Consider the following 57,622-nt stretch of genomic DNA (forward strand, 5'->3'; position numbering starts at 1 on the left):
GCCTACTACATCGACTACCGCAACTCTCGCCCGGATTATCTGGCGGCGTTCTGGAAGTTGGTGAACTGGGAATTTGCTAACGAAAACTTCGCGAAGTAACCGCGAAGTTTTTTGCTAGACGCTAGACGCTGGACGGGAGCGGAGCGCCGCCCGGACGGCAGACGCTGATTAGCGAAAACCCGACACTCACTCCCGAAGCACTAAAAAAGGGAGGTACCGAAAGGTGCCTCCCTTTTTTGTAACTAAGCGTCTTCCGTCTCCCAGGTGCGAAGCACCCCAGCGTTTCCCAGCGCGCCCAATGCGCGCCTCACGCCGTCACCCACAAACAGACCGCATCGTCCTCGCTGGTACTGACCAGCGCATGGCCCATGGTGCAGTCGTAATAAGCGCTGTCGCCTGCGAACAATTCCACCGGCTCATAAAATTCGGTGTAGAACAGAATCGAGCCGCTGAGCACGTATAAAAATTCTTCGCCGTCGTGGCGCACCCAATCGGGGAAATCGTCGAAGCTGCGCGAATGCACCCGGGTGCGAAACGGCACCATCTTTTTTTGCGTCAGTTCGGTGGCCAACAATTCGTGTTCGTAGGTCGGCGTCGGGTGGGGCTTGCCTTCGCCTGCGCGGGTAATATCGCGGCGGCCGCTGGCGCGGCTGTCGGTGCTCGGCTGAGCAAAGAGTTGCGGAATATCGATGCCGAGGCCATGCACCAGCTTGTTCACGGCGGTAAAGGTCGGCGATATCTGTTCGTTCTCGATTTTCGACAAGGTCGAACGTGCCAGGCCGGTGCGTTGGCTGGCTTCTTCGAGTGTCAGGTTCTGGCTTAAGCGAATGGCGCGTACGCGCTGACCCAGCTCCAGCGGTTCCAACGTGGCTTCATGGCCGTCTTTGCGGCTGATTTCCGGCGACGGCTTGGCTTGATCGTGCAGGAAGTGCGGGTCCATAGCGGCCTGTTTCCTATCAGAGACTCAACGACAACACCCGGGCTGTCTGCGCCAGGCGAGACGAGTATTGCATAGCCACCGGCAGCGGGAAACGCCGGAATGGCAAAAGTTGACCATTGGGTCCGCTTGTTTCCTATAGGAAATTTTTGTTGTTTTGGGAAAAAAGCATTGCTAGGCTCCGCGCCATTCCTGCCTAGCCTGCTTTGTGGAGATATTCATGTCTACTTCACCCGAATCCTTGCGTTATACCGCCAGCCACGAATGGGTGCGCGACCTCGGCGATGGCGTCGTTGCCGTCGGCATCAGCGACCACGCTCAAACCCAACTGGGCGACGTGGTCTTTATCGAACTGCCTGAACTTGGCCGTCAGGTGACCGCAGGCGAAGCCGTGGCCGTGGTGGAATCGGTTAAAGCCGCATCCGACATCTATAGCCCACTGGCCGGCACCGTGCTCGCCTGCAACGAAGCGCTGACTGACGCGCCAGAGCGGCTGAATGAAGACCCTTACGATGCCGGCTGGCTGTTTCAACTGCGCTTAGAAGACCCCAGCGTTATCAACGACCTGCTCAGCGCCGACCAATACAACGCCCAGCTCTGATTCAACCTGATTCCCGCCGGAGACTCGCCATGACCACTTCGCTGCACCAAAAGCCGCTCACCGCTTTGGCGGACGCCGGTTTCGCTCCACGTCACCTGGGCCCGAACGCCGACGACCAAACCGCCATGCTGGCCACCCTGGGCCTGAACAGTCGCGCCGACCTGATCGGTCAGACCGTGCCTGCAAGCCTGCGCATGGACGGCGCTCTGGCGCTCGACAGCGGCCGCAGCGAAACCGAGGCCTTAGCCGAACTGGCGCAGATCGCCAACCAGAACACCGTGCTCACCAGCCACATCGGCCAGGGTTATTACGGCACTCATATTCCCGCGGCCATCGCCCGCAATGTGTTGGAAAACCCCGCCTGGTACACCGCCTACACGCCCTACCAGCCGGAAATCAGCCAGGGGCGCTTGGAAGCGCTGCTGAACTTCCAGCAAGTGGTGATGGACTTAACCGGCCTGGACTTGGCTAACGCCTCCCTGCTCGATGAAGCCACAGCGGCGGCCGAAGCCATGACGCTGTGCCAACGCGTCAATCGTAAGAGCAAAAGCACCCAGTTTTTCGTCGATGCCGACACCCACCCGCAGACGCTGGCGGTGTTGCAAACCCGAGCCAAGTACCTGGGTATCGAACTGGTCATAGCGCCAGCCGCCAGCGTCGACGAGCACGACGTCTTCGGCGCCCTGTTCAGCTACCCCGGTTCCAGCGGGGTCGTCAGCGATCTACAAGCCCATATTGAAGCGGCGAAAAACGCCGGCGCCGTCACCGCTGTCGCCACTGACTTGTTAGCGCTGATGCTGCTGCGCTCACCCGGTGAACTGGGTGCCGATATCGCCTTCGGCAGCGCCCAGCGTTTTGGTGTGCCGCTTGGTTACGGCGGCCCGCACGCGGCCTTTTTTGCGGTGCGCGATGCGCACAAGCGTCAGGTTCCGGGGCGCATCATCGGTGTCTCTGTCGATGCCAAAGGCGGCCAGGCGTTGCGCATGGCGATGCAAACCCGCGAGCAACATATCCGCCGCGAGAAGGCGACCTCGAACATCTGTACCGCTCAGGCGTTGCTGGCGAACCTGGCATCTTTCTATGCGGTTTATCACGGCCCGGATGGCCTGCGCACCATGGCTGAACGAGTGCATCGTTTAACCGCCATTCTGGCCGAAGGTTTGCGCCGTAATGGCGTGGAACTGGCTGACCATTTCTTCGATACGCTGACTTTTAAAGCCGATGCCGAGGTGCACAATCGCGCCGTTAAAGCCGGTTGCAACCTGCGCCGTTTTAGCGATGGTCGTGTGGGTGTGAGCCTCGACGAAACCACCACAGCCGCCGATGTAGAACGCCTGTTCGCTGTATTGCTCGGCGACAATCACGGTTCAGATTTAGCCGAACTCGACGCTGCCGTATTAGCCAGTAACACTCCCGCGCTGCCTGCCGAACTGCGTCGCACCGACGCGGTGTTAAGCCACCCGGTATTCAATCGCTACCACAGCGAAACCGAGCTGCTGCGTTATATCAAACGTCTGGAAAACCGCGACTACTCGCTGGTGCACGGCATGATTCCGCTCGGCTCCTGCACCATGAAACTGAACGCCGCCGCCGAAATGCAGCCGGTCAGTTGGCCGCAGTTCGCCAACCTGCATCCGTTCGCTCCGGCCGATCAGGCCCGTGGTTACCAACAACTGGTCAGCGATCTGGAAACGCAATTGCTGGCCGTCACCGGCTACGATGCGCTGTCGATGCAACCGAACTCGGGTGCCCAGGGTGAATACGCCGGCCTGCTGGCGATTCGTCGTTACCATGAAGCCAATGGCGATGATCAGCGCACCCTCTGCCTGATTCCCGCCTCGGCGCACGGCACCAACCCGGCATCGGCTGCGCTGATGGGTCTGGATGTGGTCATCGTTAACTGCGACGACAACGGCAACGTCGATCTCGACGATCTGGCCGCTAAAGCAGAAGCAGCCGGCGATAAACTCGCCGCCTGCATGATCACCTACCCCTCAACGCACGGCGTGTTCGAAGAAGGTTTGAAGCAGCTGTGCGACACCATTCACCGCTTTGGCGGCCAGGTGTATCTCGACGGTGCCAACCTCAACGCCCAGGTCGGCTTGATGCAGCCGGGCAAGGTCGGCGCCGATGTCTCGCACCTCAACCTGCACAAAACCTTCGCCATTCCGCACGGCGGCGGTGGCCCGGGCATGGGCCCGATTGGCGTTAAAGCGCATCTGGCGCCTTACCTTCCGGGTCATGACAGTGTGAACAGTGAAGAATCAGAAGGCGCGGTCTCGGCGGCCACTTTCGGCTCGGCTGGCATTCTGCCGATTACCTGGATGTACAACCGCATGCTCGGCCGCGAAGGCCTGCAAGCCAGTACCGAAGTCGCTATTTTAGGTGCCAACTACTTGGCCGAAGCGCTGAAAGACGATTTCGATGTGCTCTATCGCGGCAGCAACGGCCGCGTCGCCCACGAGTGCATTCTGGATTTACGCCCGCTCAAAGCCGCTACCGGCATCAGCGAAGAAGACGTCGCCAAGCGCTTGATGGACTACGGCTTCCACGCCCCGACCATGTCGTTCCCGGTGCCGGGCACGCTGATGGTTGAGCCGACGGAATCGGAATCCAAAGCCGAGCTGGATCGGTTTATCGAAGCCATGCGCGGCATTCGTGCGGAGATCGCCAAGGTGGAAAGCGGCGAATGGGCGGCTGACGACAGCCCGCTGCGCCACGCCCCGCATTCACAAGCGGATTTGGTTGGCGAATGGACCCGACCTTACCCACGCGAGTTGGGTGTATTCCCAACTGAAGCGGTGAAAGCGGCCAAGTTCTGGCCAGCGGTGAACCGGGTCGACAACGTCCACGGCGACCGCAACCTGATGTGTTCCTGCCCGCCGATTGAGGCGTATCAGTAAGTCTGACGACATACACTCAGGCAGTTAGTCTACAAATAAATACAATTATCTAATTGCCTGGGTTCCAGCCTGATAGTCCCTACCAGCCCTTTTTAAAGCCATTTGCTTTAATCTCCATCTTCAGAGTGAATGACATATTCTCAAGCTGGCAAATAGTTCAAAGACAATCGAGAACAAATAAATACGAGTCATACAGTCTTAACCTAGCCAATCATATTGCCTAGGTGTAGCCTAGTTAAAAGGCAAAGTTTTAGTTGATACCATCTCTTTGATAGTGTTTTCATAATAAATTAAAACATCGATTAGGATTGGCTGTGTATATTAAGAAAACCATTAGCTCATCTGAAATTGAGTCAATGCTTGGGAAAGTTGGCAGTGACGTGATAGAGCTACCTGTTGGTTTCAAAAAACTTCGAATAGGAATATTGCCTAGAGTAGCCCAGCTTATCATTACTAAACTTAAAAAGAATCCAGAGAGGGAAGTTAAGTTTCCGCATTTGGACCTAAAAGACAATAAAAAAATAACATCAATTTTAGAAGATCCTCAATGCTTAACTGCGATCTTAATGAGCAATACTATTAGTTCAATTGATCAAGAAAATTTCAAACCAAAGATAAATAAAAATTTAATTGAAAGGTTCGAAAAATCACCATATTACAGAGGTCAAAGGTTACAACTAACGGCGGTTGACCATTCAATAGAAAAATACGCGTTCCCTAGTTTTTTTTATTCTTCAGAAGAACAAAATCAAGTCAAAAGCATTAGTTATTTCAAAAGCTTAATTAAAAGCTTTCTATCAGAAAAATCAAAGATATCTAATTTAAAAGATCAAGACATTGATTCAATTGCAACAATTCTACGTGAGCTGATTGAAAATACAGAACAACACGGCAAAAGTGATTTCAAGACAGGAAAAAATGATAAATCCATTCGATCCGTTATCATTGACTATCGCTTAATCAACAAAGAGCTAGATATACTATCTGTCACTGGAGAAAGGAATCGCATTCATAATTATCTCTTGGGGCTACAAAAAAAATACCAGACAATACATCTGATTGAAATATCTGTATTCGATAGTGGATCTGGAATAATAAAAACGCTTTCGTCGAAATACGACTTAAGAATAGATAACATATCTAATCAAGCAAAAGAAATTGAAAAAGCTTTTACTAAAGGGGTCTCGTCAAAACCGAATGGAAATGGTTACGGAAGAGGCTTAGATAAAGTAAAACACACCTTAAACGTTAGACAATGCTACCTCCAAATTAGAACTGACGAGCTCTCATTATATAGGGACTTCAATAGAAACCCTCTATCTGAACTAGAAAATGCCAGTGAGTCTATAAGTTTTTATGATGAAAAGACCGGAAGTGATAGCCAATATACTAAACTACATAAGGTGAGCGGTTTATCGTATAGCATTTTGGTGCCAATAAAATGAACTATTATTACACATACAAAATAGACTTAAGCCCGTCACTTAGAAATTTTTTAATCTGCTTCTACCCTGGTTTTGGGTTAGACTTCGATAGGCTTTCAACCGAAATAGCAGCACACTACAAAGACGCCTTTGTTTCTAAAAACTTAATCTTTATAACTCCTTCTTTTGCATATAATCAAATAAAAGATATAGCAAACGATAATGACAAATTAAAGAAACTTCAGGAAACAATAAATTCCAACCAAGAGTTGAATGTTCAAATAATATCCATTGATAGATCTGGTAGTCGTAAAGTTGAAAACTTCGGAAATAGTAAAAAACTTACATTAAGTCAGATAGACCTAACAATAGACATTGGCATTAGCAGAATCATCAAGACAAACAATGTAATTATAGAATCAAAGCCTCATTATCATTTTGCAAAACCCTCAAAAAAGCATTCAAATAAATTTATTATGAGTTCGAATGCCTTTCGTTCTCACAGTGAAACCATATTTTTTGCATTGATTGCTTTATCTTTTGTCAAAAACGACTTTACAAAAATATTTATCGATACCCCGGGAATTTATCAGGTAGCATTTGAATTAATCAGATTAAACTGTCTTTTCCAAAAAAGCACATTCACTGATATTGCTATCGATACTTTTGGTAGTTATGAAAAATTCAATGAATATGAATTTGAAAGCGATTCTTTGATACTCATTTCCGCATCAACCAGCAACAACTTAGAGAACCTTCTAGTACAAGATAAAAAAGTCGATAGAAGCACGATAATTTCATTAATATCCTCTAACAGCAACAGTTTAAATTGCGTAGCTAAATTAGAAAACTTAAAACATAAAACCGGTGATGACTATTTTTCAAAAATAGCATCTTTCAATGAGGATGAATGCCCTTTATGTTTAAATAATCATTCAGTCCCTATTCACTTAAACAGCGATCACTTTTCATTCGAACCACCTAGAACTGAAAAATATCTATTAAAAAGTATAGATTCCAACAAACAGCTTAGGTCATTAATCAGCCATTACAAAAAGTATAATGTTTTCAAATGCTTATTTGACGGACTTGACGGAAGTAAATACCCAACCCCTGAGTATTTCATTGACATAAAAAAACTTATTAAGAACTGTGATCACTTCAAGAAAAAAGTTTATAAAAAAATTGAAAGAGAGCTACCTCTCTATACCAGCCATATCATTCACTGTGACGATTCAGGCGCAAAAGAACTAGCACAACTTATAAACAATCATGTCAAAAGTCTGGGAACAACACTAGAAATAATTCCCGCCAAAGATATTAATGACGATATAAAAAACTCCAAAGGCATCACAGTTGTTGCAGGATCAATTCAATCAGGAAATGCTCTTTTAAATATAAGCAGATCCCTTCGAAATCACAGAAACTCACCTATAACCTACATAGTTGGCTTTGCTAAATACAATAGCTATATACAGTTAGAGAAGCTAAAGAATGATCTGATATTCTTCGACGGGGAGCATGGACAACATCAATTCCACTGTATAGAAAAAATAATCTTACCTATTCAAGAGGATAGAACCCATTCGTGGGACAAAGAAATTAAATTACTCAATAAACTGAGAGAAACCAATAAAAATAGCACTGATGTCTTAAGTGAAATCAACAAAAGAGATAACCATTTAAAAATTAGTAGATCAGTAGAAAAGATGGGGCTAGGCGAAAGATTATTTATAGATTCGCCATCTCAAAAACACTTGGAGTTAGGAGCAAATTTTGCTTTTTGGAACAAAGAAGATTCAGATGTAAGTTTTAAAAACCAGGGAACTATATATTTCACTATATCATCTATACTTCAGACCTTACGAACTGAAAAAAACAAAAGTGGTATAGCCCCTCTTGGAAAGGGATATATAATACGTCAACTTGATCCTCTAATTTTCGACCGTTTCAACGAAGGAGTAATTCAAGCCTCTTTTCTAAGAGCTGCTAGACCTAGTGAATTGAATTACAGCAGTGACAATTACGCAAGCGAAATAATACTCTCTTTATTGCTAAGAATGATAGAACACCCAGAGCAAAAAGAGTCAGAAGCACTTCCAGAGTTTTTATTAGCTCTTTGCCTCAATAAACTTCAAATAGAGAAAAAACTACTGAGAGAGTTAACAAATAAGAAACCAGAGAAATCTAAATACCCTTATCTTTGGGCCTTATACAATCACTTAGAATCAACGAACTTTGGGAACATCGAAGAAGACATTCCGTTTTAATTATCAACCCGCAGAAAGCTCACAAACCTATAACTTATCAAAAAAATCCCATCTAACTTTAATTTCCAGCACCTAGTTTTAGTAATTTCCAACTAAATTCACATATTCACTTAAGATATGCATATTTGAATATGTCTTGATGACAATACGAACTCACAACATCCTTGTTATAAAGATCTCAAAACTTTAAATTGCGTCACAAAATATTTTGAACAGCCTATACACTTATTTTGATACTGTTCAAACCTCCCGAGTCGCCACCGCCCCCGGCAAACCGCGATAAACCGCCTGCGCTACCAGCCCCGTAATCACCACCTTCACCAGATCACCGGGAATATAAACCGCCATAATCTGCGTCGAACGCAGCCAGGAATTGCCGGTCACCAACATAAAACCGGCGATGCCGAAGATATACATCACCACAATGCCACCGACGAAAGCGCCAATAGCCGCCGCTACGGCGAGGTTCAGGCGTTGCAGTCGCTGCGTCACCCAGCCGGTTACCAGCGCCGCAAAGGCCCAGCCAATGGCAAAACCCGCCGTCGGGCCGACGAACACCGCCAAACCACCGCGACCACCAGCCAGCAAAGGCGCGCCGAGTGCGACCACAAACAACAGCAACACCACCGCCAAAAAGCCACGCACCGGGCCAAGCATGACGCCCGCTAACATGACGCCGAGCGATTGGGCGGTAATGGGAATACCGCTTAAAAACGGCACCGGCGGGATCAATCCCAAGGCCGCAATCAGGGCGGCATAAAGCGCGATCTGTACCAGGCCCTGTTCCTTTAAAGAGTGCTCTTTCATGGTTGTGCTCCGTTTAGCGTTTCGAATCGGTAGGAATACCGCCGCGCGCGGCCAGCGCTTCGGCGACGTGATCGGACATGCGGATAGCGTTGATCAGCAGCGGCACGGCTAAGCGCCATTGGCGACGGCCACCACCACGGGCGCGCCAGGCTTCCAGCAGACTGGCGGTCAGCGCCATCAGCACCGGCACAAAGCGCACCAGCAAGGCGACCGCAAAGGCGATGCGATGCGGCGCCACCCCGACCCAGCGCAGCGGCCGCAGGATGGGCATCACCGCCGCCATCATGGCGTCCATCGACGTCGTCAGAGTGACCAGATTGGCCAGCAGCACCAGAATCAGCAGGCGTTGCAGCAGCACCAGACCGGCTTGCCAACCTTGAGTCCAGGTTTGGAACGCCAGGATCAGCAACAGAATCGGCAGAATGGGTTTAACCAGCGTCAGCCGCTGTAAGCCGCCCTCACCCAGGCTGGCATAACCGGCGATGGTCAACAGCAAGACGGGTAACAACCACAGAGGTTGCTCGATCGGGTACAGCGCTATGCTGATCACCATCAGCCCCGCCAGCTTCACGCCAGCGGGCAGACGGTGCAGCGGACTACGCCCGGCAATATAGAGGCTGATCACAACGCCACCCCGGCCAGGCTGGCCTGACGGTAGGCCTCGAGCATGCGCGCCGGTTCGCCGTCATCGCGCACCTGACCGTCCTCGAGCCAGATCAGCCGGTCGAAACCTTCCAGGCTGTCCAGTTCGTGGCTGATCATCAGCAGCTGTTGCGGCAACTGGTACAACCAGTCGAGCAGATGCAAACGGGTCGGGTAGTCGAGCGCGGAAAAGGGTTCGTCGAGCACAATCAGTTTCGGCTGCATCACCAAGACCGCAAAGATGCACACCAACTGCTTTTGCCCTTCGGACAGCGAATGCACCGGCCGCTCGGCCCAGTCGGCGCGGCCGTGTTGTTCAAGAAAAGCCATGGCTTCGACCTGCGCCTCGCGACGGTTGCGACCGAGATTGCGCAAACCAAAGGCGACTTCTTCAATCACCGTCGGGAAAATAATCTGGTGATCCGGGTTCTGAAAAATAAAGCCGACCTGCCCAGCCATGGCTTCGGGACCATCGACGGGGTTATGACCATTCACCCGCACCTCACCGGCACTGGGCTTTAGCAAACCATTGAGCAAACGCACCAGCGACGACTTACCCGAGCCATTATTGCCAATCAGCCCCAGGCGTCGTTCAGGCAGGTTCAGGCTTATCTCACTCAGCACGGTGCGGCCATCGCGCACCAGGCTGACGTTGTCGAATGTGATGGTCGCCTCGGTCATGGCGTCGTTCCGTTCCGTCAAAGCGGGCTACTCTAGCCCAGACGAAAAATCGCTGCCCATAAAACTTAACTGATGGCTATTTTTTGGCCTATTCAGCGCGCTTGCCTCAGCTCGGTCACTGATAGACACTGCCCCGCCTCGCTCGCACGGAAGTCACCCCATGTTTGAACTCACGCCCTTCTTTATCGGTTTGTTACTCGTCACTGGCCTGGCCGCTGGCATCATCAATGTGCTGGCCGGTGGCGGCTCTAACCTGACCATCCCAGCACTGATGGTTATGGGCCTGCCCGCCGATATGGCCAACGCCACCAACCGCGTTGGCGTCATGCTGCAAAGCCTGGTCGGACTGCGCGGTTTTAATAACAGCGACCGGCTGGAACGCTCGGACATGGTGCCCATCCTGCTACCCACGCTGGCCGGCGGCGCCGTGGGTGCGGCGGTCGCCTCCTTCCTGCCCAATGCGCTGCTCAAGCCGCTGCTGCTGGGCACCATGATTACCCTCTCGGTGGTGATGATCATCAAACCCAAAACCATCTTCCCCAGCCCGGACGAGCGCCCCAAACGCATCCGCGATAAGCCCTGGGCGGCGCTGGGTTTGTTCTTCACCGGTGTCTACGGTGGCTTCGTTCAGGCCGGCGTCGGTTTCTTATTAATTGCCGCTCTGGCCGGTGGCCTGCGTTATGACCTGGTCCGCGCCAATGCCCTGAAACTGCTCTGTGCCGGCGCTTTTACCGCCGTGGCCTTGGTAATTTTTATCGCCCACGGCCTGGTCGCCTGGGTACCGGGTTTGATTCTCGGAGTCGGCACCATGGTCGGCGCTCAGATTGGCGTGCGCCTGGCGCTGAACGTCAGCCAGACGGCACTGAAGTGGTTTTTGCTGTGCATGACACTGGCCGCCAGTGCGGCGGCCATCTGGCTTTAACCGTCGGCGTCCAGACGCTCAATCAGTTCGGCCAGGCGCTGACGTTCGGGCCACAGCGATTCGCGCCAGGCGCGCTGATTCAGGCGCCAGATCCAGGCGCCTAAGCCCAGGACGATCACGCCATAGATCGCCGTCAGCCAAGCCGGTCCGCTGTGGCCGCTGAACACCAGAAATGCACCCGTCAGCGGCAACAGCAGATACCACCACAGCACCTTGCGCAGCAGCAGAATCTGCTGGTCCAGACCCGCCAGCTCGGCCCGTAAAACCGCACGCACACTGTCATCCATCCGGCTGCGCCCCAGGCGCCGGGCGCCGAGCAGCTTAGCGACGATCAAAGCCGCGCCGAGCAGCGTCAGCGCTGCGCCCAGGCGCACCATTGGGATGCTGGTGTCGATCAATACCCAGACGAACACCAGCGCCACCAAGACAGCGCTGCCCATCTCACGCAGATCGCGCCGGTAAAGATCGCGCCTGCGTTGCTGGGCATCGCGCTGAACCTGCGCTACCGCAGTGCTCAGATCGGGTTCAGGTGACGACTGCCAATGGCGGGCAAAATCTTGCTGGTTCATCGGTTGTCCTCCTGCAAAGCCTTCGCCAGTCGTTTCTTCAGGCGGTTGACCTTAACGCCCACCGCATTGCTGCTCAGGCCCAGCACATCGGCGATTTCCTGGTAGGAATACTGCTCCAGATAGAGCAGCATCAGCGCGCGGTCGACTTCATTGAAGGACTGCAACGCCTGCGCTAAGGCTTCAAACGCCTGCTGTTGTTCGTTCACCGCCTGGGGGCCGGGTTCCTGGCTGGGTTGCTCGTCTGGGGAGTCATCGACTGTCGCTGGCGGGCGGCGTCGCAACTGGCTGATCGCGGTATTCAAGGCCACTCGATACAGCCAGGTGGCGGCGCTGGAGCGACCGGCGAAGCTCGGCCAGGCACGCCACAGCTGCAACAGAATTTCCTGCTGCAGATCGGCGGCCGACTCCGGACTGTCGCTGTAAGCGCGACACAGCCGGTGCAAGCGACCCGCATTAGCGTCGATCAATTGTTCAAATTCGCTCACCCAAGATCCCCAATACAACGACGATGACTGAGTTAGTCGCCACAGCGTCCACTTTATTACAACGACTGGCCCTGACCGACAGCCAGCCATTAGAATCGGCCGCTGATGTTCTGCCCGGCACCGCTATGCTCGAACTCACCGATCTGCAAAAAAATTTCCAACAGGCCGACGGCGCGGTGCGCGTGCTCGATGGCTTAAATGCCCACCTCGAACGCGGTCGCTCCGCGGCTCTGTTAGGCGAAAGCGGCAGCGGTAAGAGCACGCTGCTGCATCTAATCGCCGGGCTCGACCACTGCGACAGCGGCCTCATTGTGCTCGACGGCACCGACACCTCCGCCTTCACCGACTCCAATTGGGCCGCCTGGCGGCGCGACAAACTCAGCCTGATTTTCCAGAACTACCATCTGGTGCCAACGCTGACCGTGGCCGACAACCTCGCCTTGCAGGCACGACTGGCAGGACGTTTCGACGCCGCTTGGCGTGACCAACTGGTCGAGCGATTGGGTTTAACCGGCCTGCAAAAACGCCTGCCGCATCAGCTCTCCGGCGGTCAACAACAGCGTGTCGCCATCGGTCGCGCCCTGCTGCACCAGCCGGCGCTGGTATTGGCCGACGAACCGACCGGGAACCTCGATGAAAGCAGCAGCGCCGCAGTGATGAGTTTGCTGACCGAACTGGTGCGCGATGCCGGTGCCAGCCTGTTGATGGTCACCCACAGCCCGGCCATGGCCGACTATCTGGATGAACGCTGGCACTTGCGCAACGGTCGGCTTGAGACGTTGGCATGAAGCGAATGCTGCGTGTGCTGCTGACGCTGCTCAGCCATTACCGCCGTCACCCGGCACAGACGCTGTTTCTGGCGGTCGGTCTGGTCACCGGCGTCGGTCTCTGGTCGGCGGTGCAGATCATCAACGACCACGCCCGCGCCAGCTACAGCGAGGCCGACCAACTGCTCGGCGCTCAGGCCAGCCATTGGGTGCGCGCCCGCGATGGCGCCGGTATCGACCCGGCCGACTACATCGCGCTGCGCCGTGCCGGTTTCACCCAGCTTTACCCGGTGCTGGAAACCCGACTGGCGGCGGGAGACGAACCACTGTGGCTGATCGCCACTGATTTGCTGGCGTTGCCGCGTTCCGAATCGCCGCTCGGCGCCAGCGGCGGCGACTGGCCGAGCCTGATTCAGCCGCCGTTTCAGGCTTGGTACCCGCCCGATTTGGCGGCCGATTTCGGCGTGCGCGCTGGCGACCGTCTGCAACTCGACGATGGCCGCCAACTGCCACCGGCGGCGCTGCAACAACAGCCACAGCAAGGCCGGCGCATCTTTATGGACATCGGGGCCGCGCTTACCGTCTTGCAGCGCGACCACTTCAGCTATCTCGGTGTGGGCGAACCCAGCAGCCGCGAGGCCGACCGTCTTAGCACTGCCCTGCCCAGCGAACTGCAACTGGTCGATAATCGCCAGCGGCTCGACCTCACCCAGCTCACCGCCAGCCTGCATTCGCACTTAACAGCCATGAGTCTGCTGGCGTTCGCCGTCGGCCTCTTTATCGTCTTTAACGCCGTGCGCTTTGCGCTGCATCTGCGCCGGCCCACGCTGCATACGCTGCGCGAACTGGGTGCTTCCAGTCGGTTGCTCAGTGTGGCGGTATTGCTCGAAGCGCTGGTCTGGAGTGTCATCGGTACGCTGGGTGGTTTGGTGGTCGGCAAAGCTCTGGCAACACTGCTGCTGCCGCCGGTCGCCTCCAGCCTGCAAAGCCTCTATGGCGCTGTCGTCGGCGCCGATATTCAACTGGGCTGGGCGCGCATCCTGCTGGCCTGGGGCATTACGCTGGCCGGTTTACTGCTGGCTCTGGCCTGGCCGCTGTGGCGCGAGGCGCGGCAGAACATTCGCCAGGCGCGCTCGGCCAGTGACGACTGGGCCGCAGACAGCCAGGCCCGGCGCTGGCTGGCGCTGTTCGGTCTGGTTCTGGCCGTGGCGGCGGTCATCCTGCACGGTCAAATGACCACCGTGACGCAAGGCTTTGTCGTGCTCGGCCTGTCGCTGTTCGCCGCTGCCTTTGTACTGCCAATGTGGCTGGCGGGAGCCTTGCGATTGATTGAAAGTGCACTCCCAGAACACGCCTGGAAACTGCGCTGGGCGTTCAGCGATGCCTGGGCACAACTGCCGCAGGTACGCGTCGCCATGATGGCGCTGCTGCTGGCGCTGACCGCCAACCTCGGCGTGGAAACTCTGGTCGGCTCGTTCCGCTCGGCGCTGACCGCCTGGCTCGACCAACGCCTGGCGGCGGATCTCTATATTCAGGACGACAGCCTGCGGCTGGACGATTTCACCGCTAACGGCCAAGCGCCCTGGCTGATTGCCAGCCATCAACGCAACGGCACTCAGGTTCGCTGGGGCGGGCGGCCAACCTTGATTCGCGGCCTGAACACCGATGCACCCGACAGCCGCGCCCTGCCACTGGCCGACGCCAACGACCATCTGAGCGACTGGTTCAAGGGCAGCAGTCAGTGGATTCTCGCTAATGAACAAACCCATCATTTAGCCGGATTAGCGTTGGGCGACAACGTCGAACTCGACACCGCTCAAGGCACACAAAACTTCCGCATCGCCGGTTTCTTTCACGACTACGGCAGCCCCTATTTTCAGTTTTATCTGCCCTACGCCACGGTCGAACAACTCTGGCCCAACGCCTCGCCCGAAGGCTTGGCGCTGTGGCTGAGCGATGCGCCCGATGCCGAGCAACAGGCCGAAAGCGCCCTGCTCGCCGCCGGTGCCCAAGCAGGTGACTGGCTCAACCAGAACACCATCAAACGCGTGTCGCTGCGTATTTTCGACCGCACCTTCGCCATCACCACCGCCATGAATGGTCTGACGCTGAGCGTCGCCGGCATCGCCTTATTAGCGGCGCTGCTGGCGCTGCATCAACAGCGACTGGCGCATTATGCGCATTGGCGCGCTTTAGGCCTGCGCCACTGCGAATGGCTGTTAATCGTTGCGCTGCCGCTGGCTTTATTGGTGGCGTTGACCGGGCTCGCTGCACTGCCGCTGGGTGCCTTGCTGTCGTCGCTGCTGGTGCACGATCTGAATGTCCTCGCCTTCGGCTGGACCATGCCGCTGCAATGGCAATGGCCACCGGCGCTGCGGCTGGCTGCGTTGACCACGGCGGTGCTCGCCATCACGTTGCTGATCAGCCTGTGGCAGGTGCGGCGGCGCTTGCCGCAAGCGCTCAAACAACTGGGGGAAGACGACGCATGAGATTCGCCGCTTTGCTCATCATCGCACTCACCACCTCTGTGTTTGCCGACGACTACCAACTGCTGCGCGCCGACCCGACCGGTTACCAGCGCGCCGTCCCGAACCCGTCCATCGAGTTTCCGGCCGACCATCTGCCCCACCCGGATTTCCGCATCGAATGGTGGTATTTAACCGCCAACCTGACCGATCAAAATGGCGCAAGCTGGGGCCTGCAATGGACGCTGTTTCGCCAGGCACTGACACCCAATGAAGACCCCGGCGGCTGGGCCAGCAAACAGGTATGGATGGCGCACGCGGCGCTGTCGACGCCCGACGGTCACCGCTACGCCGAACGCTTTGCGCGCGGCGGCATTGGTCAGGCTGGAGTGGCGCTCAATGACCAAGGCGACTTCAACGCCTGGCTCGATGACTGGCAATGGACCGGCACCGGCGCTGCTTTATTTCCCGGTACGTTGGCAGTGTCGTTCGACAATATCGACCTGACGTTAATGCTGAATTCAAACACACCCTGGGTACTGCAAGGCGACGCCGGTTACCACCAGAAATCCGACCTCGGTCAGGCCAGCCATTACTACAGCCAGCCACATATTCAGATCGAAGGTGAACTGACCATCGACGGAGAAAGGCTTACCGTCAGCGGTCCCGGCTGGCTCGATCGCGAATGGAGTTCGCAACCGCTGGCGCCGAATCAACCCGGCTGGGATTGGTTCTCGCTGCATTTCGACGACGGCAGCGCCCTGATGGTGTACCAGTTGCGTAACGACAACGGCGAACCCTGGCTCAGCGGCACCTGGATCGACGCCAACGGCCAGTCGCGCGCACTCGAGCGCGATGCCATCGAACTGAGCGCCGACAACCTCACCACCTTAAACCTGCAAAACGGCGAGCAAAAAAGCCTGCCACTGAACTGGACACTGAGCTTGCCGCAGCGCAATCAAAGCTGGCGCATCCATGCGCCGCGACCGAGCAGTTGGCTGGCGACGCTGTTTCCCTATTGGGAAGGCCCCGTGGTCGCGCGCGCTCAAAACGGCGGCACGCCGGATGGCGTCGGCTACCTGGAATTGACCGGCTACTGAGTCGCCAAAAACTCCAGCGTATCGGCAAAGGCCGGCGAACGATCCCGCAGCCGAACCGAAAAACTCGCCACCGTGTCGGTATGGCTGACGCCATCGTATCGATGCCAGACAACCGGCACATTCTCGGCCAGTAAACGCGCCGTTAACTGATCAATACTGCGCGCGCCCACCACCTCATCGTCATTGCCATAAATCAATAACGCCGGCGGATCATCGGCGCTGGCAAAGGTAATCGGCTGAGTGTCGGGAATGCCATCGGCGGCGCCAAAGATGTTGATGTAGAGCGAATCGGTCAACGGCAAAAAATCATAAGGGCCGGACAACCCGACCCAGCTTTTCAGCCGCTGGCGATCAAAACCAGCTGCCTGCGCATAACGCTCATCCATGGCCAACAAAGCAACAATATGAGCGCCGGCCGAATGGCCAATCAAAACGAGGTCGCGATCATCACCAAGGCGTTTTTCCAACCAGGCCACCGCAGCAGCGCCATCTTCGACAAAGTCAGGAAAACTCACGTCCGGGTACAGCCGGTAATCGGGAATGGCGACTTCATAACCGGCTTCAGCCAGCGCCTGACCAACAAAGCGATAGGCATTTTTGTCGCCACTGTTCCAGCCGCCGCCATAAAAAAACACTAGCATGGGAGCCTCGGCGCGGGCTTCGGTGGGATGATAAATATCGACTCTTTGGCGTGGCAGCGGGCCATAAGCGAGGTCTTGCTCGCGCTCATAACCGCTGTGTGGCGTGATTAAATTCAGCGCCGGCAGACCACAGCCCGACAGCACCAGTGTTGCAAGGACGAGACTTAACAAAGAAAAACGCATGGCGAACCGCATCAAGGATGAAGGGACTTGATACGGCCGCCCGCGTTAAAAAGATCAGATCACCCATTGATCCATAAACTGATGCACCGGTGTCTGCTTCAACCGGTCGGCGTCGGTGCATAATTCGAAAATCTGCTGCACCCGTCCTGCCGGAAAACGTGTCGCCAGATTGGCGCGGAATTTTTGCTCCAATAACGGAATGCCCTGCTCACGACGACGGCGATGACCGATCGGATATTCCACCGCGACTTGCTGCGTTGAACTGCCATCGGTGAAAAATACCTGGATGGCATTGGCAATAGAACGTTTGTCAGCCTCGTGATATTCGGCGCTGTAGCGTTGGTCTTCGACGATTTCCATCTTATCGCGCAACCGATCGATTTCCGGGTGAGCGGCATGAAAATCATCTTCGTAATGTTCGGCTACTAAGTTGCCAAACAGCAGCGGCACGGCGGTCATATATTGCAAACAATGGTCGCGGTCGGCGGCGTTGGCCAAGGGTCCGACTTTGGAAATAATGCGGATTGCCGATTCGTGCGTAGTGATAACAATATGATCGATTTCATCGAGGCGGTCTTTCACTTGCGGATGCAAAGTCACCGCGGCTTCGGCTGCCGTTTGCGCATGGAATTCCGCCGGGAAACTGATTTTAAACAGCACGTTTTCCATCACATAGCTGCCGTAATCGCGCTGGAATTTAAACTGCCGATCGGCTTCCGGTTTTACCTGCTGATCTTTGTTGGTCTTGCTGAACAGCACATCATAAAAACCCCATTGCGGCGCGCTCAGTGCGCCAGGAATGCCCATCTCGCCGCGCAGTGCGATGTCGACCAAACGCACTGCTCTGCTGGTGGCATCACCCGCCGCCCAGCTTTTGCGCGAACCGGCGTTGGGCGCATGACGGTAAGTGCGCAATGCCTGGCCATCGACCCAGGCGTGTGACAAGGCGCTCAACAATTGTTCCCGCGTTGCGCCCAGCAGTTTGCCGACCACGGCAGTGGACGCAACTTTCACCAACACAACGTGATCGAGACCGACGCGGTTAAAGGAATTTTCCAGCGCCAGCACGCCCTGAATTTCGTGCGCCTTGATCATGGCTTCGAGCACGGCGTCCATGGTCAGTGGTGCTTCGCCACGGGCGACCTTTTGCTGCGACAGATGATCGGCCACGGCCAGAATGCCACCCAGATTGTCGGACGGGTGGCCCCACTCGGCCGCCAGCCAGGTGTCGTTGTAATCGAGCCAGCGCACGATGGCGCCGATGTCCCAGGCGGCTTTCACCGGGTCGAGCCGCAGTTGCGTACCCGGTACGCGCGCGCCGTGGGGCACGACGGTCCCTTCAACAATCGGGCCTAAATGCTTGGTGCATTCGGGAAAGCGCAACGCCAGCAAACCGCAGCCGAGGGTGTCCATCAAACAGTTGCGGGCGGTGTCCCAGGCTTCCGCGCTGGTGATGTCGTAGTCGAGTACGTAATCGGCGATGGCCTGAAGAACGCGGTCGTAATCCGGACGGTTGTTTGTATCAACGTTTGAAGACATGGGGTGTATTGGGTCCTGTGGTTGTTGTTGATGGGAGACGCTTGGGTGCTGCGCACCAGGGAGACGGGAGACGCCGATTAGCTAAGAGCAAAACCGTCGCCGCTATCTTGCGTCTCCCGTTTCCCGTTTAGCGTCCAGCGAATTCACCTCCGCTCCAGCGGAGTAAATTCCCTAATTTCCGGCCCGACGTAGTCAGCGCTCGGTCGGATAATGCGGTTGTTCGAGCGCTGCTCTTTAATGTGTGCGGTCCAGCCGGTGGTGCGCGCCATGACGAAAATCGGCGTGAACAGCGGCGTTGGAATACCCAGGCTGTGGTAGGCCGGGGCGTGAAAAAAATCAGCATTAGGGAAAAGTTCTTTTTCGCGCCACATCACGGCTTCGCAACGTTCGGCAATGTCGTAAAGGCGACTGTTGCCGTCGGCATCGGCGAGCCTTTTTGCCCATTTTTTAATGATGGCGTTGCGCGGATCGCTGGTGCGATAAACGGCGTGACCGAAGCCCATGATTTTGTCTTTGCGCGCCAACATACCAAGCAATTGTTGTTCGGCGTCGTCCGGGTCTTTAAAACCATCGATCATCGCCATGGCGGCTTCGTTGGCACCGCCGTGCAAAGGGCCGCGCAAGGTGCCGATGGCGCCAGTGACCGCGCTGTAAATATCGGTCAATGTGCTGGCCGCAACACGCGCCGCAAAGGTCGAGGCGTTGAATTCGTGTTCGGCATAAAGAATCAGCGAAGCATGCATTACTTTAATGTGATCCAGCGGCGGCGCCTTCTGATGCAGCAGCGTTAAAAAATGTTCGGCAATGCTTTCGGCGCCGCTGTCGGTGTCGATGCGTTTGCCGCTGTGACTGAAATGAAACCAATAACAAATAATGCCAGGAAAAGCCGCCAACATCCGTTCGATGGCGGCGTCCTGATCGGCAAAATTCGCTTCCGGTTCGAGCACACCGAGCATCGAACAGCCGGTGCGCATCACATCCATTGGATGCGCTGAAGCGGGAATGCGTTCCAGCGTTTCCAGTAAGGCTTGAGGTAATTCGCGTTTGGTGGCCAGACGGTCGAGATAATCGTCGAGTTCGGTGCGACTGGGCAGTTCGCCATGCTGTAGCAGATAGGCGACTTCTTCGAAATCGGCGCCGTCGGCGAGCGATTGTATGTCGTAACCGAGGTAGGTTAAGCCGCTGCCTTCCTGACCCACAGTACACAATTTGGTTTCGCCGGCGACCTGGCCTCGCAAGCCAGCACCGCCTAATTTTTTGTCCACCATCTTGGCCTCCTGTTTTTGGTTTTTATTCTTTTAGGTGTTTATTACTTCTGTGGTTTGGGCCAGGCCTGCCGGGAACTCTGATGCGGGGACGACGTAAATACATCCCTGTAGTCTTGGCTTCGGCATCCCTGCCTCAGACACCCCGCATCAGAGTTCCCGACATTCCTGACCTAGCGCCGGTAGTGGCTGCGTTAACGTGCATCGAAAACCAGAACAGCGCTATTTCCCACTAAACAACGCATCCAACTTGGCTTCGTAATCGTGATACCCCAGGACGTCATACAATTCTTCGCGCGTTTGCATCCGCTCAACCACGGCTTTCTGATCGCCGTTGTCAGCAATACTTTGATACACCATCAAAGCCGCCTGACTCATGGCGCGAAACGCGCTTAACGGATAGAGCACCATGGCCACGCCGACCTCGGCCAGCTCGCTTTGGTTAAACAACGGCGTCTTGCCGAACTCGGTGATGTTGGCCAGCACCGGCACGTCGAGCGCCTCGGTGAAGGCGCGGTAATCGTCGAGCGTGTGTACCGCTTCGGCGAAGATGCCGTCGGCGCCGGCTTCGACACAGGCGCGGGCGCGGTCGAGCGCGGCCTGCAAACCTTCCTGGGCGAAGGCATCGGTACGGGCCATCACAAAGAAGTCAGCGTCTTTGCGGGCATCGACGCAGGCTTTAACGCGGTCGACCATTTCGGCGCTGGAGACGATTTCTTTATTCGGGCGATGGCCGCAACGTTTTTGCGGCACCTGGTCTTCGATATGAATCGCCGCCACGCCGGCGCGTTCCATTTCCGCGATGCAACGGGCGATGGAAAAAGCGCCGCCGAAACCAGTGTCGATATCGACCAACAGCGGTAAGTCACAAGCGGCGGTAATGCGGCGCGCGTCTTCGGCAACGTCGTTCAGAGTGGTGACACCCAGGTCGGGCAAACCAAAAGACGCATTGGCTACGCCGCCGCCGGACAGATAAATAGCCTGATGCCCGGCACGCTGCGCCAGCATGGCGCTGTAGGCGTTAACGGCGCCGACAATCGACAGCGGTTGGTGGTTGGCTAAAGCCTGGCGAAAACGGTTTCCGGCGCTCATTGGGGAGCCTCCTCGGTCAGTTGCTCAAGTACCGCCCGGGCCGAGCGGATATGGCGTTTCATCAGCAGCGCGGCGAGTTCACCGTCGCGCTGGCGCAAAGCCTCATAGATGCGCTGATGCTCCTCCAACGCCTGGCGCGGTCGCCGGCGCTGGTTGGCGGATTGATAACGGAACATGCGCACCCGCTGGTACAGCTCGTCGCACAGCAGGCTGATCAGCCAGCGGTTACCACTGGCCTGAATGATCTTGAAATGAAAGTCGAGGTCACCGTCCTGCTGAATGTAGAACTGACCGTCCTGGTCGTCCAGGTAGCGGGCGTGGCGTTCAAGCACGGCACCGAGTTCGTCCAGCTCGGCCTCGCTCATCAGCTCGGCGGCGAGCTCACAGGCGAGCGATTCGAGGTTTTCGCGGATCTGGTACAGCTCGATCAATTCGGCCCGGTCGAAGCCGACCACCTGAGCACCGACATGCGGCACCTTGCGCACCAGTTTGCGGCTTTCCAGGCGACCCAAGGCTTCGCGCAACGGCCCGCGGCTGATGCCCAGATCGCGCGCCAGACCGGATTCGCGCAGCCGGCTCAGCGGCGCGATCTCGCCCTGAATGATGGCATCGAGCAATTGCTGGTAGATGCGGTCGGTCTGGGTGCGTGCTTCCATGAATTGTCTACAATATTTAAGTTGGCGCGATTAAAAGACATTGATATCGCTATTACAACCTTATTTTGTAGACAATTAGTCGAAGCCAGCTAATGAACAGGTCGTTTGAACAGTCGTTGTAACCGGAGCGGGCATCGCGGTAGCATCGAGCCCCAGACCAAGCCAACCACGCCGTATCGGTACTGCCATGAGCACCATCGACATCCGTTTGCTGCAAACGCCTCAGGATCACCTCAGCGGCGACACTGAGCAGACCCTCTATGACAGTCTGGCCGAGCAGGGCCTGGTGCTGCGCAAAGCCTGCGACAACGGCGCTTGCGGCATCTGTCGCTGCCGGCTGATGTCCGGTGCGGTGGATTATCGCGGTCGTCATCCGCATGGTTTGAATGGAGGCCAGCAGGCCGATGGCTGGATACTGCCGTGCATCGCCTTTCCCAAGGCCGATCTGAAACTGAACCATTTGCGTCTGGAAAGCTGATGAGCACTTTCTATTTTGATCTTTATTACGCCGGCGAGTGTCTGGAAGGCTTCAGCGAAGCAGAGGTACGCCGCGATATGGCCACCCTGTTCAAGACCGATGCCGGGCGCATCGCCCGCTATTTCACCGGCCATGCCGAGGTCATCAAACTGCAGGTAGCCGAGGTCACGGTGCCGCGCTATCAAGCCGCTATGAAGGCAATCGGCGCGACCTTGATTGTGGTGCCGGCAGGCGCTGAACCACCGGTGATCGATGCGCCGGACAGCGCTGAACCGGTTGTGGTGGATACCTCTACGCTCAGCCTGGCGCAAGCCGGCACTGAATTGACGCAGCGGCAGCAACCGGCCGAGGTTGTTCAGGTCAATGTGTCGTCGCTGTCGCTGTCCGACAGCCCGGCTCCGCTGCAGCAAGGCCGCGATGACGATACGCCCAAGCCGCCCGATACCAGTCATTTGTCGTTGTCGGGAGACGCCTAACGGGAGACGCTAACTAGCCAGCGTCTCCCGCCTCCCGTTAAGCGTCTCCCGTATTCAATAGCCTCAATCAACTGGCCTTTCCCCGGCCAAGCACCTAGCATTGCCGCCTCTGTTTGCAAAGGTCGCGCATGTCGTCTCCATCTCTATTCAAGTCCCGCTCTCATCAATCTGCGTTCAGTGAACCGGTTTTCCGTCCCTACTTTCTGGCTTCCTGCTTTGCCACCCTAGGCACCTGGATCGTGCGTTTTATGATCGGCTGGAGCGCCTGGAATCTCACTGAATCCGCCTTTTGGGTGGGCACGGTCAGTGCGCTGCTATTGGTGCCGACCTTTGTGTTCTCGCCGCTCTTTGGTGTGGTCTCCGATCGCATCGATACCCGCAATGGCATCGTCACGACGGCGGTCTGTAACTCGGTTATCGCCATAGCCATCACCTTGCTGTTTGCTCTCGACCGCTTAGGCATTGAGCCGCTGTTGCTGTTTGCCCTGGCGTTTGGCAGCGTGACCGCCGCGCACCAGCCGATGCGGCTGGCATTGATGCCGCGCCTTCTGCCGCGCAACCTGTTGCCCAGCGGCATCGGTTATTCGGCCATCGTCTTCAACACCTCGCGCATTATCGGGCCGGCATTAGCGGCGGCTTTGCTGACCGTAAGCAGTCCGTTTTGGGTGTTTGCGCTGGCAACAGCGCTGTTTGTTACCACGGCGATCTTGCTGCTGCGCCTGCCCCATGCGGCGGCCGCCAAACGCTCACAACCGGCGTCGTTATTGACCGACCTGCGCGCCGGCTTCGGTTTTATCGCCGCCACGCCGATGATCCGACTGATTCTGGCGATGACGCTGGTTAACGGTCTGCTCGGTCGTTCGGTCACCGAGTTGCTGCCGGCGATTTCCGGTCATCTGGCCGGTGGCACGCCCAGCGCACTGGCCACCCTGACCGCCAGTGCCGGCGCCGGTTCCATTCTCGGTGGCTGGGTGACGTCGCGCCAAAGCGGCAATCCCGGCCGCATCAGCAAGCTGGTCTATGCCGCTCTGTGCCTCAGTGCTCTGGTGTTGCTGCCGGTTATTACCTTGCATGGCCTGCGTGCCATGGTGCCGGTCATTTTATTGTCGAGCCTGTTTATGACCATAATCGGTACCGGCAGCCAGGCGCTGGTGCAGTTGACGGTCGATGATGCCTATCGCGGCCGGGTGCTGAGCATCTGGTCGATGGTCAGTCTGGGCGCACCATCCATAGGCGCTTTCGCTATGGGTGCGGTGGCTGAAAGGCTGGGTTTCGGTTGGACGCTGCTGGTCTTTTCGTTGTCGGCTTTGGCGCTGACCGCCCTGCTGTGGCGCCGCCGCTATTGGTTTGTCGCTCTGGAAGACAGAGCCCCGACGTCGCCTTAATGCGCACGATCGGTGTTCAACGACTATCCTGCCGTTAGGCGCGTGAAAAAGGACAGCCGCTTTTGTTCCTAGGTAATACTCCCGAAGAGATCGAACTGCAGCGCAAGCTGCTGCTGATGCGTTTTTTTGTCATCACCGGCAACCTGGTCATGGCGCCGATGCTGGTGGTGTCTGTGCAGCACGGCCGCTGGCAGAACGCGATCATTCTCGCGGTCATGATTGCGCTCACCGTTTATCTGGTGCTGCGCGCCCATCGGCACCAGCAAACCCGGCAGGTCAGCCGTGTGCTGTCATTATTGCTCTGGGTCTTTACCGCCTATCTGATGATCAGTGGTGGCTATGCTGGCACCGGCATTTACTTTGCGTTCGGCCTGCTGGTATTGATGATCATGCTCGCCGGTTTGCGCTTTGGCGCTGTGCTGGGGATCAGTTATCTGCTGTTGATGGTTGCTGTGCAGGTGATGCAACCGGACTTTGCTTATCAATACCCGGTTTCCAGTCAGGTGCGGTTGTTGATTGCCTCGGCGTTTTTAGTCTTGCTGTTGCTGATTGCCGAGTGGATTCACTTGCAGTCCTATGTCGCCATCAAGCTGACGGTGGAAAAACATCAACGCAATTCGCTGACCGATCCGCTGACCACCCTGGTCAATCGCGCCGGCCTGGAACGCAGTCTGAGCCTGTGGACCGATCCCTATCAACCGGCTGCGGTGGCGTTGATCGATATCGATCATTTCAAACAGATCAACGATCAATACGGCCATGCCATTGGCGATATGGCGCTGGCGACCGTGGCCAAAGTATTGCGCAATAATCTGAAGCAGCACGACATTGTCTGTCGTTGGGGCGGCGAGGAATTTGTGGTGATTTTTGAGCAGCTTAACTTGCAACAGGCGACCGAAGTGGTCGACCAGTTGCGTGAGCTGCTGGCCGACCGGACCTTTAACCTCGAGGACCAAGAAATCAAATTACGCTTCAGCGCCGGCGTTGCCAGCTTTACTGGCAACCAGGGTTTCACCGGCGCACTGCAACAGGCTGACGCCCGCGTCTATCAGGCCAAACGCGCCGGACGCAACCGGGTTATCAGCAGCGACGATTGACGCTTACAGCGAGGCTTCGAGGTTACGCCGCGGGTTGAAATCGCCCTGCAACTGACCGAGTTCGCGGTACAGTTGTTCGGCCGCCGCTGAGTGTTTATCGGGCACCGCCAGTTCCAGTTTAACCACCAGATCACCGCTCGGGTTTTTGCCCAGACCACGACCTTTCAGACGCAGTTTTTTGCCGGAGGTCGCGCCTTTGGGCACGGTCAAACGCACCGCGCCTTGCAGCGTCGGCACCATGACTTTGGCACCGAGGGCGGCTTCCCAGGGCGTGATCGGCAGGATCAACTGAAGGTCGCGACCGTCAACGCTAAAGCGCGCATGTTCGGCCAGTTCGACTTCCAGATAGAGATCGCCCGCTGCACCATTGCCAGCACCCGGCCCGCCCTGGCCCGCCAGGCGAATGCGTTGTCCTGGCAAGACACCCGCCGGTACCCGTACTTTCAGCGTGCGGGTGCGCGACTGACCCGGCTGCCAGCCGCTGTCCGGCAGGCGCAGACGGATTTCACGCTCAACGCCGTTGACCGCGTCTTCCAGGCTCAGGGTAATGCGATGGGTGACATCCTGGCCGGGTTGGTCAAACGCTGCCTGCCAGCTTTGTCGACCGCCACGGCCACCCATGCCGCCGCTCATGCCACCACTCATGCCACCAAAGACCGATTCGAAAAAATCACCAAACTGACGGTTAAAATCGGCGTCGCTGAAGCGACTCGACTGGCCACGACCACCACCGGCGCGCAGCTGCCGCAATTGGTCATACTCGGCGCGCCGTTTGGCGTCGCCGAGCACTTCGTAGGCTTCGCCGACTTCTTTAAAACGCGCTTCGGCATTGTCGGCCTTGCTGACATCCGGATGATATTGCCGCGCCAGTTTGCGATAGGCCTTTTTGATCTCGGCGGCATCGGCGCTATCCGACACCCCGAGCACGCGATAATAATCTTTGAACTCCATCTCGGGTCTCCGTTGAGAGCTCTAATCTGCGCTCATAATGTGACCAAACCGGCCGGAAACAAGGGTGTCAGTGCATTGATAACGCTTAACCAGCAGCCAGACTTTCCAGCGTCAAAGCGCTGCGAATCAGCCGTTCATCATCACCCGGCAAGGCCGTTAGCTGCACCGAGGTTGGCAGGCCCTGGCAGTCCGTTCCGGTCGGTAAGGCAATGGCCGGACAGGTTAACAGACTGGCCGCCATGGTCAGCCGCAAGGCTTCCAGATTGACCTTGGCATAGAGCGCATCATCGGTTTCCAGCGGCGCGAGCTCCGGTGCCACCTTGGCGACGGTTGGTGAAATCAACAAGGCGCCGTCGAGTTGCTCAGCCAGTTCCGCCTGCAACCGGGCACGGGCGCGATACAAGCGAATAACCCGATCGGGAGTGGCGTCTTTGATGGTCAGTAAGCGATCGCGCACGCGCGGATCAAAGTCGCTGGCGGGGCGGCTGTCGAGCAGGTCTTTGTATTCGGTGTAAGCTTCCATGCCGCCCAGCCAGCCGTCGTTGGCGATGGCGGCCAAAGCGTCTTGAATGGCGGCGACCGGGCGGCGAATCACCCGGATGCCAGCGGCGTCGAAACGTTCAGCGGCGGCCAGCAGATTGGCGCGCACCGCTTCGCTGATAAACGGATCGGCCAGTGCATCGGTATCGAGAATGACGCGGATATCGCTGGCGTCGACCGCACGGCGATGTTCCACCTTGCCCAGGCGCATGGCGTCGTCCACCGCCATTACATCGGTCAGAGTGCGCGCCAGCACACCCAACGTATCCATGGAACGCGACAAGGGATGCACACCGCCCATGGCCGGACGATGCATCGACGGCCGGTAAGTAACCAGACCATTAAAGGCCGCCGGAATGCGCAAGGAACCGGCGGTATCTGAGCCAACAGCGGCGGTGACGACGCCCTGCGCCACCGCCATGGCGGAACCACTGCTGGACCCGCCGGGCACGCGGGCAGGACCGCCTCGATCCAACGTCGGTGTGCCGTAATGCGGGTTCAGCCCCAAACCAGAATAGGCCAATTCGGTCATATTCACCTTGCCCACCGATACCAGCCCGGCCTGGCCCGCCAGCCGCACGGCGTCGGCATCGCGATCGGCCGGGACCTGATAGAGGCGACTGCCCGCCGTAGTCACCGTGCCGCTCATATCGACCAGATCTTTCCAGGCGATGGGCACACCATCGATCGGGCTGAGCCGCTGGCCGGCCTGTTGCCGCGCCCGCGCCTGCTGGGCTTCAAAGCGCGCCCGTTCGGCGAGAATATTGATAAAGACTGACGTCGAATCGGCGGCTTTGGCGAGCGCTGTTTCGGTCAGTTCAACCGGGTCTAAGCGGCCGCTGGCGATGCCTTCGGCCTGTTGCCAAAGGGTGATATCGGAATGGCTCATACTGTCCTCGTTTTGACTCTTTTATACCGCCCGGTGCTGCAGTGCTTCTCCGTGCATCAGGCGACGAATATTGGCGACGCTGGCGTTCAGGATACCGGTGACTGACCGATCGGTCAGCCCACCCAGATGCGGTGACGCGACCAGATTCAGTTGAAAGATGGGATCATTCGGATCCGGCGGTTCCTGCCAGAAAACATCGAGACCGGCGCCAGCCAGCTGGCCCGATTGCAGCGCCGAAAACAGCGCATCGCGCTCGACCAGTCCGCCGCGACCGACGTTGATCAGATAGCTGCCAACCGGCATCTGCGCCAGTCGTTCGGCGTTGATCAGGCCATGGCTGTCGCTGTCGTCGGGCAAGGCCAAAATGACGATGTCCGATTGCGCCAGCAGACGCGGCAGCTCATCCGCGCCACCCAACCAGTGCAGATCAAAAGCCTGGGCCAACCCAGCATCGGGCGTGCGTTTGATGGCGCTCAGTTGCACGCCGAACGGCGCCAGCCGCCGCGCGATAGCCTGACCAATGGCGCCAAAGCCGACCAGGCCCACGCGCTGACCGATCAGACTGATGCCGGTCGGCTGACCCATCAAACCAGCGGCCAGCGTAGCGGCGTGCTCCGGCGCACGGCGCAGCAGCGCCAGAAGCAGATAGATGGCCAGTTCAGACACCGAATCGGCATTGCCCGACTCGGCGGTGGGCACATTGGCGACAGCCACCGAGGCGCGTTGCGCAGCATCCAGATCAACGCCTTCCAATCCAGCGCCCATCTGCTGGATCAATTGCAGGCGGTCAGCGCCCTCAATCAGGGCAGCATTGAGCTCGCTCATGGTGGGAATGACCACTTCGAAACCGGCCAGGCTGGTCGGATTAAAGCCGGTGGCGACAAATTCCACCTCCGGCAAGGCGGCACGGAATCGCGCCAGAATTCCGCCCCAGGCGTTTTCCGGTGCGGCAAACATCACCCGCATAAGACGTCAGACTCCTCGTATTTTGCATGGCTGGTCGGCCAGGTAGATGAGTGCAGCAAGATGCAGGCCTAGTCCGAGGCCGGTTCGGTGACGATGCCCACCAGTTGCATGACCGCTGTTTCTGCGGCATCGAAATAGTCGCTGCTGGTCAGCGTTTTGGCGCCCAGCACCGCGCCTTGCAACAAGGCCAGAATCTGACGTGCCCGCTGCTCGGGCTGTGCCTCGCCCAGGTGCTGCAGTACGGTCTGTAACCAATCGAGATTCAACTGATAAAAGGCGGTCACGCAACGATTCACCTCGTCCGGCAGGCTGTCTTTTTCCGCGGCCAGCATCATGCAGATGGTCAGGCGATTGTTGCCCGCGCGCAGTTCGCTGCCGTAGATATCGACAAAGCGCTGCAATTGCGCCTGAGCGGTGATGCCACTGGCGGCAATCTGTTCCAGCGCCTGCGCAAAGCGCGCCTGGTAGCGACCGGCAACCGCCACACCCAGGTGCGTCTTGGTGGGGAAGTGGTAATGCACGCTGGCGCTTTTGATGCCGACGTCATCGGCCAGGGTGCGAAAACTCAAGCCGGAATAGCCGCGCGTGCGAATGGTTTCCTCGGCCCGCTCCAGCAGGCGTTCGGCAGTAGCGTTCATTGTTTTAACCGTTTTCTGACCTAGCGATCGGTAGTCTATTGACGCCCTGAGGTGCTGTCACTATAGTTTATCTACCTATCACTAGATAGATAAACGAGGAAAACGGTAATGACACAGACAGCGCAAGCGCAATTGGTGGTTCTGGGCGGTGGCCCGGGTGGTTACTCTGCGGCCTTTCGAGCCGCCGATCTGGGTTTGCAAGTGACCTTGGTCGAGCGCTACCAGCGCCTCGGTGGCGTCTGTCTGAATGTCGGCTGCATTCCCTCCAAGGCCTTGCTGCATATCGCCGGTGTGGTGGAGGAAAATGAACACTTGGCAGCGCTTGGCTTTAGCGCCCAGCATCCGCAACTGAGCGCGGTACACAACTATCGCGACCAGACCGTCGAACGCATGACCACTAACCTCAGCGCCATGGCCAAAGAACGCGGCGTCACCGTTGTTCAGGCTTCAGCTGTGTTTGAAGACCCTCAGCAGTTGCGCCTCAGTCACGCCGATGGCACTGAGTCCTTGCTGCGTTTTGAACAGTTGATTCTGGCGGTCGGATCGCGCGTCGTCGAACTGCCCTTCCTGCCCAAAGATGAACGCATCTGGGACTCCACCGACGCCTTGAAACTGAGTGAGATTCCCAAACGCCTGCTGGTCATCGGCGGCGGCATCATCGGCCTGGAAATGGCCACGGTGTATCGCGCGCTGGGCAGCGCCGTCACCATCGTCGAAGCAGCCGACCAGTTGATTCCAGCGGCCGATGCCGACCTGGTGCGGCTGTATCAACGTAACAACAAAGATCGTTTCGACATCCGGCTGAAAACCCGCCTCGACAGCGTCAGTGCCAGCGCGGCAGCCTTGAACGTCACCCTGGTGGACGCTCAGGACAACGCTGCCCAGGAGAAGCTAGAAAGCGCCGACTTCGACGCCATTTTGGTGGCCGTCGGCCGTCGCCCCAATGGCGATTTGATTGCAGCAGACAAAGCCGGAGTGAAGGTCGACGAGCGCGGTTTTATCGCCGTCGATGAGCAATTGCGCACCAACGTCGGCCACATTTTCGCCATCGGTGATCTGGTCGGCCAGCCGATGCTGGCGCACAAAGCCAGCCACCAGGGCCATGTGGCCGCCGAAGTCGCCGCCGGCGAAGCCGCACGCTTTGCTCCTATGGCAATTCCATCCATCGCCTACACCCACCCGGAAGTCGCCTGGACCGGACTGACCGAGAAAGAAGCCAAGGCACAGGGCCTGAATATTCGCACCGCCGCCTTCCCGTGGAGTGCCAGCGGCCGCGCCCTGGCGTCCGGCCAAAGTACCGGTCGCACCAAGCTGATTTATGACGCCGACAGCGATCGCCTGCTCGGTGCCGGCCTGGTTGGCGCGCACGCTGGCGAACTGCTCGGCGAACTGACCCTGGCGCTGGAATTTGGCGCCAGCACCGAAGACCTGGCATTAACCATTCACGGTCACCCGACGCTGCACGAAACCGTCGGCCTGGCCGCCGAAATGGCCAGCGGCACCATCACGGATCTGCCTAATCCGCAGGCCAAACGCAGTGCAGCGCCAGCCTGACTAGACGGTCGGTACGGTGCCGCCGTCGATGCGGAACTCGGCACCGGAAATGGCGCTGGCCTGATCGGACACCAGAAACAGGATCAGCTGCGCCACTTCCTCCGGCCGGGCCGGGCGACCCAGTGGAATGCCACCCAGTGCATCCATGATGATCTGGCGGCCACCGGCATAGTCGGTCCCCGCTTCGGCAGCGGTGCGCTCTACCAGGTGCACCGCGCCATCGGTTTCAATCCAACCCGGCGACACCTGCACCACGCGCACGCCCTTGGGCGTCACTTCCTTCGACACACTCTTGCTGTAGGTCGACAGCGCTGCCTTGGCGGCGGCGTACGCGGTGGTCGAACCGGGCAGCGGCAATTCGCGCTGGATGGAGGTGACATGAACCACCACGCCCGAACCCTGTGCCAGCATGGTCGGCACCAGCGCCCGGTCGAGCCGTACTGCCGGCAACAGATTCAGCGCCAGTTCCGCCTGCCAACTGGCGTCATCCAGTGCCGCAAAACCGCCGGGCTGGGCATTGGAACCACCCACCAGATGGACCAACACATCCAGTCGTCCCCATTGTTCCAGCACCCAATCGGCAACGCTTGCACAACCGGCGCCGGTGCTTAAATCAGCGGCGATAAAATGCACTTCGTCAGGCAATGACTGCGGCATGCGCCGGGCGGTGGTGACCACCTCAGCCCCCTGGGCAAGCAGCTGTGCCACCAGCACCGCACCCACGCCCTGGGTACCGCCGGTGACCAATACTCGTTTGCCGGACATCGTCCTGTTTGTCTCCGTCATGCCGCCACAATCTCCAATCGATCAATCAAGCCATCGACCAACTCAAAACGGTAACGCAATACCACTGGACTGCCAGGGAAATTGCCTGCCACCCGAGCGTCGACAAAAACGACCGGCGGCTGGCCGTCGACGGTCAGCGGAGTGCTGCGATGCTGATAACGTTCGCGGCTGTCGCGCGCCCAGGCGGCAATGGCCGTCGCCCCCTGACGCCATTCGCCTTCATCTTTAACTCTGGCCGTTGTGGTGAAGTGGCTCACCTGAGCCTCGATATCGCCAGCGTTGGCGGCGGCAAAATAATCGGCCAGTGGGGCCGGTAAATCAGTGAGGACGGTCATTTTCTCTGCTCCTGTCAATAGAGATCGCCATACTGGTATCCACCCTATAAAATGACAAGAACCGACAAAAAAGTAAGGTACTGACCATTGAGTAAGAATCGAGAATATACGCAGGACAGCGCGGCCGAAGGCGTCGAAAAAGCCTTAAAGATGCTCGAAGGCCGCTGGAAGCTGGTCATTCTGTTTCATCTCTTTGGCGGTCAGGTATTGCGCTTTTCCGAATTGGAAAAAGCCATCAATGGCATTTCCCAGAAAATGCTGATTCAACAGCTGCGCCAACTGGAAAACGACGGCATCGTGCAGCGCATCGTGCACCATCAGGTTCCGCCCAAGGTGGAATACTGCCTGACCGACTGGGGCCAATCGCTGTGTCCGGCGCTGGATGCACTGCTGGACTGGGCGGCGCAACAACCCAGCGACTGAACGCCCCGTCAGCCAAAGCTCAAGTTTCCCTCAACCCAACCGACAACCTGAGTATGTCGGGCTATCTAGGATGTGCTGTCGCCAGACCAAATCGACTTCGCCAAAAGTGCGATGACAGAGGGACTGGCCATGAAACACATTCTGTTCGGCTTGGCTTTAGCGTGCCTTGGCAACGTGAGCGCTGAGGGCTTGGAGCTCGAAGTGGGCGCCGCCACTCATCATTGGGTATCCAAGGGTTTGCAGGAAGACAACCAATTGCTCGGCGTCGGCTATAAGTACTGGGAAGCCGCCACCTTTATTAACTCATTCGGCGACCGCTCCTACAGCGCTGGCTACCGCTGGGCGCTGTCGAAATCCTTCAGTGTTAGTACGGGTGTGCTGCACGGCTACAGTGACAACGCTGACTGGTTTCCATTGACCATCGACGAAGAAGTGATTTTCGTCACGCTGAATGCTGAAACGCCAACGCAATCGGTACTGAACATGCGTGTTCGCCTGCTTGGCGAGGCCACAGTGGTGTCTGTGGTCATCCGGCCGCCCGGTAAAGAAACCCCATCAATCAAGACTAAGCCCGAGCCGGCCGCAATCGGTCCAAACGCAGCCGCTGGCGGTTATCGAACAATCGCCGACTGGCCAGCAAAACCGCCGCAAAAGTACCAAAGCCCGAACCGATAGTGATGCCGAACATAATCATGATCTGATATTTGACCGCCAGCGATGGCGGGCTGCCCGCAAGAATCTGACCGGTCATCATGCCTGGCACACTGACCACACCGGCGGCAGCCATGGCGTTGATGACCGGAATCAAACCCGAACGTACGGCGGCGCGGCGAATATCGCCCAGCGCCTGATCCGTCGTTTCCCCAAGCATCAAACGCGCTTCGATCAGGGCGCGCTGGCGCCACGCTGAATCGGTCAACCGATCCAGCGCCAGCGTTACCGAGGTCATGGTGTTGCCGAGAAACATGCCCAGCAACGGAATGGCGTATTGCGGCTGATACCAGGGGTCCGGTTGTACCACAACGGTCAGCATCAGGATGGTGACCGTGAACGCCGAGATAAACATCGACACGGTGCCGACCACAAAACCCCAACTCCCCGCCAGCGGACGCTGTTGCCGCACCCAGACTTCGCGCCCGGCCAATATCAACATGGTCAGCGCCAGCAATGCCACCCACACCAGAGCGCCAACGGCAAAGAGCGCTTCCAACACCAGGCCGATCAGAGTCAATTGCACCGCTGTCCGCAGAGCAGCAATCAGCAGCGTGCGGCTCAACCCAAGGCGCGCCAACCAGAGTGTTGCCGCCAGCATCAGCAACAACGCAGCCGCGATGCTCAGTTGCCAGACACTCAGTTCGATAACGTTCATGCGGGCGTCACCTCCGACGCTTCGCCCAGCATCAGTCGCTCATCGGCCACGCGCGCCAGTTGGGCGTCGTCGTGGGCGACCCAGATGGCGACCTTTTGTTGCGCGCGAATGATCTCAAGCAACCAACCTTCCACCCGGTTGCGACTGCGCTCATCCAGGTTGGCGGTCGGCTCGTCCAGCAACAGCACCGCAGGCTGATACGCCAAGGCACGCAGCAGCGCCAAGCGTTGTTTTTCACCGGTGGATAAGCGGTCGATGGTCCAGCGCGTCGGGTCCGAGCTGAAACCCAGCCGTTGCCAATCGTTCACTGTGTGGTTGGGAAAATGCTCGGCCACACTGTCGAACCACCACTGGCTTTCGGCCGGCACCAGCATCACCTGGCGACGCCAGTCGTGAGCGGCGAATGCGGACTGCGACTGGCCGTTCAATTCGACCTCACCCGAGTGCGGGTCCAAATCCGCCAGTGCGCGCAGCAAGCGGGTTTTGCCCGATCCGGATGGGCCCGACAGACCGAGGATTTGGCCAGGGGTCAGGGTGAGGTTGAGTGCGGGTTGGTCGGCTACGGAGAGGTTAATCAGTTGCAGCATGAGTCAGTGGGCTGTATGAGGGCGTCTGAGGTTGGGTGTTTTTACCGGCCCGGTCAAGGATCACCAGCGCAGAGGCGGAATGCTCGATCCGCCAATCAGCCTGTCGACGGATCGAAACAAGACAACGTTATTACTCTGAGCCAGCCTGGCTGAGGCTGTCACGCGCACTGGCTAATATTTCATCGGACAAGGCCGGATCTGAAACCGCGCGCGCTATGATCATAGCGCCGACCGCCGTCGACAAGGTATGGATGGCCTGACGTCGCCCTTGCTCAGCAGTAACGCCATCGATGTGCGGTGCCAGCCGCGCAAGAGACTGCTGTATCTGCTCGGTAAACGGGCCGGCGATCTTTGGATTGCGAGCAATCGACGGACCCAGCGCCGCTATAGCGCACCCGTTACCGGGGTCATCACGATGCTGCGCCGTCAGGTAGCTCTCAGAAAAGGCAGCCAGCGGATCAGACTGGTCCAGCGGCGCCTGGCGTTGCTCATCCAACTGCGCCATGGCGTGACCCACCGCTTCAGCGGCCAACGCATCCTTGGAACTGAAATGCGCATAGAAAGCACCATGCGTCATCCCTGCTGACTGCATGATTTGCGCAACACTGACACTGCCAAAGCCCTGTTCACGGAACATCCGGGCGGCAGCCTGCAGAATTTTTTCATGCTTGGCTGCGGTCTCGCTGCGTGAATACCTCATGCTGACTCCTCGTTTTACTGACGACTCCGAAATGCAGCGGAGTTTCTTGACACCCCAAATATATGATGACTATCATAAATACGCAAACATGATGATGATCATGAATAAGGCGCCCAGTCAGTCTGGCGATCAACTGATATTCCCTTTGAATTTTCAGGAGAAACAGGATGAAAACCTATCTGATTAACCACCTGCGTATACCGAACGACGTCCCCAACGAGGCGGGCTTGTCTTATCTGGAACAGGTTGAAGCGACCGTTGCACCCTTTGGCGGTAAATGGCTGGCCCAGGGCCCGGCTGATGTTGTTGAAGGCAGCTGGCCGGGTTCTGTCGTGCTGATGGAATTTCCCAGCCGCAAAGCGGCGAACGACTGGTACCAGTCAGCCGACTATCAAGCCATCCTGCCGTTGCGAACCAATAACGCCATTTCCGATATCGTGCTGATTGACCAGATGCCCGAAGGATTCACCATCAAAGGCTTTGTTGCCGACATCCGCAGCGCACAACAAGCCGGATGATTGCAGGCCTGCTGCGGCCGGGTGATGTCGGGTTGAATGGTGGCAAAGCGGGTTCGAAGGCAGTATCGAGGGAGCGGTAAAACAGCCGATTTATACAACGTGCAAAGAGGTGGTCAGCGTTGCAGTTGAAGCGCCGCCGACCGCGATGGACGGGGCACATTCGTGCCTCACCTTTTTTATTGGCATCCTGCGCCGGCCTGCTGATCCGGTACACCGACCCGATCCACCACTCGTGCCTGGCATCAAAAGCGGCCTGCACGACCGCCCCAAGATTAGTGTTATGGTCGCATACCGACAGCAAAAGCAACCAATGCCAGCACCGTACAAACCGACAAGATAACGGCCAGTGCGCCGTAGGCGGCAAGATCAAGTATGCCAATAAGACTGATGGTGATGGCCGCACAGCCCATTTGCAGAAACCCGAGCAGAGCCGATGCACTGCCAGCCTGAGCGCCGAAGGGTTGCAGCGTGATGGCGGTTCCCAGAGGATTCACCAAGCCCATCCCAAACAGAAATATCGCCAGCGATACAGAGAAAAAGACCGGCTGCGGCGCACCGACCAACAACAGAACACTGCCGGCAACAGCGATGACAATGCCAGCCAGTGCTACTGCTTTGGCCCCCCAACGATGAGCAAAGCGCGGGGCCATAAGACCGGCGCCGAATACAACGAAGACCGTTGCCGCAAAAAACAACCCCAGGCCCAGCGCTGAAAAACCAAACCCATCCATCAAGATAGCCGGTGTGGCGGCGAAAAAAGCGTAGAGCCCACTCAGGATAAGACTGACCGACGCCGCCGGCACGATAAACCGGCGATCACGCAGAAGCAGAACATAGCCGCGGAAAATACTGCTGGCCGATACCGCCGAGCGCCGGCCCGGCGGATGCGTTTCCCCCAGACTGACGGCATAGAACACTGCAAACACCAGACTCAGCAAACCGACCAGGACAAACATTCCCCGCCAGCCAACCAGGCTATTGAGCCCGCTACCAAGCAGCGGTGAAAAACCCGGCGCCGCCGCCATCGCCACCATGATCAACGACAACGCGCGTGCCAATGGGTCGCCGTCGAAAAGATCACGAGCAATGGCCCGCGACAGCACGGCCGCCGCACACACGCCCAATGCCTGAACGATGCGGCCGACCACCAACAGCGACAGATCGGTGGCCATCGCACTCAGCAAACTGCCAACCAGGAAGACACCCAATCCACCCAATACCAACCATTTTCGGCCGACATGGTCAGATAAAGGGCCGACCAGCAGCTGCCCGAAGGCAAAGGCCACAAAAAAGCTGCTGAGGGTGACACTCAGATGCCGGGTCGAGACCCCCAGCGCACTGCCCATGTCCGGGAACGCAGGCAAGATGATATTGGTCGACAACGCGCCCAACGCCGCCAGACCAGACAGCAGGAAAAGCAGCGACGCGGTCAGCTGTGGCGCAACGGGCCGGTCGGGTACTCCGGTTTTGCAATCGTCCGGTAGCGAAGGGGTAACACCCAGTTCCTGCAGCGATTCGTTCATTGGTACTCCTGTTAGCCCGCGGCGACGTCTTTGAGATAAACACCCTGTGACAAACCTTGTTTGACCTGACGCGTTGGCTCATCGACCGCCACCTCTTCCGCGCCCGCCTCTAAAGCATCCAGCGCGAGCCGCACAACCTCTTCCGGTGTCACTTTCGGTACATCGAAACCTCGAGTGAGATCCGTGTCGATAAAGCCGGCATGGAAGCCAAGCACCTGTGTTCCCTGAGCGCGCAACTCATGCCGCAGGCCATTGGTCAACGCCCAGGCCGCAGCCTTACTGACGCCATAGCCGGCCAGTGACGGCGTATTGATCCAGCTCAGAATGGACAAGATGTTCAGCAACGCGCCGCCGCCATTGCGGCCCAGGATGCCCGCGAAGGCACGGCTCAGGTTCAGCATGCCGAACAGGTTGGTGTCCAGTTGCTCGCGCAGCAGGGGTTCTGAATCATCGGTAAGAAAGCCACTCAGTCGTGCAATGCCAGCGTTGTTGATGACCAGAGTGACATCAGCGCAGAGGCTGGCGGCCTTGGCAATTTCTGCTGCGTCGGTTACATCGAGCTGGACCGGCACAACACCGGGTAACGTCACCGAGGCCGGATCGCGGGCCGCCGCATACACTTTCGCGGCACCACGAGCCAGCAACTGTCGGGAGAATTCCAGACCCAGGCCACGATTGGCCCCTGTGATAAGAACTACAGCACCGTCGAGTTTCATAGGTTATCTCCTGCGCTAACGCGCTTTATTGATATGATGATCGTCATATTATTGGCCGTTAAAATCGATTGAATCGATATCGAGCAATCCCTTTAAGCCTGAGGTTCCCAGCGGCGAAACAGCACGCTGGCGTTGACGCCGCCAAACCCAAAACCATTGGATATCGCATACTCCATTGGCATAGGCCTAGCCTTAAAGCCGACCAGATTGAGTCCAGCGGCGAAAACGTCTGGATTCACCAAATTCAGCGTGGGCGGGACGACCTGATCACGCAGCGCCAGCACCGTAAAGATGGCCTCAATCCCCCCGGCGGCACCCAGCAGATGACCCGTCGCCGACTTGGTAGAAGTGATTGCCACCGGCGAGGTATCACCGAACAACGCTCGTATCGCCGCCAGCTCGCTTTTATCGCCCACTTGCGTCGACGTCGCATGCGCATTGATATGCTGAACATCGCCCGGTTCCCGCTCGGCTTGTCGCAATGCCTGCGCCATCGCACGGCGTGCACCGTTGCCATCCTCCGGACCAGCCGTCAGATGATAGGCATCTGCACTGGTGCCATACCCCACGAGCTCAGCCAGCGGACGAGCACCGCGGGCTAATGCATGATCCAGTGACTCAATCACCAGCAGCCCGGCACCTTCCCCCATCACGAAGCCATCACGATCCTGATCAAAGGGACGTGAAGCCTGTGACGGGTGATCGTTGTAAGCGGTCGACACGGCCCGTGCAGCCGCAAAGCCACCCAGGCTGACAGAATGAATGGCTGCCTCGGCACCTCCGCACAAGGCAACATCCGCTTCGCCGCAACGGATCAGCCGCGCCGCATCCCCAATGGCCTGAACACCCGCGGCACAGGCGGTTACCGGTGCGCCGAGCGGCCCTTGAAAACCATGACGTATCGACACCTGTCCCGCTGCGAGGTTGGCCAAAAAGGACGGAACGGTGAAGGGTGATAAACGGCGGGGACCGCGCTGATCGGTCGTGCGCACCGACTCAGCCATAGCACCAAAACCGCCAATACCGGTGGCAATGATCGTGGCGGTCCGCTCCCGCTCAGGGGCTTCTTGCGGTGCCCATTTCGCCTGAGCCAAAGCCTCCTCAGCCGCCACCAAGGCAAACTCGATAAAGCGATCCATTTTCTTGCGATCTTTAGGCGCCACCACGCGTTCAGGATCGAAGCCCGCGACAGAGTCTTCTGCCAGTGAAGGCACTCGCCCGCCCACACGACTGGCCACGCCTTCGGAAAACTCGGGGGGCAGCGCGGCGATTCCGGACTGTCCGGAAAGCAGCCGACGCCACGTCTCTTCAGTGCCACACCCCAGCGGCCCCACTACGCCCATGCCCGTCACGACGATACGTTTATGCTGACCTTGCATCGGCTCACCTCTCTTTTTGTGCCTACGGTTGCCAGGTGATGTCGACACTGCGAGCGCCGCTTAATGCCCACAGACCACCTGATTTCATATGATATTGATCATATTTTTTGCCGCTGAAAAGCGTTCAAAACGACTGGCATGGCAGGGCTCAAGTATCGTATAGCGCCAGAAGCTCGCGCCGGGTATCGGCCAAGACGGCCCGGCCCTGATCGTTGTCGCCCAAGATGCGCGCCAGTTGCAACGCCCCGATCAAAGTACTGGTCACCGTCCAGGCGGATTCTTCAGGGTGACGCCCGGGCAATACCTGGATGACACGGCGGTGCAGATTGCGCACCAGTGAGCGCGATGCCTCCAGCACAATGGATGGCTGATTGGGCATTTCCGTACTCAGCGCCGCCACCGGGCAACCCCGCTCACGCTTGGCAATCATGTCGTCGGACAAATAGGTTTCCACCAACGACCGAAACGGCCCCACCCCTTCTTGGGTCAGCCTGGCCAGGCTGTCGTCCAACGCACGGGCAATGTCGTCATCGGCACGGGCAACGGCAGCACGAAGCAGATCATCTCTGGAATCAAAGTGAGCATAGAAACCGCCATGGGTAAGCCCGGCCTCATTCATCACCTCGGCAACACCGACGCCACGAAAACCCTTCTTGCGCACTAGCTGGGATGCCACTTTAAGAATCCGCTCGCGCGATGCTTCTTTGCGGTTGCTGCGTTTACTCTGTTTCATATGATCACCATAATATTATGAGCATCATAAAGTCATAGTAACTATCCTCGCAAGCTTTTTCTGAAAAGCGTTGACTGACGGCGTGATTATCAAAAGTTGGTGGGCCGGACCAGCGAACCGAACGATTGTTAAAGACGCTCGGCTCCTTGTTCTGACAACCGTGAGCGCGGTTTGAGATGAGGTGGTGATTTGCGTGGTTGAGTCGGGTACTGGCTGGGTTGACAGGATTTTAAAAGCAGCTGGCTTTGGTGTGATGAAGGAAGACGGTGGTTACGGCACTTCCGGTCGGGATGGACTGGGGTGCGTTGCACCCCACTCTGTGGGCGCCTGCGGCGGTCCTGGATGCTGCGCATCCAGTCGAACCGGAGGGTTGACGCCCAGGGATGGGCTAATGCGGCGGGCGCATGGATGCGCTGGAGTCGCCTTCCACACCGCCCGAACCGGGAGAATTAAAAAAGCCCCCTGCCTTTTGGGCCGGGGGCTAGAAACTATGGACAGTGGTGACAGTACATCCGGTCGGGATGCGCTCCCTGCGGTCGCGTTCTCCGCTGCGCTGCGAATCGAACCAGAGGGTTCGTCCACACATCCCGAACCGGGAGAATTAAAAAAGCCCCCTGCCTTTTGGGCCGGGGGCTTTTTTAATTCTGGCGGTGAGGGAGGGATTCGAACCCTCGATACGTTTCCGTATACACACTTTCCAGGCGTGCGCCTTCGACCACTCGGCCACCTCACCGTAAATCGTTGTCACCGCGTGCGGCGCAACGGCGGCGAACTCTAGCGGATCGTTGTAATCAATGCAAGTTTTTTAAGGAAAACAAGCGCTTAGCCGTTAATTGGCTATTGCCGTACCAGCCGTCTGTTGTCGGCTTCGAAGTTCGGGTCGTTGCTGCGGTAGGGGTTGATGTCGAGGCCGCCGCGGCGAACGTAGCGGGCGTAGACGGTCAGTTTGTCGGTGCCGCAGTGTTGGCGTAGATCTTGGAAGATTCGCTCGACGCACTGTTCGTGGAATTCGTTGTGCTGGCGAAAGGAGATCAGGTATTTCAGCAGGGCGGCGCGGTCGAGTTTGGGGCCGTGGTAGTCGATGACCACACTGCCCCAGTCCGGTTGGCCGGTGACCAGGCAGTTGGATTTCAGCAGGTGGCTGTTAAGCACTTCGTGCACCGGCTCGCCCGGCTGCGTCGCCAACAAACCCGGGTCGGTCTGGTATTGATCGGTTTCGATGTCCAGGTCGTCGATGTTGTCGCCCGGCAGGCCGAAGACGTCGGCGCTGTGGCCCATCTGCCCCAGCGGTACCAGGGTGACGCGCACCTCAGCGCCGGCGGCTTTGCTGAGGTCGGCCGACATGGTTTCCGCCACTTCGCGCACGCTGGCAAAATGGCTTTGGTTGAAGGAGTTGAGGTAGAGCTTGAACGACTTCGATTCGATCAGCCGTGGCGACTGCGCCGGGATAAAAAATTCACCCAGCGCGACCACCGGCTTACCCTTGGGGTTGAGCCAGGACAGTTCATAGGCATTCCAGATATCGACACCCGCAAACGGCAGATCATTGCCATCAATGCCGATTTCATCGCGCTTGCCCTGTCGCTCGATGGGAAACAGCAGCGTCGGATCGTATTCGGCGATGTAGGCGCTGGTTTTACCCAGCGGGCTCTGTTCGGGCGTCGACATGCTCATCTCTATTCCGTCACCTCTGTTGCAAGTTCGTTTAGCTGCGCAGGCCGCGACCGGTATTGAGCAGGTACAGCGCCCAACCCATCAGTGCTGCCAGGAAGACGAACAGCATGCCATAGGCCGACACCACCGGAATATCGCTGACGCCGATGATGCCGTAACGGAAGGTGTTGACCATATAGAGAATGGGGTTGAGCTTGCTCACCCATTGCCAGACTTCCGGCAGCATGCTGACCGAATAAAAGACGCCACCCAGATAAGTCAGCGGCGTCAGAATAAAGGTCGGCACGATGGTGACGTCATCAAACTTGGTAGCGAAGATGGCGTTGATCAAACCGGCGGTGGCAAACACCACGGCGGTCAGCAGGATAACGCTGAGCATCACAAACAGGTTGTGCACTTCCAGGTGAGTGAACCAGAGGCTGAGCAGCATAACGATGATGCCGCAGGCCAGACCCCGAGCGACGCCACCAAACACAAAGCCCAGCATGATCACCCAGTTGGGCACCGGCGAGACCAGCAATTCCTCAATCGATTTCTGGAACTTGTTGGAGAAAAAGCTGGAACTGACGTTGCCGTAGCTGTTGGTGATCACCGACATCATGATCAGACCGGGCACGATGTACTGCATGTAATCGACGCCGTCCATCGAGCCGATGCGGTTGCCGATCAGGTTTCCGAAGATGATGAAGTACAGCACCATGGTGATCGCCGGTGGCAGCAGCGTTTGCACCCAGATGCGGGTAAAACGGCGAATTTCTTTGGACAGGATGGTGTAGAAAGCGACCCAGTAAGGATGATTCACGCGGCGCCCTCCTGCTTAGGCTGTTTGGTGGTGAGGTCGACGAACAGTTCTTCCAGCCGGTTGGTCTTCGGCCGGATGCTGGTTACCACTAAACCGTGCTGCTGGAACTGGGCAAAGACATCGTTCAGGTTCTGATCATTGGCCAGATCAAATTCCAGGCTGCCGTCGTTGGTCAGGCGGCAGTTGAGACCGTCGAGGTCCGGCGCAGCGGTCAGATTCTGAGTAATGTCGGCCACGAAGGTGGAGCGTTGCTTGCCCTGCAACAGTTGCTTGGTCGGCGCCTGAGCGATGATTTCACCGCTATCGATGATGGCGATGTTGCGGCACAGACTTTCGGCTTCTTCCAGGTAATGAGTGGTCAGAATAATGGTGGTGCCCTGGGCGTTCAGTTCGCGCAGGAACTGCCACATGGAGCGACGGATTTCGATGTCCACGCCCGCCGTCGGCTCATCGAGAATCAACATCCGAGGTTCATGCACCAGCGCCCGGGCGATCATCAAACGACGCTTCATGCCGCCGGAGAGCATCCGCGCCGGCACATCGCGCTTGTCCCACAGGTCCAGTTGCTTGAGGTATTTCTCGGTGCGCTGCGTCGCCAGTTTACGCTTGATGCCGTAGTAACCGGCCTGCTGGATCAGGATGTCGTCCACTTTCTCGAACGAATTAAAGTTAAACTCCTGGGGCACCACGCCCAGGCTGCGTTTAACGCCTTCGCGTTGGCTGTCGAGATCAAAACCGCACACGCTCACCTGGCCGGAACCTTTGTTAACCAGCGAGGAGACGATGCCGAGGGTGGTGGATTTGCCAGCGCCGTTGGGGCCGAGCAGTGCGAAGAAATCGCCTTGGTCGACGCGCAGATCGATGCCTTTGAGGGCTTCAAAACCGTTGTCGTAGACCTTGCGCAGTTGCTGAATATCAAGAGCTAACGTCATGGAACTCCCGTACGTTGGCGGGCCGGCCTGGGTCGCTGTCGTAATGACGCAGATAACAACAGAGCCAGCGGAAAAAACGAGGCGTATAAGTGGTTGCTAAAGTCACGATTTCAATGGAGTCACCGCATGAAAATCCTCATCACCGGCGCCAGCGGCTTTATCGGTTCGATGCTGGCACGGGCGCTGCTTGAACAGGGCCACTCGGTCGACGGCTGGCAGCACCGCAAGCCACTGCCCGAAGGCGTTCAACCCATCCGCCAACTGGAGCAACTGAACCGCCACTACGATGTGCTGATCAACCTGGCCGGTGCCAGCATCGCCGGAGGTCTTTGGACCAAAGCACGGCAGCAGACCCTGCGCGCATCGCGCATCGATTTTACCCGCGACCTGCTCGGCCAGCTGGGCCACAACGGCTTCAGCGTTGGTCATTTAATCAGTGGTTCGGCCATCGGTTATTACGGCACCGGCGATCAGCCGGTGAACGAAGACAGCGCTCCGGGCAACGACTTCAGTGCCCAGCTGTGCCGCGATTGGGAAGCCGCCGCCCGCGACGCTGAACCAAAGGTCGAGCGACTGACGCTGATCCGCACCGGCCTGGTGTTGGGACGCGACGGTGGTTTATTGCCCACCCTGGCGCGCCCGGCGCGCTTTGGCATGGCAACACGGCTCGGTGATGGCGATCAGGGACAAAGCTGGATTCACTGGCAGGACTATCAGGCGGCCATCGACTGGATCATCGCCAAGGGTTTAACCGGTCCGGTGAATCTGACCGCGCCGAACCCGGTCAGCCAGGATCGTTTTAACCGTGAACTGAGCCAGAGGCTGCACCGCCCCTACTGGATGCGACTGCCCGGCGGACCGCTGCGCTGGACTTTGGGCGAGCTGTCGACGCTGCTGCTGGATGGCCAGTACGTCGAGCCCAAACGCCTGCTGGATAGCGGTTTTGAATTTCGTTACGCCAGGCTTGCTGATGCGCTGGCGCAACTCTATTCAGTAGCACGCTGATTGTCGCCGCTACCCGGGTCTGCTACAAACGCATGTCCGTCATCCAAGGAGAGTCTTAATGGCCAGCAAGTGGGCAAATCGTTTCTTTCAAATGGCCGAGTTGGTCGGCTCCTGGAGTAAGGACCCTTCGACTCAGGTAGGTGCGGTAATCACCGAGCGCAATCGCGTGGTATCGCTGGGCTTCAACGGCTATCCGCACGGTGTTTCCGACCGCGCCGATACCGAAGATCGGGAAATGAAATACGCCAAGACCATTCACGCTGAGGAAAACGCCATCCTCTTTGCCAAGCGCGATCTGGCTGACTGTGAAATCTGGGTGACGCACTTCCCCTGCCCCAACTGCGCCGCCAAAATTATTCAGACCGGCATTAGCGTGGTGCATTGCCCGATGCAGAGCGAAGATTATTTATCGCGCTGGGGCGACAAGGTGAAGATCAGCGAATCGATGTTTGCCGAAGCCGGTGTGCGGGTGCACTGGGCCAAGCCCTGAACCGGCGCCTCGGTCACACCTTAAACTGCTGCACTGCCTGATCCAGATCCTGGGCCACATTCTGCAGTTTGTGTGTCTGTTCCGCCGCCTGCTGGGCGCCTTCGGCGGTGCCCTCAGAGACTTCACGAATGGCGACGATGTTCTGATTGATCTCTTCGGTAGTGGCGCTTTGTTGCTCCGACGCCGTGGCGATCAGCATGTTGAGTTCGTTCAGATGCGTCATGGCGCTCATAAAGCTGGTGAAACGTTCCTGCGCTGAGCGCGCCTGTTCGGCAACATCCTGAGTCGCCGACTGACTCGATTCGATCACCGCCACGGCCGACGCCGATTGCTCCAGCATCCACTCGATCTTGACGCGAATTTCTTCCGTCGATGCCTGAGTACGACCCGCCAGAGTGCGCACCTCATCGGCCACCACGGCAAATCCCCGACCTTGTTCACCGGCGCGTGCCGCTTCGATGGCCGCGTTTAACGCCAGCAAATTGGTCTGCTCAGCAATGCCGCGAATGGTCGCCAGAATGTCTTCGATGCTGGTGACGCCTTCATCGAGTTGACGAATCACCTCGGCAGCGCTGGCCATTTTTTCTTCCAGCGCGCCGACCGCCGTCATGGTGGCTTTAACGGTGGTGTCAATGACGCGGGCATCCTGTTCGCTGTCGCGCATTTCACGACTGGCGACTTCAGCATTGCTGGCCACTTCGCGAATCGACGAGGTCATTTCGTTGATGGCAGTGACCACCATATCCAGCTCAGTGCGTTGACGCTCAACACTGGCGCGGGTCTGATCGGAAATTGCCGTGGTGTCGTGCGCCACCCGACTGAGGGTTTCATTGTGCGTTTGAATGCGGCCGATCATGCCACTCAGCGTGCCCACCAACTGCTCCGTCGCCTGGCTGATATCGCCCAGTTCATCGCGACTGTGACGGCCAAACTGAGCGGTAAAATCACCCTCGCCGACCTGTGTCATATAAGCCCGCAAGCGTTTCAGCGGCTGGCGAATAGAGCGCACCACCAGCACCGACACCAGAATGCAGAACAACACCGCAACCGCCGCGACCGCGATCAGCGCCACACGCGATTCCACCACCTGATCCTGCGCCCGGCGGCCAATGGAGCTGGCGGCAGCATCAACGCGCGCGGCAATGCGACTGAGCAACGCCACCTCGGTGCTCAAGCCATCCTGAGTCTGCACCACACCGATGCGCAGCGCCGCCTTGATCTGCAAAAAGTCATTCTGCAACGGCGCCAGACCTTCGTTGGCGGTGACCTTTTCCACCAACTGACCGACCAGCGGGCCAAGCTCCTGCTGGAATTCACCGATCAAGGGTTCCTGGCGTGCCCGCGCCATCAACTGAAAGCCGAGCCGGCCGTAGTCGTTCATAAAGTCGCGGAAGTTATCCTGAGCGGTGCGGAAATCGGTCAGGCTGTTGACCAGCGCCAACTCCCGGGCCCAGGCCGAGCCGTGGCTGACCAGATTGCGAATGTCGTAGAGCATTTCCCGGTTATCCGGGTCTTCGACGTCACTCAGATAAGCCGGAAACACCGCGTCCAGGTCACTGATGATGACCTGCAAGTCCTGACGGATGGTGGCAATCTGCTGTTGAGCCACCAGCGACTGACCGTAAATGCGCATGTTTTCGCGGATACCTTCGAACAGCTCCTGGCTGCGTCCGACAATGATTTTCAAATCACGGCGGCTGGCTTCCAGAGTGCCCAACTGATCCAACTGCAGACCCAGTGCGTCGGCGCGGTTGGCAAAGGCTTCGGTCGCGGCTTCGAAGTCGCTTTCCAGACGCCCCAGCAACTGCGGATCGACGGCGTTGTAATGCTCAATCGCCAGACGGCTGACCTCAAGCAATTCGATCTGCAGATCACCGACGGTTTTCTGCGCCGGAGCGGCACCGGAGACCACGCGCCCGACCCCGCCATTAATGCGTTCCAGGCCCAGGGCGCCGAGCATCACCACGGCGATGATGGCCAAACTCAGGATGACGAACGCCAAGTTCAACCTGGAAGCCACATTCAATCTCAGACTGGGTTTGCTCAACGCCCACTTCATAGTCAGGTTCCTTGTTGTTTTTTCGACGGCCTGATAGCACTCGACGCTCTGTTTATTAACGGCGTTCGCGCGGTTTTCTATAGCACCTTAGTTGTGTTCACCGACCTGCCGTACGCCCTTGACGGCCTGTTGCCAGCCCGCGTACAGCCGATCGCGGTCGGCTGCGGACATCTGCGCATCGAAATGCTGTTCGCACTGCCAATAACCCGAGATGTCGTCTAAAGAAGCGTAGAGCCCCGACGCCAGGCCTGCCAGAAAGGCTGCGCCCAGCGCTGTAGTTTCAGTGACGGTGGGACGGTCGACCCGGGTACCGAGTACGTCGGCCAGAAATTGCATGGTCCAGTCGTTAACCGCCATGCCACCATCCACGCGCAGGGCTTCCAGCTCTTTAGCGCCGTCGGCGCGCATGGCGTCGACCAGATCACGCGTCTGATAAGCCACACTCTGCAGGCCGGCGGTCACCACTTCGGCGATGCCGGAATCACGCGTCAGACCGACAATGGCGCCGCGTGCATCCGGATCCCAATAGGGTGCGCCCAGACCGGTAAAGGCCGGCACCAGATAGACGCCCTGGTCCGCTCCGACCTGCTCGGCGAGCGCGGTTGAATCCGACGCTTTTTCGATCAGCTTGAGGCCGTCGCGCAGCCACTGCATGGTCGCACCGGCCATAAAGATGGAGCCTTCCAGCGCGTAGGTGACTTCGCCATCCAGACGATAACCGACGGTGGTCAGTAATTTGTTATGCGATTGCAGTGGCTTCTTGCCAGTGTTCATCACCATAAAGCAGCCGGTGCCGTAGGTGCTTTTCACCATGCCCCGTTTGAAACAGGCCTGGCCGAACAAGGCCGCGTGCTGATCGCCGGCGATGCCGCGTACCGGAATGGAGCCGCCCAGTAAATCGGCGTCGGTATCGCCAAAGTCGGCGGCGCAATCTTTGACCGTCGGCATCATCGACGCTGGGACATCCAGCATGTCGAGCAAAGCGCTGTCCCAACGCTGGGTGTGAATATTGAACATCAGGGTGCGCGAGGCGTTGGTGGCGTCGGTGGCGTGTTCACGACCGCCGGTCAGCCGCCACAACAAAAAGCTGTCGATGGTGCCAAAGGCCAGTTCGCCACGTTCGGCGCGCTCGCGGGCGCCATCGACGTTCTCGAGAATCCAGCGGACTTTGGTGCCAGAGAAATAAGGATCGAGCAGCAGGCCGGTTTTTTCGGCGACCCAGGCGGCGTGGCCATCATCGCGCAATTGGTGGCAGAAGTCGGCGGTGCGTCGGTCCTGCCAGACGATGGCGTTGTACACCGGCTCGCCGGTTTTCTTGTCCCAAACCACCGTGGTTTCACGCTGATTGGTAATGCCAATGGCGCGGATGTCGGAGGCTTTCAGCCCGGCTTTGTCGAGCACCTCACGACAGACGCTGAGCGTCGATTGCCAGATGTCTTCCGGATCGTGTTCGACCCAGCCGTTATGAGGAAAAATCTGCCGGAATTCCTGTTGCGCACTGTGCAAAGATTGCCCATCCCGATTGAACAGAATGGCGCGAGTGCTGGTGGTGCCCTGATCGATGGCGAGCAAGGTGTCGGACATGATGACTCCTTCGATTATTGTTTTACCCAGATTGATCCGCTGCGGTTATCAGAACCGACGCCGATCCGGCTGGCGCCAGTGTACCCCTTCACACCTCAAGCAACATCGCCAACGCTCTGCTTCCGAGTACATTCTGAAAACGATTTCATTCATTAGAAGCCCCAAGATAGGGGCTGAGAGAGCCATATTATATATTCGTATAAGCCAAAAGCGGCAGAATTGAAAAAATTCTTGAAAACGTTTCCAAGGCTCACCATACTCGCCTCACCAGGTGTTACCCAAGCACCTGACTATAAAAACAACACGACAAGAGGTAGCGCGACGTGCACGAAATCAGCGGCACTGATCGATGGCATCGCCTGATCCCCTGGCTGTTCCTGTTACCGGCCATGCTGTTCTTTGCGGTCTATGTGATTTCGCCGATCCTGCAGAGCATCTGGATCAGTTTCTTCGACTGGGACGGTTTTGGTGACAAAGTCTTTATCGGCCTGGGCAACTACATAGAGCTGACCGAAGATCCGCTGTTCTGGACATCGCTGAAGAACAACATTCTCTGGTTACTGTTCTATATGCTGGCGGTGCCGCTGGGTCTGGGCGTGGCGCTGTTTCTGAATCAGCAGGTGCTGGGTATCCGCGCCGTCAAATCGCTGTTTTTCTTTCCCTTTGTGATTTCTCAGGTCATCGTCGGCGTGGTCTTCGCCTGGTTCTATGACCCCAGCTACGGCCTGCTGCAAAAGGCCCTGGGACTGTTTGGCATGGGGCCGCTGCCGATCCTCGCGGACGAAACCCTGGTGACCTACGGCATCATCGCCGCCGGCCTGTGGCCGCAGATCGCCTACACCATGATTTTGTATCTCACCGGCCTCAATAACCTCAACCCTGAGCAAATTGAAGCGGCGCGTATGGACGGCGCACACGGTTGGAAGATGCTGCGTCACGTCATTATTCCGCAACTGCGCCCGGCCACTTTTCTGGCCATCGTTGTCACCGTCATCGGCGCCCTGCGTTCCTTTGATCTGGTCGCCACCATGACCGGTGGTGGTCCCTATGGCAGTTCATCGGTGCTGGCGTTCTTTATGTACGAGCAGGCCATTTTCAATTACCGCATGGGTTACGGCGCGGCTATCGCCACAGTGCTGTTCGCCATCATGCTGATCTACATTTCCTTCTTCTTGTGGCGCATGCTGCGGGCCGAGCGAGGTTAAGATGTTTCCGACTCCGATCCAACAAACCTCGCCGCTGACGCAAGTCAGCTATCGGGTGGCGCTGCCACTGTCCATCGTGCTGTGGCTGCTGCCGTTGTTCGCGGTGATGATGACCTCAGTGCGTTCCATTGGCGATATCAATGCCGGTAACTACTGGGGCTGGCCGAAAGACTGGATGCTGGTGGAAAACTACAGCGCCGTTTTTGGCAACACCAATATGGGCCGCTATCTGCTCAACAGTGTGTTGATCACTGTACCGGTGATGATTGCCTCCGTTGCCTTGGCGACCATGGCGGGTTTTGCGCTGGCTAAATATAAATTCCGAGGTCGGCTCGCCATCTTCGCAACCTTTATCGGCGGCAACTTCGTGCCCTTCCAGATTCTGATGATTCCGGTGCGCGATCTGACCATCGACCTGGGTCTGTACGACAGCATCTGGGCGTTGATCTTTTTCCATACCGCCTTCCAGACCGGTTTCTGCACCCTCTTTATGCGTAACTTTATCGTCGATCTGCCGGATGAATTATTCGAATCCTGCCGGCTTGATGGTGCCAGTGAATGGCACATCTTCCGCAAGATCGTGCTGCCCTTGGTACGGCCGGCGCTGGCCGCTCTGGCGGTGCTGATTTTCACCTTCGTGTGGAACGATTATTTCTGGGCTCTGGTGCTGGTGCAAAGCGACGAAGTACGACCCGTCACCGCTGGCATCAGCGCCTTGCGCGGTCAGTGGCTGGCGTCCTGGCAATTGATTTCCGCCGGCTCCATCGTCGCGGCGCTGCCGCCGGTAATTCTGTTTTTCACCATGCAGCGCCACTTCATTGCCGGCCTGACATTGGGCGCAACCAAAGGCTGAACCATGACGCTTTATACACTGCACAGCCGCAACACCAGCCTGGTCATCGAGCAGCCACAAACCGGCGCGCCAATCATGCGCTACTGGGGCACGCGATTATCAGTAACACCCGATCAGCGACTGTGGCACCGCGCTCTGCCTCAAGCCGGTCTGGATGAACGCTGCGAGCTGAGCATTGCGCCGACACTCGCCGACGGTACCTTTATGGAACCGGCGCTGCGCTGTCATGTCGACGGCCGTCACTGGGCGCCACAGTGGCACAGCCAATGCGAAACCGCAGACGAGCAGCAGCTGGTGTTCCAACTGCAAGCGGTTAACGGTCAGGTTCAGTTGAACTGGCAACTGAACCTGGATGCCGACACGGACGTACTGAGTATTTCAACCAGCCTGACCAACCTCGGGCCTGAGCCACTGGTTTTGGATCAATGGCTGACAACCTTGCCCCTGCCAGTAACCATGACTGAGGTGATGAGTTTCAGTGGTCGCTGGATCCATGAATTCCAACCGCAGCGCGACCGACTGCCGCTGGGCTCACTGGAATACACCAATCTGCGTGGCCGTACTTCGCACGATCATTTCCCCGGGCTGCTGGTCAGCGACAGCGAATTCCAACCCGACGATGGTTGCGTCTATGGTTTTCATCTGGGCTGGAGTGGCAACCATCGCCAGCGCCTGGAACGCAGCCAATTGGGTCTCAGCCAATACCAGGCCGGTGCGCATTTATTACCCGGCGAAGTTCGCCTGAACGCCGGCGAACAATTTGAAGCACCGACGCTCTATGCCTGCCGTTCTGAGACGGGTTACAACGGCATCGCCGAACGTTTCCAAAGCTTCGTGCGAGAACAAATTCTAACCTTGCCAGACAACGCGACCCGCCCGGTACACATCAACACCTGGGAAGCGCTCTATTTCGATCACAACCAACAAGGGCTCGATAAACTGGCCGAAGCCGGTGCTCGTGTGGGTGCCGAACGCTATGTGCTCGATGATGGCTGGTTCCTGGGTCGGCGCGATGACACGGCTGGCCTCGGTGATTGGGTGGTCGATCCCGACGTCTATCCGGAAAAGCTGCATCCCTTGGCCGCTACTTTAAAACGTCACGGCCTGGAATTCGGTCTCTGGGTCGAACCGGAAATGATCAACCCGCGCTCGCGTCTATTCGAACAACATCCCGAATGGGTGCTCGATATCAGCGGCCAACATCAGCCGCTGGCCCGCAATCAGCGAGTCCTCGATTTGACTCGTCCCGAGGTGCGCGATTACCTCTTCGATCACCTGAACGCCCTGCTCAATGACTACCCCATTCGCTACCTGAAATGGGACATGAATCGCGACCACGTTCAGGCTGCCGATGCCGAGGGTCGCGCTGCCGGTTATCGTCAAACGCAGGGTCTCTACACCTTGCTCAAACGCCTGCGTGCACAGCATCCCAAGGTTGAAATCGAATCCTGCGCTTCCGGTGGCGCCCGTATGGATTTCGGCATCCTGCAATATACCCAGCGCTTTTGGTTAAGCGACTGCAACGACGCTCACGAACGCCAGATCATGCAGCAGTGGGCCGCGCTGTTTTTCCCAAGCGAAGTGATCGGCAGTCACGTTGGACCGCCGCAAAGCCACACCACCAGTCGGATTCATCAGGATGAGGTGCGCATCGGCACTGCCTTCTTCGGACACCTGGGCATCGAGTGGGATATCCGCAAGCTGGACGACACTGCGTTCGCTCAAATGGCGCGCGGCATTGCACTGCACAAAGAGTGGCGGCCACTGCTGCATCAAGGTTTACGTCACGCCTTAAACAGTGGCGACGATGCGCAATTGGCCTTTGCCGTTAGCCACAACAACCGCCAGTTGGTGAGCGTTTTTCAGCAACGCATGCCGACGCTGGCGGTTGGCGCCAACCTGAAATTGAAACGTCTGGTGGCCGGTCAGACTTATCGGATAAAACCTTTGTTCGAGCCAGAAAAAACCGGTCATTTAATGAAGCAAAAACCGGCCTGGATGAGTGTCAAAAACATTGAATTCAGTGGTACTGAATTGATGCAAATCGGCCTACCGCTGCCGGTTCTGGATCCGGATACATTGCTGGTGCTGGCACTGGAACCCGTGCATCGGTAATTCGTTTCGCCCGGTGTTGTTCGGGTCGGTAAGGCTCAGCAACAACACCACGAAAACAGGGGCTGCGGTCCCGCCTGTCGTCTCACAACAAAAAAGAAGGACGAAGCCATGAAACTGAAACACCTAGTCACCGCCAGCGCATTGAGCGCCTTGTTGCTGAGCCAAGCTCAGGCAGGCACTCTGGTTATCAACTCCAACCAGTCCGATCCCGCTCCGCGTGAAACCTGGACCAATATCATCAACGAATTCGAAGCCGCCAATCCGGATATCGATGTTCAGTTGAATGAATACGACCACGAAGGCTATAAGAGCGCCATTCGTAACTGGCTGGTCACCTCACCACCGGATGTTGTTTTCTGGTTCGCCGGTAACCGCATGAAATTTTTTGTGGACCGTGGCTTGTTCGAACCGGTTTCCGATGTCTGGGAAGACAACGGTATGAACGATACCTTCCGCTCCACTCGCGCTTCGATGACGGTCGACGGCGAACAGTACGGTGTACCCGCTACTTATTATCAGTGGGGTATTTATTACAACGCCGATATGTTTGAAGAACTGGGCCTGAGTGAACCCCAAACCTGGGAAGAATTTATCGAGGTTTGTGAAACACTCAAGCAAAATGGCTACACCCCGATCACCATCGGTACCAAATTCCTGTGGACGGCTGCCGGCTGGTTTGACTACCTCAACCTGCGCACCAATGGCTTGGATTTCCACATCGATTTGATGGACGGCAAAGTCCCTTACACCGATGATCGCGTCCGCGATACTTTTGCCAACTGGCGCCAGCTGGTCGACGGCGGTTACTTCCTGGAAAACCACGCCTCTTACAGCTGGCAGGAAGCTCAGGCACCGCTGCTCAATGGCGAGGCCGGCATGTATCTGATGGGCAACTTCCTAACACCTAGCTTCCCGGAAGGCTCCAACTATGGCTTCTTCCAGTTCCCGCAGATCGATCCAAACGTTGGCATGTTTGAAGACGCACCAACGGATACCATCCACATTCCGTCACGCGCTAAGAACAAAGAAGACGCCAAGCGTTTTCTCGCTTACGTTGCGCAACCAGACGTTCAGACTCGTCTGAACCTGGGGCTGAATCAGCTGCCGACCAACTCTGAAGCGCAAGCCGGTGACAACCACTTCCTGCAGGAAGGTTTGCAGATGTTGTCTGAAGCTGATGGTACCGCTCAATTCTATGATCGTGATACCGATCCGGCGATGGCGTCTGAAGGCATGAAGGGCTTCCAGGAATTTATGATCGTTCCGGATCGCCTGGATGACATCCTCAATAATCTGGAACGTGTTCGTCAACGCGTCTTCCGTTAAGGTTAAATAAGTTTCGCTAAACCTGTTTGGGCGGCCTTGCGCCGCCCTGTTTTGTTTAGGAGGTGACAATGCCCAGCTTCACTGAAATTCTCGCCCGGCGTGATTGGGAAAATCCGGCTCAAGTCGGTTTACATAAATTACCCGCGCACAGCCCCTTATTCAGTTTCAGTGACCAGGCATCTGCACTGACCGAAAAAACATCCTGGCGTAACCGCAATTTGAATGGGGATTGGGCATTTCGTCTTTACCCGCGGCCCGAACAGGTTCCCGCCGAACTGTTCGAAAGCGATTCAGATTTATCAGACTTTGAAACAATACCGGTACCGTCGAACTGGCAATGCCAGGGCCACGACCAGCCGATCTACACCAATGTTCAATATCCTTTTGAACCAAAGCCACCTTTTGTACCTGAAGACAATCCGACCGGCTGCTACTTGACCGATATCGATCTTGAGGCGGATCACTTAAAAGGCCAAACACGTATCCGTTTCGACGGTGTTAATTCGGCCTTTCATCTATGGTGCAATGGTCAATGGATTGGCTATAGCCAGGACAGCCGTCTGCCGGCGGAATTCGATCTAAGTGCAGTGCTGGTTCCCGGCCACAATCGATTGGCCGTTATGGTGCTGCGCTGGTCCGATGGCAGCTATTTAGAAGATCAGGATATGTGGTGGTTGAGCGGCATCTTTCGCGATGTTTCTTTGCTGCACAAACCAACACACAGAATTGAAGATGTCTCCATTCAAACCGAACTGGATGCCAGTTATCGCGACGCCACTATAAAAATAACCAGCCGACTATCTGACTCGTCGTTACGGCTTGGAGCGCAATTATTTCGCGACGATCAAGCGGTAACCGAGCTGGTAATTGAAAACCCCGGGCAAATTGAAGTCGATGAACGCGGCGGTTTTCGTGATCGGGTTCAGCACTGCATTGCCGTCAGTAATCCAGATAAATGGACCGCCGAAACACCAAATTTGTATCGCCTGGTCGTCAGTCTGCTTGACGATCAGAACCAGCCACTGGACATCGAGGCTTACGACGTCGGATTTCGCCAAGTCGAAATTCGCGATGGCTTATTACGAATCAATGGTCAGCCTTTATTAATCCGCGGCGTAAATCGTCACGAACACCATCCGGAAAACGGTCACGCCGTCAGCTATGCGGATATGGAAGAAGATATCCGACTCATGAAGCAGTACAACTTCAATGCGGTGCGCACGGCACACTACCCCAACCATCCGGACTTTTATCGGCTCTGTGATCGCTATGGTTTGTATGTGGTCGATGAAGCCAATATTGAAACCCATGGTCTTTATCCATCCAGTCAGGTATCGGACGAGTCGGCCTGGCTAAACGCTTATTTGGAGCGTGTTACGCGTCTGGTTCTGCGCGATCGCAATCACCCGAGCGTAATCATCTGGTCGCTGGGTAACGAATCCGGTTTGGGTGCTAATCATCACGCGGCTTACCAATGGGTCAAACAAACCGACCCAACCCGGCCAGTGCAATATGAAGGCGGAGGTGCTGACAGCGCAGCGACCGACATTATCTGCCCAATGTACGCTCGTCTTGATAAAGACCTGGGGCTTCCGGTTTCTGTACCCAAGTGGGCGATCAAAAAATGGATCGGATTACCCAATGAAAACCGACCATTAATTTTGTGCGAATACGCTCATGCCATGGGCAACAGCCTGGGTAACTTTGCCGACTACTGGCAGGCTTTTCGTCAGTATCCACGTTTGCAGGGCGGCTTTATCTGGGACTGGGTGGATCAGGGTTTAAACCACACTGCCGCTGATGGTACGACTTACTGGGCTTATGGCGGTGACTTTGGCGATCAACCCAACGACCGCCAGTTCTGCATTAATGGTTTGGTCTTTCCGGATCGAACACCACACCCAACCTTGCTTGAAGCTAAACGGTGCCAGCAGTTTTTTCAATTTGAATTACGCACGACAACACCATTAAACATTGCCATTAGCAGTGAATTTTTATTCCGCAACAGTGACAACGAACGTCTGCACTGGAATCTCACTGAAGACGGCAAAGTTATTAATGGTGGTGAACAACCGCTCGAGTTAAACGCTCAGAGCCGACAAACAATTACCTTGATGGATCAATTGCCAACACCAAAAGCCGGCTGCAAATATCATTTAAATGTCTGGGTGACTCAACCTGAGGCGACCGCATGGTCGGATGCGAATCATGAAAGCGCTCGCGATCAATTCACCTTGCCAGCAAGCCTCGAACTGCCTCAGCTTCACGCTGCTTCTGATGGAGCTCGTGCACAGTTGGTTGAAGAATCCAATAACTGGTTAATACAGGCGGCGCAAACCAGCATTAGCATAGATACGAGCAATGGCCTGCTGACCAGTTGGAAAATCAACGACCAGGAAATATTAATCGAAGCGCCCATCGATAATTTTTGGCGCGCACCATTGGACAACGACATTGGCGTCAGCGAAGCCGACCGCATTGACCCCAATGCCTGGGCCAGCCGTTGGCAAGCGGCGGGTTTGGACCGACTGCAACGGCGCTGTAGTTCAGTCAACGCCTACCAACAACAGCAAACAGCCATTGTCATTGTAGAAAACCGCTGGTCTGTGGATGACATCGACTGCGCAGCAACTACCTGGACTTGGCAATTGAATTGCTTGGGGCAACTTACCCTCAATGTGGACGTTGAATTAGCCGCCGGTTTGCCACCCATTGCGCGCATTGGATTGATCATGCGTTTGGCACAGCGACCGGACACAGTTCAATGGCTGGGACGAGGTCCGCATGAAAACTATCCCGATCGAAAATTGGCGGCCTATTGGGGATCTCACCAACTGCCCTTAGCTGATTTGCACACGCCTTATATTTTCCCCAGCGATAATGGTTTGCGCTGCGATACCCAGCAACTGGAGATCGGTGCGTTGCAGGTGCAAGGCGACTTCCATTTCGCCTTAAGCCGCTATCGCCAAGCACAGGTAGCACAGGCACGTCATCAGCATGAACTGGCTGATGAGGCTGGGCTGGAGTTACGCTTGGATGCATATCATATGGGTGTTGGCGGTGATGACTCCTGGAGCCCGAGTGTGCATGACGAATATCTGCTAAAGGAAAAACGCTATCGATATCGGGTGAGTTTTTCTGGGACTGATTGAGGTTTTTCTGAAAGATTAGGAAGGATTTAACCGGGCAGGGATGCTCGGTTTTTTATTTTTTATGGGAGCTAAATTTCTTTTAGTGGTTTGGTTCTGACGTACTTAAGATGCCAAGCATACACACGGCCAAATGGGACCCTAAGAGTAGTGGAGCGCGATTTGGTTTTCTCCAGACAATAAAAAAAACCCAGGCCATTTCTGACCTGGGGTTCACAATAAAAGCTTGACGATGATCTGGGCGGCACTCCGTCGGCCGGCACTCCGGTTGGTCCGACACATCGGCTCGTAGAGTCCCGGAGCGCCGGCCGAGTCATCGTGGTGCTCGGATTCCGGGCAATAAAAAACCCCAGGCCATCTCTGACCTGGGGTTCGCAATAAAAGCTTGACGATGACCTACTCTCACATGGGGAAGCCCCACACTACCATCGGCGAG

The 57,622-nt window shown here is 57.0% G+C and carries 53 protein-coding genes and 1 tRNA gene; 24 read left to right on the plus strand and 30 right to left on the minus strand.

The features are described from left to right. Positions 1-9 precede the first annotated feature (9 nt). Entirely contained in the window at positions 10-99 is a 90-nt protein-coding gene (locus ABMA60_RS17360) for a Fe-Mn family superoxide dismutase (protein WP_392805970.1), read from the plus strand. 208 nt (positions 100-307) lie between these two features. On the opposite strand, the gene ABMA60_RS17365 is transcribed toward ABMA60_RS17360, so the two are convergent. Beyond that, complete coding sequence (locus ABMA60_RS17365) at positions 308-940, minus strand: helix-turn-helix domain-containing protein (RefSeq protein WP_392805838.1); 633 nt, start codon at positions 938-940, stop codon at positions 308-310. A gap of 217 nt (positions 941-1,157) precedes the next feature. Here ABMA60_RS17365 and gcvH point away from each other — a divergent pair, with 217 nt between their 5' ends. From gcvH to ABMA60_RS17385, 4 genes are all read left to right on the plus strand, one after another. Beyond that, entirely contained in the window at positions 1,158-1,538 is a 381-nt protein-coding gene (gcvH, locus tag ABMA60_RS17370) for a glycine cleavage system protein GcvH (protein ID WP_392805841.1), read from the plus strand. A 29-nt stretch (positions 1,539-1,567) separates the two neighbouring features. Continuing rightward, entirely contained in the window at positions 1,568-4,441 is a 2,874-nt protein-coding gene (gcvP, locus tag ABMA60_RS17375; RefSeq protein WP_392805843.1) for an aminomethyl-transferring glycine dehydrogenase, read from the plus strand. A 314-nt stretch (positions 4,442-4,755) separates the two neighbouring features. Then, a complete protein-coding gene (locus ABMA60_RS17380; RefSeq protein ID WP_392805846.1) occupies positions 4,756-5,886 on the plus strand; it encodes a hypothetical protein in 1,131 nt (376 codons plus the stop codon). Then, positions 5,883-8,135 (plus strand): hypothetical protein, encoded by a 2,253-nt coding sequence (locus tag ABMA60_RS17385; protein ID WP_392805848.1) that lies wholly within the window; start codon positions 5,883-5,885, stop codon positions 8,133-8,135. Before ABMA60_RS17380 ends, ABMA60_RS17385 begins: the two co-directional genes overlap by 4 nt. A 240-nt stretch (positions 8,136-8,375) precedes the next feature. Here ABMA60_RS17385 and ABMA60_RS17390 read toward each other — a convergent pair whose 3' ends face one another. From ABMA60_RS17390 to ABMA60_RS17400, 3 genes are read right to left on the minus strand one after another with little or no spacing between them, the layout of a single operon-like run. Next, positions 8,376-8,942, minus strand: a complete 567-nt coding sequence (locus ABMA60_RS17390; protein ID WP_392805850.1) for a biotin transporter BioY — start codon at positions 8,940-8,942, stop codon at positions 8,376-8,378. Positions 8,943-8,955: 13 nt separating this feature from the next. Then, positions 8,956-9,567 carry an energy-coupling factor transporter transmembrane component T family protein gene (locus tag ABMA60_RS17395; RefSeq protein ID WP_392805854.1) on the minus strand — a complete coding sequence of 204 codons (612 nt, stop codon included), beginning with the start codon at positions 9,565-9,567 and terminating at the stop codon, positions 8,956-8,958. Continuing rightward, positions 9,564-10,265, minus strand: coding sequence for an energy-coupling factor ABC transporter ATP-binding protein (locus tag ABMA60_RS17400; protein ID WP_392805856.1), 702 nt, complete (start codon positions 10,263-10,265; stop codon positions 9,564-9,566). Before ABMA60_RS17400 ends, ABMA60_RS17395 begins: the two co-directional genes overlap by 4 nt. Before the next feature lie 160 nt (positions 10,266-10,425). Here ABMA60_RS17400 and ABMA60_RS17405 point away from each other — a divergent pair, with 160 nt between their 5' ends. Continuing rightward, positions 10,426-11,187, plus strand: a complete 762-nt coding sequence (locus tag ABMA60_RS17405; protein ID WP_392805859.1) for a sulfite exporter TauE/SafE family protein — start codon at positions 10,426-10,428, stop codon at positions 11,185-11,187. Here ABMA60_RS17405 and ABMA60_RS17410 read toward each other — a convergent pair. Together ABMA60_RS17410 and ABMA60_RS17415 are read right to left on the minus strand one after the other, a co-directional pair. Then, complete coding sequence (locus ABMA60_RS17410) at positions 11,184-11,756, minus strand: hypothetical protein (RefSeq protein WP_392805862.1); 573 nt, start codon at positions 11,754-11,756, stop codon at positions 11,184-11,186. The two genes, ABMA60_RS17405 and ABMA60_RS17410, sit on opposite strands and share 4 nt — an antisense overlap. Further along, a complete protein-coding gene (locus ABMA60_RS17415) occupies positions 11,753-12,241 on the minus strand; it encodes an RNA polymerase sigma factor (RefSeq protein WP_392805865.1) in 489 nt (162 codons plus the stop codon). Before ABMA60_RS17415 ends, ABMA60_RS17410 begins: the two co-directional genes overlap by 4 nt. A gap of 23 nt (positions 12,242-12,264) precedes the next feature. Between ABMA60_RS17415 and ABMA60_RS17420 the strand changes: the two genes are divergently transcribed. Genes ABMA60_RS17420 through ABMA60_RS17430 form a run of 3 tightly spaced genes read left to right on the plus strand, consistent with a single transcriptional unit; the run spans position 12,265 to position 16,573 of the window. After that, complete coding sequence (locus tag ABMA60_RS17420; protein ID WP_392805868.1) at positions 12,265-13,029, plus strand: ABC transporter ATP-binding protein; 765 nt, start codon at positions 12,265-12,267, stop codon at positions 13,027-13,029. Then, positions 13,026-15,497 (plus strand): FtsX-like permease family protein, encoded by a 2,472-nt coding sequence (locus ABMA60_RS17425; protein ID WP_392805870.1) that lies wholly within the window; start codon positions 13,026-13,028, stop codon positions 15,495-15,497. Before ABMA60_RS17420 ends, ABMA60_RS17425 begins: the two co-directional genes overlap by 4 nt. After that, complete coding sequence (locus tag ABMA60_RS17430; RefSeq protein WP_392805873.1) at positions 15,494-16,573, plus strand: lipocalin-like domain-containing protein; 1,080 nt, start codon at positions 15,494-15,496, stop codon at positions 16,571-16,573. Before ABMA60_RS17425 ends, ABMA60_RS17430 begins: the two co-directional genes overlap by 4 nt. Here ABMA60_RS17430 and ABMA60_RS17435 read toward each other — a convergent pair. From ABMA60_RS17435 to ABMA60_RS17455, 5 genes are all read right to left on the minus strand, one after another. Beyond that, the gene (locus tag ABMA60_RS17435) at positions 16,567-17,397 is read right to left on the minus strand and encodes an alpha/beta hydrolase (protein ID WP_392805876.1); all 831 of its coding nucleotides are present in this window, start codon (positions 17,395-17,397) and stop codon (positions 16,567-16,569) included. The two genes, ABMA60_RS17430 and ABMA60_RS17435, sit on opposite strands and share 7 nt — an antisense overlap. Before the next feature lie 54 nt (positions 17,398-17,451). After that, entirely contained in the window at positions 17,452-18,936 is a 1,485-nt protein-coding gene (gene prpD / locus ABMA60_RS17440; RefSeq protein ID WP_392805879.1) for a 2-methylcitrate dehydratase, read from the minus strand. Positions 18,937-19,079: 143 nt separating this feature from the next. Next, positions 19,080-20,204, minus strand: a complete 1,125-nt coding sequence (gene prpC / locus ABMA60_RS17445) for a 2-methylcitrate synthase (protein ID WP_392805882.1) — start codon at positions 20,202-20,204, stop codon at positions 19,080-19,082. 219 nt (positions 20,205-20,423) lie between these two features. Then, positions 20,424-21,293: a methylisocitrate lyase gene (prpB, locus tag ABMA60_RS17450; RefSeq protein ID WP_392805885.1), complete on the minus strand. Its 870-nt coding sequence runs from the start codon at positions 21,291-21,293 to the stop codon at positions 20,424-20,426. Next, on the minus strand, positions 21,290-21,949 hold the full coding sequence (locus tag ABMA60_RS17455; protein WP_392805888.1) for a GntR family transcriptional regulator: 660 nt from the start codon (positions 21,947-21,949) through the stop codon (positions 21,290-21,292). Before ABMA60_RS17455 ends, prpB begins: the two co-directional genes overlap by 4 nt. 187 nt (positions 21,950-22,136) lie before the next feature. Between ABMA60_RS17455 and ABMA60_RS17460 the strand changes: the two genes are divergently transcribed. From ABMA60_RS17460 to ABMA60_RS17475, 4 genes are all read left to right on the plus strand, one after another. Further along, positions 22,137-22,427: a 2Fe-2S iron-sulfur cluster-binding protein gene (locus tag ABMA60_RS17460; protein WP_392805891.1), complete on the plus strand. Its 291-nt coding sequence runs from the start codon at positions 22,137-22,139 to the stop codon at positions 22,425-22,427. Next, positions 22,427-22,903, plus strand: coding sequence for a hypothetical protein (locus ABMA60_RS17465; protein ID WP_392805894.1), 477 nt, complete (start codon positions 22,427-22,429; stop codon positions 22,901-22,903). Before ABMA60_RS17460 ends, ABMA60_RS17465 begins: the two co-directional genes overlap by 1 nt. Positions 22,904-23,031: 128 nt before the next feature. Then, a complete protein-coding gene (locus ABMA60_RS17470) occupies positions 23,032-24,288 on the plus strand; it encodes an MFS transporter (RefSeq protein WP_392805897.1) in 1,257 nt (418 codons plus the stop codon). Between the two features lie 62 nt (positions 24,289-24,350). Continuing rightward, a complete protein-coding gene (locus ABMA60_RS17475; protein WP_392805901.1) occupies positions 24,351-25,385 on the plus strand; it encodes a GGDEF domain-containing protein in 1,035 nt (344 codons plus the stop codon). Positions 25,386-25,388: 3 nt separating this feature from the next. On the opposite strand, the gene ABMA60_RS17480 is transcribed toward ABMA60_RS17475, so the two are convergent. The 4 genes from ABMA60_RS17480 to ABMA60_RS17495 all read right to left on the minus strand — a co-directional run bounded on the left by ABMA60_RS17480 (position 25,389) and on the right by ABMA60_RS17495 (position 29,369). Continuing rightward, positions 25,389-26,336 (minus strand): DnaJ C-terminal domain-containing protein, encoded by a 948-nt coding sequence (locus ABMA60_RS17480; protein WP_392805904.1) that lies wholly within the window; start codon positions 26,334-26,336, stop codon positions 25,389-25,391. Positions 26,337-26,421: 85 nt separating this feature from the next. Beyond that, positions 26,422-27,765, minus strand: a complete 1,344-nt coding sequence (locus ABMA60_RS17485; RefSeq protein ID WP_392805906.1) for an amidase family protein — start codon at positions 27,763-27,765, stop codon at positions 26,422-26,424. A 21-nt stretch (positions 27,766-27,786) separates the two neighbouring features. Next, positions 27,787-28,731 (minus strand): 2-hydroxyacid dehydrogenase, encoded by a 945-nt coding sequence (locus tag ABMA60_RS17490; RefSeq protein WP_392805909.1) that lies wholly within the window; start codon positions 28,729-28,731, stop codon positions 27,787-27,789. 68 nt (positions 28,732-28,799) lie between these two features. Then, positions 28,800-29,369, minus strand: a complete 570-nt coding sequence (locus ABMA60_RS17495) for a TetR/AcrR family transcriptional regulator (RefSeq protein ID WP_392805911.1) — start codon at positions 29,367-29,369, stop codon at positions 28,800-28,802. 108 nt (positions 29,370-29,477) lie between these two features. Here ABMA60_RS17495 and lpdA point away from each other — a divergent pair, with 108 nt between their 5' ends. Continuing rightward, positions 29,478-30,923, plus strand: a complete 1,446-nt coding sequence (gene lpdA, locus ABMA60_RS17500) for a dihydrolipoyl dehydrogenase (protein WP_392805913.1) — start codon at positions 29,478-29,480, stop codon at positions 30,921-30,923. Here lpdA and ABMA60_RS17505 read toward each other — a convergent pair whose 3' ends face one another. Together ABMA60_RS17505 and ABMA60_RS17510 are read right to left on the minus strand one after the other, a co-directional pair. Continuing rightward, positions 30,924-31,709, minus strand: a complete 786-nt coding sequence (locus ABMA60_RS17505; protein WP_392805915.1) for an SDR family oxidoreductase — start codon at positions 31,707-31,709, stop codon at positions 30,924-30,926. Then, entirely contained in the window at positions 31,706-32,044 is a 339-nt protein-coding gene (locus tag ABMA60_RS17510; RefSeq protein ID WP_392805917.1) for a nuclear transport factor 2 family protein, read from the minus strand. Before ABMA60_RS17510 ends, ABMA60_RS17505 begins: the two co-directional genes overlap by 4 nt. 87 nt (positions 32,045-32,131) lie before the next feature. On the opposite strand from ABMA60_RS17510, the gene ABMA60_RS17515 reads away from it, so the two are divergent. Next, positions 32,132-32,467, plus strand: coding sequence for a winged helix-turn-helix transcriptional regulator (locus ABMA60_RS17515; RefSeq protein WP_392805919.1), 336 nt, complete (start codon positions 32,132-32,134; stop codon positions 32,465-32,467). A 129-nt stretch (positions 32,468-32,596) separates the two neighbouring features. Further along, a complete protein-coding gene (locus tag ABMA60_RS17520; RefSeq protein WP_392805921.1) occupies positions 32,597-33,142 on the plus strand; it encodes a hypothetical protein in 546 nt (181 codons plus the stop codon). On the opposite strand, the gene ABMA60_RS17525 is transcribed toward ABMA60_RS17520, so the two are convergent. The 3 genes from ABMA60_RS17525 to ABMA60_RS17535 form a co-directional block, all read right to left on the minus strand. Then, the gene (locus tag ABMA60_RS17525; RefSeq protein WP_392805923.1) at positions 33,033-33,836 is read right to left on the minus strand and encodes an ABC transporter permease; all 804 of its coding nucleotides are present in this window, start codon (positions 33,834-33,836) and stop codon (positions 33,033-33,035) included. The two genes, ABMA60_RS17520 and ABMA60_RS17525, sit on opposite strands and share 110 nt — an antisense overlap. Beyond that, the gene (locus ABMA60_RS17530; RefSeq protein WP_392805925.1) at positions 33,833-34,423 is read right to left on the minus strand and encodes an ATP-binding cassette domain-containing protein; all 591 of its coding nucleotides are present in this window, start codon (positions 34,421-34,423) and stop codon (positions 33,833-33,835) included. The genes ABMA60_RS17525 and ABMA60_RS17530 overlap by 4 nt, the downstream gene beginning before the upstream one ends. A gap of 130 nt (positions 34,424-34,553) precedes the next feature. Then, a complete protein-coding gene (locus tag ABMA60_RS17535; RefSeq protein ID WP_392805927.1) occupies positions 34,554-35,123 on the minus strand; it encodes a TetR/AcrR family transcriptional regulator in 570 nt (189 codons plus the stop codon). Positions 35,124-35,290: 167 nt separating this feature from the next. On the opposite strand from ABMA60_RS17535, the gene ABMA60_RS17540 reads away from it, so the two are divergent. Beyond that, positions 35,291-35,641 carry a DUF1330 domain-containing protein gene (locus ABMA60_RS17540; protein WP_392805930.1) on the plus strand — a complete coding sequence of 117 codons (351 nt, stop codon included), beginning with the start codon at positions 35,291-35,293 and terminating at the stop codon, positions 35,639-35,641. Positions 35,642-35,919: 278 nt separating this feature from the next. Here ABMA60_RS17540 and ABMA60_RS17545 read toward each other — a convergent pair whose 3' ends face one another. From ABMA60_RS17545 to ABMA60_RS17580, 8 genes are all read right to left on the minus strand, one after another. Next, positions 35,920-37,164: a multidrug effflux MFS transporter gene (locus ABMA60_RS17545; protein WP_392805932.1), complete on the minus strand. Its 1,245-nt coding sequence runs from the start codon at positions 37,162-37,164 to the stop codon at positions 35,920-35,922. Positions 37,165-37,175: 11 nt separating this feature from the next. Beyond that, a complete protein-coding gene (locus ABMA60_RS17550; protein WP_392805934.1) occupies positions 37,176-37,880 on the minus strand; it encodes an SDR family oxidoreductase in 705 nt (234 codons plus the stop codon). 92 nt (positions 37,881-37,972) lie between these two features. Then, positions 37,973-39,259, minus strand: a complete 1,287-nt coding sequence (gene fabF / locus ABMA60_RS17555; protein WP_392805936.1) for a beta-ketoacyl-ACP synthase II — start codon at positions 39,257-39,259, stop codon at positions 37,973-37,975. 148 nt (positions 39,260-39,407) lie between these two features. After that, positions 39,408-39,992 carry a TetR/AcrR family transcriptional regulator gene (locus ABMA60_RS17560; RefSeq protein WP_392805939.1) on the minus strand — a complete coding sequence of 195 codons (585 nt, stop codon included), beginning with the start codon at positions 39,990-39,992 and terminating at the stop codon, positions 39,408-39,410. Positions 39,993-40,637: 645 nt separating this feature from the next. After that, positions 40,638-40,725: transfer RNA gene (locus ABMA60_RS17565), tRNA-Ser, on the minus strand. A gap of 104 nt (positions 40,726-40,829) precedes the next feature. Continuing rightward, positions 40,830-41,666 carry an NADPH-dependent 7-cyano-7-deazaguanine reductase QueF gene (gene queF, locus ABMA60_RS17570; RefSeq protein ID WP_392805941.1) on the minus strand — a complete coding sequence of 279 codons (837 nt, stop codon included), beginning with the start codon at positions 41,664-41,666 and terminating at the stop codon, positions 40,830-40,832. A gap of 31 nt (positions 41,667-41,697) precedes the next feature. Next, complete coding sequence (locus tag ABMA60_RS17575; protein WP_392805943.1) at positions 41,698-42,468, minus strand: ABC transporter permease; 771 nt, start codon at positions 42,466-42,468, stop codon at positions 41,698-41,700. Continuing rightward, on the minus strand, positions 42,465-43,400 hold the full coding sequence (locus ABMA60_RS17580; RefSeq protein WP_392805945.1) for an ABC transporter ATP-binding protein: 936 nt from the start codon (positions 43,398-43,400) through the stop codon (positions 42,465-42,467). Before ABMA60_RS17580 ends, ABMA60_RS17575 begins: the two co-directional genes overlap by 4 nt. Positions 43,401-43,526: 126 nt before the next feature. On the opposite strand from ABMA60_RS17580, the gene ABMA60_RS17585 reads away from it, so the two are divergent. Continuing rightward, positions 43,527-44,405: a TIGR01777 family oxidoreductase gene (locus ABMA60_RS17585; protein ID WP_392805948.1), complete on the plus strand. Its 879-nt coding sequence runs from the start codon at positions 43,527-43,529 to the stop codon at positions 44,403-44,405. A 58-nt stretch (positions 44,406-44,463) separates the two neighbouring features. Next, positions 44,464-44,895: a dCMP deaminase family protein gene (locus ABMA60_RS17590; RefSeq protein ID WP_392805952.1), complete on the plus strand. Its 432-nt coding sequence runs from the start codon at positions 44,464-44,466 to the stop codon at positions 44,893-44,895. Between the two features lie 13 nt (positions 44,896-44,908). Here ABMA60_RS17590 and ABMA60_RS17595 read toward each other — a convergent pair whose 3' ends face one another. Then, positions 44,909-46,954: a methyl-accepting chemotaxis protein gene (locus ABMA60_RS17595; RefSeq protein ID WP_392805955.1), complete on the minus strand. Its 2,046-nt coding sequence runs from the start codon at positions 46,952-46,954 to the stop codon at positions 44,909-44,911. An 87-nt stretch (positions 46,955-47,041) separates the two neighbouring features. Next, positions 47,042-48,538 carry a glycerol kinase GlpK gene (gene glpK / locus ABMA60_RS17600; protein WP_392805958.1) on the minus strand — a complete coding sequence of 499 codons (1,497 nt, stop codon included), beginning with the start codon at positions 48,536-48,538 and terminating at the stop codon, positions 47,042-47,044. A 389-nt stretch (positions 48,539-48,927) separates the two neighbouring features. Here glpK and ABMA60_RS17605 point away from each other — a divergent pair, with 389 nt between their 5' ends. The 5 genes from ABMA60_RS17605 to ABMA60_RS17625 all read left to right on the plus strand — a co-directional run bounded on the left by ABMA60_RS17605 (position 48,928) and on the right by ABMA60_RS17625 (position 57,189). Continuing rightward, positions 48,928-49,743: a carbohydrate ABC transporter permease gene (locus ABMA60_RS17605; protein WP_392805973.1), complete on the plus strand. Its 816-nt coding sequence runs from the start codon at positions 48,928-48,930 to the stop codon at positions 49,741-49,743. Between the two features lies 1 nt (position 49,744). After that, the gene (locus ABMA60_RS17610; protein WP_392805960.1) at positions 49,745-50,596 is read left to right on the plus strand and encodes a carbohydrate ABC transporter permease; all 852 of its coding nucleotides are present in this window, start codon (positions 49,745-49,747) and stop codon (positions 50,594-50,596) included. Between the two features lie 3 nt (positions 50,597-50,599). After that, positions 50,600-52,711 carry an alpha-galactosidase gene (locus tag ABMA60_RS17615; protein ID WP_392805962.1) on the plus strand — a complete coding sequence of 704 codons (2,112 nt, stop codon included), beginning with the start codon at positions 50,600-50,602 and terminating at the stop codon, positions 52,709-52,711. Positions 52,712-52,819: 108 nt separating this feature from the next. Continuing rightward, positions 52,820-54,037, plus strand: coding sequence for an extracellular solute-binding protein (locus ABMA60_RS17620; RefSeq protein ID WP_392805965.1), 1,218 nt, complete (start codon positions 52,820-52,822; stop codon positions 54,035-54,037). Between the two features lie 68 nt (positions 54,038-54,105). Continuing rightward, positions 54,106-57,189 (plus strand): beta-galactosidase, encoded by a 3,084-nt coding sequence (locus ABMA60_RS17625; RefSeq protein ID WP_392805968.1) that lies wholly within the window; start codon positions 54,106-54,108, stop codon positions 57,187-57,189. Positions 57,190-57,622 lie beyond the last annotated feature (433 nt).

The sequence above is a fragment of the Saccharospirillum sp. HFRX-2 genome (assembly GCF_043196805.1).
GTDB lineage: Bacteria > Pseudomonadota > Gammaproteobacteria > Pseudomonadales > Natronospirillaceae > Saccharospirillum.

Bases quoted from the DNA above. Each gene is read 5' to 3' on its own strand.
- ABMA60_RS17540 (WP_392805930.1), top strand. From the start codon at position 35,291: ATGAAAACCTATCTGATTAACCACCTGCGTATACCGAACGACGTCCCC.
- prpB (WP_392805885.1), bottom strand. From the start codon at position 21,293: ATGAGCGCCGGAAACCGTTTTCGCCAGGCTTTAGCCAACCACCAACCG.
- ABMA60_RS17400 (WP_392805856.1), bottom strand. From the start codon at position 10,265: ATGACCGAGGCGACCATCACATTCGACAACGTCAGCCTGGTGCGCGAT.
- ABMA60_RS17460 (WP_392805891.1), top strand. From the start codon at position 22,137: ATGAGCACCATCGACATCCGTTTGCTGCAAACGCCTCAGGATCACCTC.
- ABMA60_RS17590 (WP_392805952.1), top strand. From the start codon at position 44,464: ATGGCCAGCAAGTGGGCAAATCGTTTCTTTCAAATGGCCGAGTTGGTC.
- ABMA60_RS17525 (WP_392805923.1), bottom strand. From the start codon at position 33,836: ATGAACGTTATCGAACTGAGTGTCTGGCAACTGAGCATCGCGGCTGCG.
- ABMA60_RS17490 (WP_392805909.1), bottom strand. From the start codon at position 28,731: ATGCGGGTGATGTTTGCCGCACCGGAAAACGCCTGGGGCGGAATTCTG.
- prpD (WP_392805879.1), bottom strand. From the start codon at position 18,936: ATGTCTTCAAACGTTGATACAAACAACCGTCCGGATTACGACCGCGTT.
- ABMA60_RS17615 (WP_392805962.1), top strand. From the start codon at position 50,600: ATGACGCTTTATACACTGCACAGCCGCAACACCAGCCTGGTCATCGAG.
- ABMA60_RS17580 (WP_392805945.1), bottom strand. From the start codon at position 43,400: ATGACGTTAGCTCTTGATATTCAGCAACTGCGCAAGGTCTACGACAAC.
- ABMA60_RS17485 (WP_392805906.1), bottom strand. From the start codon at position 27,765: ATGAGCCATTCCGATATCACCCTTTGGCAACAGGCCGAAGGCATCGCC.
- ABMA60_RS17365 (WP_392805838.1), bottom strand. From the start codon at position 940: ATGGACCCGCACTTCCTGCACGATCAAGCCAAGCCGTCGCCGGAAATC.
- ABMA60_RS17510 (WP_392805917.1), bottom strand. From the start codon at position 32,044: ATGACCGTCCTCACTGATTTACCGGCCCCACTGGCCGATTATTTTGCC.
- ABMA60_RS17465 (WP_392805894.1), top strand. From the start codon at position 22,427: ATGAGCACTTTCTATTTTGATCTTTATTACGCCGGCGAGTGTCTGGAA.
- gcvP (WP_392805843.1), top strand. From the start codon at position 1,568: ATGACCACTTCGCTGCACCAAAAGCCGCTCACCGCTTTGGCGGACGCC.
- ABMA60_RS17520 (WP_392805921.1), top strand. From the start codon at position 32,597: ATGAAACACATTCTGTTCGGCTTGGCTTTAGCGTGCCTTGGCAACGTG.
- ABMA60_RS17505 (WP_392805915.1), bottom strand. From the start codon at position 31,709: ATGACGGAGACAAACAGGACGATGTCCGGCAAACGAGTATTGGTCACC.
- ABMA60_RS17620 (WP_392805965.1), top strand. From the start codon at position 52,820: ATGAAACTGAAACACCTAGTCACCGCCAGCGCATTGAGCGCCTTGTTG.
- ABMA60_RS17480 (WP_392805904.1), bottom strand. From the start codon at position 26,336: ATGGAGTTCAAAGATTATTATCGCGTGCTCGGGGTGTCGGATAGCGCC.
- prpC (WP_392805882.1), bottom strand. From the start codon at position 20,204: ATGGTGGACAAAAAATTAGGCGGTGCTGGCTTGCGAGGCCAGGTCGCC.
- fabF (WP_392805936.1), bottom strand. From the start codon at position 39,259: ATGCAAGGTCAGCATAAACGTATCGTCGTGACGGGCATGGGCGTAGTG.
- ABMA60_RS17560 (WP_392805939.1), bottom strand. From the start codon at position 39,992: ATGAAACAGAGTAAACGCAGCAACCGCAAAGAAGCATCGCGCGAGCGG.
- ABMA60_RS17435 (WP_392805876.1), bottom strand. From the start codon at position 17,397: ATGCGTTTTTCTTTGTTAAGTCTCGTCCTTGCAACACTGGTGCTGTCG.
- ABMA60_RS17470 (WP_392805897.1), top strand. From the start codon at position 23,032: ATGTCGTCTCCATCTCTATTCAAGTCCCGCTCTCATCAATCTGCGTTC.
- ABMA60_RS17530 (WP_392805925.1), bottom strand. From the start codon at position 34,423: ATGCTGCAACTGATTAACCTCTCCGTAGCCGACCAACCCGCACTCAAC.
- ABMA60_RS17410 (WP_392805862.1), bottom strand. From the start codon at position 11,756: ATGAACCAGCAAGATTTTGCCCGCCATTGGCAGTCGTCACCTGAACCC.
- ABMA60_RS17390 (WP_392805850.1), bottom strand. From the start codon at position 8,942: ATGAAAGAGCACTCTTTAAAGGAACAGGGCCTGGTACAGATCGCGCTT.
- ABMA60_RS17610 (WP_392805960.1), top strand. From the start codon at position 49,745: ATGTTTCCGACTCCGATCCAACAAACCTCGCCGCTGACGCAAGTCAGC.
- ABMA60_RS17425 (WP_392805870.1), top strand. From the start codon at position 13,026: ATGAAGCGAATGCTGCGTGTGCTGCTGACGCTGCTCAGCCATTACCGC.
- ABMA60_RS17595 (WP_392805955.1), bottom strand. From the start codon at position 46,954: ATGAAGTGGGCGTTGAGCAAACCCAGTCTGAGATTGAATGTGGCTTCC.
- gcvH (WP_392805841.1), top strand. From the start codon at position 1,158: ATGTCTACTTCACCCGAATCCTTGCGTTATACCGCCAGCCACGAATGG.
- ABMA60_RS17430 (WP_392805873.1), top strand. From the start codon at position 15,494: ATGAGATTCGCCGCTTTGCTCATCATCGCACTCACCACCTCTGTGTTT.
- ABMA60_RS17495 (WP_392805911.1), bottom strand. From the start codon at position 29,369: ATGAACGCTACTGCCGAACGCCTGCTGGAGCGGGCCGAGGAAACCATT.
- ABMA60_RS17420 (WP_392805868.1), top strand. From the start codon at position 12,265: ATGACTGAGTTAGTCGCCACAGCGTCCACTTTATTACAACGACTGGCC.
- ABMA60_RS17535 (WP_392805927.1), bottom strand. From the start codon at position 35,123: ATGAGGTATTCACGCAGCGAGACCGCAGCCAAGCATGAAAAAATTCTG.
- ABMA60_RS17550 (WP_392805934.1), bottom strand. From the start codon at position 37,880: ATGAAACTCGACGGTGCTGTAGTTCTTATCACAGGGGCCAATCGTGGC.
- queF (WP_392805941.1), bottom strand. From the start codon at position 41,666: ATGAGCATGTCGACGCCCGAACAGAGCCCGCTGGGTAAAACCAGCGCC.
- ABMA60_RS17385 (WP_392805848.1), top strand. From the start codon at position 5,883: ATGAACTATTATTACACATACAAAATAGACTTAAGCCCGTCACTTAGA.
- ABMA60_RS17545 (WP_392805932.1), bottom strand. From the start codon at position 37,164: ATGAACGAATCGCTGCAGGAACTGGGTGTTACCCCTTCGCTACCGGAC.
- ABMA60_RS17405 (WP_392805859.1), top strand. From the start codon at position 10,426: ATGTTTGAACTCACGCCCTTCTTTATCGGTTTGTTACTCGTCACTGGC.
- ABMA60_RS17585 (WP_392805948.1), top strand. From the start codon at position 43,527: ATGAAAATCCTCATCACCGGCGCCAGCGGCTTTATCGGTTCGATGCTG.
- lpdA (WP_392805913.1), top strand. From the start codon at position 29,478: ATGACACAGACAGCGCAAGCGCAATTGGTGGTTCTGGGCGGTGGCCCG.
- glpK (WP_392805958.1), bottom strand. From the start codon at position 48,538: ATGTCCGACACCTTGCTCGCCATCGATCAGGGCACCACCAGCACTCGC.
- ABMA60_RS17455 (WP_392805888.1), bottom strand. From the start codon at position 21,949: ATGGAAGCACGCACCCAGACCGACCGCATCTACCAGCAATTGCTCGAT.
- ABMA60_RS17605 (WP_392805973.1), top strand. From the start codon at position 48,928: ATGCTGTTCTTTGCGGTCTATGTGATTTCGCCGATCCTGCAGAGCATC.
- ABMA60_RS17625 (WP_392805968.1), top strand. From the start codon at position 54,106: ATGCCCAGCTTCACTGAAATTCTCGCCCGGCGTGATTGGGAAAATCCG.